Annotated in this window: 46 protein-coding genes and 1 pseudogene (1 of these 47 running past the window's edge); 21 read left to right on the forward strand and 26 right to left on the reverse strand. The window is 63.7% G+C overall.

What is annotated here, in order from left to right; translation table 11 throughout:
- Nucleotides 1–401: the 3' portion of an ArnT family glycosyltransferase gene (locus AC19YX_RS32705; RefSeq protein ID WP_500607884.1), read on the forward strand. Its footprint begins 1,054 nt before the window's first position; the window shows 401 of its 1,455 coding nt (coding positions 1,055–1,455); its start codon lies beyond the left edge, outside the window; the stop codon is at nt 399–401.
- A gap of 82 nt (nt 402–483) precedes the next feature.
- On the opposite strand, the gene pmrG is transcribed toward AC19YX_RS32705, so the two are convergent.
- Nucleotides 484–1,164 (reverse strand): lipopolysaccharide core heptose(II)-phosphate phosphatase PmrG, encoded by a 681-nt coding sequence (pmrG, locus tag AC19YX_RS32710; RefSeq protein ID WP_500607885.1) that lies wholly within the window; start codon nt 1,162–1,164, stop codon nt 484–486.
- Nucleotides 1,165–1,662: 498 nt separating this feature from the next.
- On the opposite strand from pmrG, the pseudogene AC19YX_RS32715 reads away from it, so the two are divergent.
- Both AC19YX_RS32715 and AC19YX_RS32720 read left to right on the forward strand, forming a co-directional pair.
- Nucleotides 1,663–2,541 (forward strand): annotated as a pseudogene (locus AC19YX_RS32715) (methyl-accepting chemotaxis protein); the annotation flags it as partial.
- A gap of 201 nt (nt 2,542–2,742) precedes the next feature.
- A complete protein-coding gene (locus tag AC19YX_RS32720; protein WP_371106558.1) occupies nt 2,743–3,447 on the forward strand; it encodes a methyl-accepting chemotaxis protein in 705 nt (234 codons plus the stop codon).
- A gap of 94 nt (nt 3,448–3,541) precedes the next feature.
- On the opposite strand, the gene AC19YX_RS32725 is transcribed toward AC19YX_RS32720, so the two are convergent.
- The gene (locus AC19YX_RS32725) at nt 3,542–3,934 is read right to left on the reverse strand and encodes a DUF6124 family protein (RefSeq protein WP_500607886.1); all 393 of its coding nucleotides are present in this window, start codon (nt 3,932–3,934) and stop codon (nt 3,542–3,544) included.
- A gap of 530 nt (nt 3,935–4,464) precedes the next feature.
- On the opposite strand from AC19YX_RS32725, the gene gliR reads away from it, so the two are divergent.
- Complete coding sequence (gene gliR / locus AC19YX_RS32730) at nt 4,465–5,496, forward strand: AraC family transcriptional regulator GliR (RefSeq protein ID WP_078469710.1); 1,032 nt, start codon at nt 4,465–4,467, stop codon at nt 5,494–5,496.
- Here the strand turns inward: gliR and AC19YX_RS32735 are convergent.
- The 9 genes from AC19YX_RS32735 to mdaB all read right to left on the reverse strand — a co-directional run bounded on the left by AC19YX_RS32735 (nt 5,493) and on the right by mdaB (nt 16,108).
- Nucleotides 5,493–6,932 carry an N-acyl-D-amino-acid deacylase family protein gene (locus tag AC19YX_RS32735; protein ID WP_078469709.1) on the reverse strand — a complete coding sequence of 480 codons (1,440 nt, stop codon included), beginning with the start codon at nt 6,930–6,932 and terminating at the stop codon, nt 5,493–5,495. The genes gliR and AC19YX_RS32735 overlap by 4 nt on opposite strands.
- A gap of 1 nt (nt 6,933) precedes the next feature.
- Nucleotides 6,934–7,794 carry a MurR/RpiR family transcriptional regulator gene (locus AC19YX_RS32740; protein ID WP_078469708.1) on the reverse strand — a complete coding sequence of 287 codons (861 nt, stop codon included), beginning with the start codon at nt 7,792–7,794 and terminating at the stop codon, nt 6,934–6,936.
- Nucleotides 7,795–9,144, reverse strand: a complete 1,350-nt coding sequence (locus AC19YX_RS32745) for a GntT/GntP/DsdX family permease (protein ID WP_078469707.1) — start codon at nt 9,142–9,144, stop codon at nt 7,795–7,797.
- Between the two features lie 248 nt (nt 9,145–9,392).
- The gene (locus AC19YX_RS32750; protein WP_078469706.1) at nt 9,393–9,722 is read right to left on the reverse strand and encodes a hypothetical protein; all 330 of its coding nucleotides are present in this window, start codon (nt 9,720–9,722) and stop codon (nt 9,393–9,395) included.
- Between the two features lie 278 nt (nt 9,723–10,000).
- Nucleotides 10,001–11,446, reverse strand: a complete 1,446-nt coding sequence (locus AC19YX_RS32755; RefSeq protein ID WP_078469705.1) for a SulP family inorganic anion transporter — start codon at nt 11,444–11,446, stop codon at nt 10,001–10,003.
- Between the two features lie 199 nt (nt 11,447–11,645).
- A complete protein-coding gene (gene ggt, locus AC19YX_RS32760) occupies nt 11,646–13,313 on the reverse strand; it encodes a gamma-glutamyltransferase (RefSeq protein WP_500607887.1) in 1,668 nt (555 codons plus the stop codon).
- Nucleotides 13,314–13,508: 195 nt separating this feature from the next.
- On the reverse strand, nt 13,509–14,402 hold the full coding sequence (locus AC19YX_RS32765) for an NAD-dependent epimerase/dehydratase family protein (protein WP_500607888.1): 894 nt from the start codon (nt 14,400–14,402) through the stop codon (nt 13,509–13,511).
- Nucleotides 14,403–14,505: 103 nt separating this feature from the next.
- Complete coding sequence (locus AC19YX_RS32770) at nt 14,506–15,417, reverse strand: LysR family transcriptional regulator (RefSeq protein ID WP_020299987.1); 912 nt, start codon at nt 15,415–15,417, stop codon at nt 14,506–14,508.
- A 100-nt stretch (nt 15,418–15,517) separates the two neighbouring features.
- Nucleotides 15,518–16,108: an NADPH:quinone oxidoreductase MdaB gene (gene mdaB / locus AC19YX_RS32775; protein ID WP_078469702.1), complete on the reverse strand. Its 591-nt coding sequence runs from the start codon at nt 16,106–16,108 to the stop codon at nt 15,518–15,520.
- 205 nt (nt 16,109–16,313) lie between these two features.
- Here mdaB and AC19YX_RS32780 point away from each other — a divergent pair, with 205 nt between their 5' ends.
- Nucleotides 16,314–16,628: a putative quinol monooxygenase gene (locus AC19YX_RS32780; protein ID WP_500607889.1), complete on the forward strand. Its 315-nt coding sequence runs from the start codon at nt 16,314–16,316 to the stop codon at nt 16,626–16,628.
- Nucleotides 16,629–16,660: 32 nt separating this feature from the next.
- Here the strand turns inward: AC19YX_RS32780 and AC19YX_RS32785 are convergent, their stop codons facing one another.
- Nucleotides 16,661–16,996: a hypothetical protein gene (locus AC19YX_RS32785; protein ID WP_500607890.1), complete on the reverse strand. Its 336-nt coding sequence runs from the start codon at nt 16,994–16,996 to the stop codon at nt 16,661–16,663.
- 201 nt (nt 16,997–17,197) lie between these two features.
- Nucleotides 17,198–17,962, reverse strand: coding sequence for a sulfite exporter TauE/SafE family protein (locus AC19YX_RS32790; RefSeq protein WP_500607891.1), 765 nt, complete (start codon nt 17,960–17,962; stop codon nt 17,198–17,200).
- Between the two features lie 109 nt (nt 17,963–18,071).
- Here AC19YX_RS32790 and AC19YX_RS32795 point away from each other — a divergent pair, with 109 nt between their 5' ends.
- The 3 genes from AC19YX_RS32795 (at nt 18,072) to AC19YX_RS32805 (ending at nt 20,023) form a co-directional block, all read left to right on the forward strand.
- Nucleotides 18,072–18,956: a LysR family transcriptional regulator gene (locus AC19YX_RS32795; protein WP_500607892.1), complete on the forward strand. Its 885-nt coding sequence runs from the start codon at nt 18,072–18,074 to the stop codon at nt 18,954–18,956.
- A gap of 58 nt (nt 18,957–19,014) precedes the next feature.
- Nucleotides 19,015–19,590 (forward strand): NAD(P)H-dependent oxidoreductase, encoded by a 576-nt coding sequence (locus tag AC19YX_RS32800; RefSeq protein WP_500607893.1) that lies wholly within the window; start codon nt 19,015–19,017, stop codon nt 19,588–19,590.
- Nucleotides 19,591–19,651: 61 nt separating this feature from the next.
- Nucleotides 19,652–20,023, forward strand: a complete 372-nt coding sequence (locus AC19YX_RS32805) for a MerR family transcriptional regulator (RefSeq protein WP_500607894.1) — start codon at nt 19,652–19,654, stop codon at nt 20,021–20,023.
- A 191-nt stretch (nt 20,024–20,214) separates the two neighbouring features.
- On the opposite strand, the gene AC19YX_RS32810 is transcribed toward AC19YX_RS32805, so the two are convergent.
- The gene (locus AC19YX_RS32810) at nt 20,215–21,627 is read right to left on the reverse strand and encodes an amino acid permease (RefSeq protein ID WP_078474048.1); all 1,413 of its coding nucleotides are present in this window, start codon (nt 21,625–21,627) and stop codon (nt 20,215–20,217) included.
- A 185-nt stretch (nt 21,628–21,812) separates the two neighbouring features.
- Nucleotides 21,813–23,063 (reverse strand): kynureninase, encoded by a 1,251-nt coding sequence (gene kynU, locus AC19YX_RS32815; RefSeq protein ID WP_078474049.1) that lies wholly within the window; start codon nt 23,061–23,063, stop codon nt 21,813–21,815.
- Nucleotides 23,064–23,282: 219 nt separating this feature from the next.
- Between kynU and AC19YX_RS32820 the strand changes: the two genes are divergently transcribed.
- Entirely contained in the window at nt 23,283–23,756 is a 474-nt protein-coding gene (locus AC19YX_RS32820) for an Lrp/AsnC family transcriptional regulator (protein WP_500607903.1), read from the forward strand.
- 25 nt (nt 23,757–23,781) lie between these two features.
- Here AC19YX_RS32820 and AC19YX_RS32825 read toward each other — a convergent pair whose 3' ends face one another.
- Complete coding sequence (locus AC19YX_RS32825; RefSeq protein WP_078474071.1) at nt 23,782–24,795, reverse strand: AraC family transcriptional regulator; 1,014 nt, start codon at nt 24,793–24,795, stop codon at nt 23,782–23,784.
- A 450-nt stretch (nt 24,796–25,245) separates the two neighbouring features.
- On the opposite strand from AC19YX_RS32825, the gene antA reads away from it, so the two are divergent.
- The 4 genes from antA to AC19YX_RS32845 all read left to right on the forward strand — a co-directional run bounded on the left by antA (nt 25,246) and on the right by AC19YX_RS32845 (nt 29,644).
- Complete coding sequence (gene antA / locus AC19YX_RS32830) at nt 25,246–26,634, forward strand: anthranilate 1,2-dioxygenase large subunit (RefSeq protein ID WP_078474051.1); 1,389 nt, start codon at nt 25,246–25,248, stop codon at nt 26,632–26,634.
- Nucleotides 26,635–26,636: 2 nt separating this feature from the next.
- Nucleotides 26,637–27,128, forward strand: coding sequence for an anthranilate 1,2-dioxygenase small subunit (gene antB, locus AC19YX_RS32835; protein ID WP_078474052.1), 492 nt, complete (start codon nt 26,637–26,639; stop codon nt 27,126–27,128).
- Between the two features lie 16 nt (nt 27,129–27,144).
- Nucleotides 27,145–28,167, forward strand: a complete 1,023-nt coding sequence (gene antC / locus AC19YX_RS32840) for an anthranilate 1,2-dioxygenase electron transfer component AntC (protein ID WP_500607895.1) — start codon at nt 27,145–27,147, stop codon at nt 28,165–28,167.
- Nucleotides 28,168–28,243: 76 nt separating this feature from the next.
- A complete protein-coding gene (locus tag AC19YX_RS32845) occupies nt 28,244–29,644 on the forward strand; it encodes an amino acid permease (RefSeq protein WP_078474054.1) in 1,401 nt (466 codons plus the stop codon).
- A gap of 64 nt (nt 29,645–29,708) precedes the next feature.
- On the opposite strand, the gene kynA is transcribed toward AC19YX_RS32845, so the two are convergent.
- Together kynA and kynB are read right to left on the reverse strand one after the other, a co-directional pair.
- Entirely contained in the window at nt 29,709–30,563 is an 855-nt protein-coding gene (gene kynA, locus AC19YX_RS32850; protein ID WP_201129328.1) for a tryptophan 2,3-dioxygenase, read from the reverse strand.
- A gap of 106 nt (nt 30,564–30,669) precedes the next feature.
- Complete coding sequence (gene kynB / locus AC19YX_RS32855; protein ID WP_201129327.1) at nt 30,670–31,311, reverse strand: arylformamidase; 642 nt, start codon at nt 31,309–31,311, stop codon at nt 30,670–30,672.
- Between the two features lie 268 nt (nt 31,312–31,579).
- Between kynB and AC19YX_RS32860 the strand changes: the two genes are divergently transcribed.
- Nucleotides 31,580–31,924, forward strand: coding sequence for a cupin domain-containing protein (locus AC19YX_RS32860; protein ID WP_078474056.1), 345 nt, complete (start codon nt 31,580–31,582; stop codon nt 31,922–31,924).
- A gap of 48 nt (nt 31,925–31,972) precedes the next feature.
- Here the strand turns inward: AC19YX_RS32860 and mmsB are convergent, their stop codons facing one another.
- A complete protein-coding gene (gene mmsB / locus AC19YX_RS32865) occupies nt 31,973–32,860 on the reverse strand; it encodes a 3-hydroxyisobutyrate dehydrogenase (protein WP_078474057.1) in 888 nt (295 codons plus the stop codon).
- Nucleotides 32,861–32,870: 10 nt separating this feature from the next.
- On the reverse strand, nt 32,871–34,397 hold the full coding sequence (locus AC19YX_RS32870) for a CoA-acylating methylmalonate-semialdehyde dehydrogenase (protein WP_201129325.1): 1,527 nt from the start codon (nt 34,395–34,397) through the stop codon (nt 32,871–32,873).
- 149 nt (nt 34,398–34,546) lie between these two features.
- Here AC19YX_RS32870 and AC19YX_RS32875 point away from each other — a divergent pair, with 149 nt between their 5' ends.
- The 3 genes from AC19YX_RS32875 (at nt 34,547) to AC19YX_RS32885 (ending at nt 36,198) form a co-directional block, all read left to right on the forward strand.
- A complete protein-coding gene (locus tag AC19YX_RS32875) occupies nt 34,547–35,494 on the forward strand; it encodes a LysR family transcriptional regulator (RefSeq protein ID WP_500607896.1) in 948 nt (315 codons plus the stop codon).
- Nucleotides 35,495–35,524: 30 nt separating this feature from the next.
- Nucleotides 35,525–35,698, forward strand: coding sequence for a hypothetical protein (locus AC19YX_RS32880; RefSeq protein WP_201129324.1), 174 nt, complete (start codon nt 35,525–35,527; stop codon nt 35,696–35,698).
- Nucleotides 35,699–35,781: 83 nt separating this feature from the next.
- Nucleotides 35,782–36,198, forward strand: coding sequence for a hypothetical protein (locus AC19YX_RS32885; protein WP_500607897.1), 417 nt, complete (start codon nt 35,782–35,784; stop codon nt 36,196–36,198).
- Nucleotides 36,199–36,238: 40 nt separating this feature from the next.
- Here the strand turns inward: AC19YX_RS32885 and yfiB are convergent, their stop codons facing one another.
- From yfiB to yfiR, 3 genes are read right to left on the reverse strand one after another with little or no spacing between them, the layout of a single operon-like run.
- A complete protein-coding gene (gene yfiB / locus AC19YX_RS32890; protein WP_178103009.1) occupies nt 36,239–36,733 on the reverse strand; it encodes an outer membrane lipoprotein YfiB in 495 nt (164 codons plus the stop codon).
- A 13-nt stretch (nt 36,734–36,746) separates the two neighbouring features.
- Nucleotides 36,747–38,015, reverse strand: a complete 1,269-nt coding sequence (gene dgcN, locus AC19YX_RS32895; RefSeq protein ID WP_500607898.1) for a diguanylate cyclase DgcN/YfiN — start codon at nt 38,013–38,015, stop codon at nt 36,747–36,749.
- On the reverse strand, nt 38,012–38,587 hold the full coding sequence (gene yfiR / locus AC19YX_RS32900; protein WP_078474062.1) for a regulatory sequestration protein YfiR: 576 nt from the start codon (nt 38,585–38,587) through the stop codon (nt 38,012–38,014). The genes dgcN and yfiR overlap by 4 nt, the downstream gene beginning before the upstream one ends.
- Nucleotides 38,588–38,910: 323 nt before the next feature.
- Between yfiR and AC19YX_RS32905 the strand changes: the two genes are divergently transcribed.
- The 4 genes from AC19YX_RS32905 (at nt 38,911) to AC19YX_RS32920 (ending at nt 43,292) form a co-directional block, all read left to right on the forward strand.
- Nucleotides 38,911–39,762, forward strand: coding sequence for a sugar phosphate isomerase/epimerase family protein (locus AC19YX_RS32905; RefSeq protein WP_078474063.1), 852 nt, complete (start codon nt 38,911–38,913; stop codon nt 39,760–39,762).
- A 12-nt stretch (nt 39,763–39,774) separates the two neighbouring features.
- A complete protein-coding gene (locus tag AC19YX_RS32910) occupies nt 39,775–40,827 on the forward strand; it encodes an isopenicillin N synthase family dioxygenase (protein ID WP_500607899.1) in 1,053 nt (350 codons plus the stop codon).
- 31 nt (nt 40,828–40,858) lie between these two features.
- Nucleotides 40,859–41,656: an ABC transporter substrate-binding protein gene (locus AC19YX_RS32915; protein ID WP_078474065.1), complete on the forward strand. Its 798-nt coding sequence runs from the start codon at nt 40,859–40,861 to the stop codon at nt 41,654–41,656.
- Between the two features lie 94 nt (nt 41,657–41,750).
- Nucleotides 41,751–43,292 carry an amino acid ABC transporter permease/ATP-binding protein gene (locus AC19YX_RS32920; RefSeq protein WP_078474066.1) on the forward strand — a complete coding sequence of 514 codons (1,542 nt, stop codon included), beginning with the start codon at nt 41,751–41,753 and terminating at the stop codon, nt 43,290–43,292.
- 24 nt (nt 43,293–43,316) lie between these two features.
- On the opposite strand, the gene recD is transcribed toward AC19YX_RS32920, so the two are convergent.
- Genes recD through recC form a run of 3 tightly spaced genes read right to left on the reverse strand, consistent with a single transcriptional unit; the run spans nt 43,317 to nt 52,521 of the window.
- Entirely contained in the window at nt 43,317–45,389 is a 2,073-nt protein-coding gene (gene recD, locus AC19YX_RS32925; protein WP_500607900.1) for an exodeoxyribonuclease V subunit alpha, read from the reverse strand.
- Nucleotides 45,386–49,075 (reverse strand): exodeoxyribonuclease V subunit beta, encoded by a 3,690-nt coding sequence (recB, locus tag AC19YX_RS32930; protein ID WP_500607901.1) that lies wholly within the window; start codon nt 49,073–49,075, stop codon nt 45,386–45,388. Before recB ends, recD begins: the two co-directional genes overlap by 4 nt.
- Nucleotides 49,072–52,521: an exodeoxyribonuclease V subunit gamma gene (gene recC / locus AC19YX_RS32935; RefSeq protein WP_500607902.1), complete on the reverse strand. Its 3,450-nt coding sequence runs from the start codon at nt 52,519–52,521 to the stop codon at nt 49,072–49,074. The genes recB and recC overlap by 4 nt, the downstream gene beginning before the upstream one ends.
- Between the last annotated feature and the right edge of the window lie 257 nt (nt 52,522–52,778).

A 52,778-nucleotide genomic window follows, 5' to 3' on the forward strand; every position in this document is an offset into this window, starting at 1 on the left:
GGGGCAGCTGGCTGGGCAAACTGGGCCAGCACCGTCGTGGCCTGGCAGTGGGCATCATGACGCTGGTGGTGTGCAGCTACCTGGCCGCCGCCCAGTGGGCCGCGCCCCGGGCCGACCGCACGCTGTCGTTCCTGCCGCTGATGAATCAGGTGCAGGCGCTGCAGGCTGACCAGCACCAGGTCGGGATCTATCAAGCCAATGAGCGGGTCGGCGGTGCCAGCGTGTTCTACACCCAAAGCCAGTTGCCAGACCTGCAGACCGAGGCCCAGTTGCACGCTTTCCTCGCGGCCTCGCCGCAACATGTGGCGCTGATGGCCGCCGAGCAGGAACCCCAGGCTCCGCTGCGGGTGGTCAAAAGCATGAAAGTCGGGCGCCAGGCTTACTATTTCGTCAGCCACTGAAGTCAACGGCAAAAAAAACGGCACCCCGATCAGGTGCCGTTTTTTTTATCTCGCGCAGGGCCCGGTTGAAAGCCCGCCCGGTTCAGCGGCGGTCCAGCCCCAACGAACGCCAGTCGCTGGCTTCAATAAAGCCAAGCATCTTCGGCGCGGCCTCCAGGCTCGCACTGGAGACAAACAGCGAGGCGCCATAACCAAAGCTTGAAACCGGCAGCTTCAGGTCTTTCTCCAACTGCGCCATGCATTCGCTGTGGGTCACCAGAATCAGATTGCGCCCCGGCACCTTGTGCGCCAGGGCATCGCGCAACATGGTGTTCTTGCAGTTGAACAGCCAGTCCTCGCCGCTGCCGGCGTCGCTGAACATATAGCCCGCCGTCTGCACCGCACGGGTCAGCGGGCTGTGGTAGATATCGGCACGGTCCAGGCCCAGGTGTTCGAACTGCGCCCCGACCCCGACTGCCACATCGCGGGAACGATCGGTAATGCCGTCGGCCGCTCCCAGGCACGCGGCCCTGGAGTGATCGCAACGCTCCACATGGCGCACCAGGACGATCATCTGGCCACTGGCCCAGCCCGCATTCAGCGCCTTGAGTCCCGCCCCATCGCCATGGGCCAGGTCCGGCACCGCCATCGGCTTGAGCAGCCACAGGGTCAGCGGCAGCACCAGCAGCGCAGCCAGCAACACCACGGCGGCGTTTTTGAAACGCGCCAGGCGGCCAAAATCCGGCACGCGTCGGGTCACGGCAAAACCGAGTCTTGATTCCACGTGCACGCTGCCTCTCTGACAATGACCGGGACTACCAGCAGCCAGCGCAGACGCTACCTGGCCCGGATGACAATTGAACGCTCAACGGCGCCGTCAACCGGCGGGCAAGCGCCGAGTGACGCCAAGACTCTAAGCAGCCCGGCGTAGGCCGGCGGTGAAATGGATGTGAAAAAAGTCTCAACCCGCAGCCGAGCCCCCCGGACAACCCCGACCATCCGCCTATTGCGCTAATCCCGACAAAAACGTTTTAGCAATCGCATTTGCCGCCGATATCCCCCTACGAACACACCTTGCTGGCCACCAAAAACAACAATCTTCCGGCTACCTAACGATAAAGAAGCGCAACGTTCCTGGAGGAATTGAATGAATAGCTGGTTTGCCAACATCAGTGTCAACCTTAAGCTCGGCCTGGGGTTTGGCCTGGTCCTGGCCCTGACCACCATCCTCGCCCTGACCGGCTGGACCAGTCTGGGCAGCCTGATCGACCGCAGTAACTGGATGAGCGACATCACCCAGCTCAATGCCGGCCTGACCAAGCTGCGGGTATCACGCCTGCAATACATGCTGACCAATGGCGACGAAACCGCCGCGCAGAGCGTGCAGGCCACCCTCGATGCCTTCGTCGCCCAGCAGCAGAAACTGCTCAACAGCTTCAAGAGCCCGGACAACCTCAAGCTGCTCAAGGAGCAGAGCGCGACCATCAGCGCCTATCAGGCTTCGCTGAACAAAATGCGCAGCGCCTACCGCACCGGCAACACCGCGCGCGAAGCCATGAGCAACAACGCCGAAACCGCCAACGGCCTGATCAACGCGATCAACACCCGGGTGCAGCAAATGCCGTTGAGCGACGAGCGCTTCGAGCAGTTCCAGGCCATCACCAAGGCCAAGGAAGCCTTTATGCTGGCGCGCTATGAAGTGCGCGGCTACACCGCCAACAGCAACCCGGAAACCGAACAGAAAGCCGTGGCCCAGCTCAACAACGCCATCGGCGAACTGGCCCAGCTCAACACCCACTTCAGCAGCACCCAGCAGGACGCCCTGCGCCAACTGGAAGCCGCGCTGAGTGCCTATCGCACCTCGCTGCAAGCGTTCAAGGCGGCGTTCAGCGATGCGGTTCAAGCACGCAAGGAAATGACCGATCAAGGCACCGACATCGTTGCCCGCAGCGACGAGCTGTACCAGATCCAGCTCGACCGTCGTGATGTCGAAAGCGCCCAGGCCCGCAGCCTGCAGTTGATCAGCACCCTGCTCGCCCTGCTGGTTGGGGTCCTGGCCGCGGTGATCATTACCCGCCAGATCACCCGCCCGTTGCGCGAAACCCTGGCTGTGGTGGAACGCATCGCCTCCGGCGACCTGACCCAGGATGTGCGCGTCACTCGCCGCGACGAACTCGGCGTGCTGCAACAAGGCATTGCCCGCATGGGCGTGACCCTGCGCGAGCTGATCAGCGGCATCCGTGACGGCGTGACCCAGATCGCCAGCGCCGCCGAAGAACTCTCGGCCGTGACCGAAGAAACCAGCGCCGGGGTCAACAGCCAGAAAATCGAGACCGACCAGGTCGCGACCGCCATGCATGAAATGACCGCCACCGTGCAGGAAGTCGCACGCAACGCCGAACAGGCGTCCCTGGCCGCAGCCGCCGCCGACGGTGAAGCCCGCCAGGGTGACAAAGTGGTGGCCGAAGCCATCACCCAGATCGAACGCCTGGCCAGCGAAGTGGTGCGCTCCACCGACGCCATGAGCGTGCTGCAACAGGAAAGCGACAAGATCGGCAGCGTCATGGACGTGATCAAGGCCGTGGCCGAACAGACCAATCTGCTGGCCCTCAACGCCGCCATCGAAGCGGCGCGCGCCGGAGAAGCCGGCCGTGGTTTTGCCGTGGTCGCCGACGAAGTGCGGGCCCTGGCGCAACGCACGCAAAAATCCACCGAGGAAATCGAAGCCCTGGTGGCCGGCCTGCAGAACGGCACCCAGCAAGTGGCCAATGTGATGAACAACAGCCGCAGCCTGACCGACAGCAGCGTCGAACTGACCCGCAAGGCCGGCGTGTCCCTGGAAAACATCACCCGCACGGTGTCCAACATCCAGTCGATGAACCAGCAGATCGCCGCCGCTGCCGAACAGCAGAGCGCCGTGGCCGAAGAGATCAGCCGCAGCATCATCAACGTGCGCGACGTCTCCGAACAGACCGCCGCCGCCAGCGACGAAACCGCCGCTTCCAGCGTCGAACTGGCTCGCCTGGGCAACCAGCTGCAAATGATGGTCAGCCACTTCCGCGTCTGACCCTCCCCCCATAGCCCCTGCAGCCCCCGCTGCAAGGGCGAACCCCCGTAGCCGCTGCATCCTCGCCCTCCACGGACGGGAACTCAGCCAGGCCTCAACTCACCGGGCGCGGTACACCGTCGAGCAAGGCATCGACCATGGCTCTGGCCATTTCCACGGAATGGATCATCGACCAGATCAAACCGCGCTCGATACCGCTGGCGCTGGTGATCTCATCGGCGGTTTCCTCGGCACACTTGAGCAACAGCGAGACATGCAGCAGCGCTTCTTCGGCGTTCACCCCCGGGCGTACGGCGAACAGCGGCCGTCCTTCACCGTCGCGGCAACCAAAGGTCGTGGCTCCCGTGACATTCAAGGTGTGATGCAACGACGGCGTGGCATCGCTGCTTTGCAGAGCCTGGAGTAGGGTTTTATTGGGCACTTCCAGTGCGCTGATCAGCTCACGACTGGGTTGCGGGAAAGGTGGACCGGGAACGATCTTCTTCATGGCACACAGCTCCTTCTTGGATGAAGGCCGCCAGCATCACTTGCAGATGATGGGTGGCGGCTACGTGCAGGTCTGCAAGACCGGGAAGAAGAAGCAAGCCCGGCAGACCCGAAGGTCTCCCACACGTAGCCACCATAAATCGAACTGAAAACTCAGTGATTCAGCGTGGACGCTTAGCGCTTCTTGCTTGTTCGGGCTTGCAGACCCGGTCGCTGAATAGGCAGCGACGGGCGAAGACTAGGCCCGGACATTCAGAAGGCGCAAGACAGTGAAACAGCTGAAATGTAACCGGCCGATTCTCTCGGAAAAGCCCTACAAATCAAAGAGAAAAACCGCATTAGCCAGTCGAACTTATCGCTGCTCCAACACACAGTCCTTCCGAACCGACGTCCGAACACGGCCCGAACCTTCGGCAGCGGCTACAGGGTTGGGGTTGGGGTTGGGGTTGGGGATGGCCATTTACTTTGTCGTGGGTTTCAAATTACCTTGCAGCTCGCCACGTGAAGGACTCGCCGCCAGGACGCCTCGCCATGACCCTTGGCTACACCTCGGTCCCGCCGCTGCTCAAATACCTGCGCCATGCCGAACAATTGGGCCTCCCGATCGCTCCGGCATTGGCCGCTGCCGGCCTGGAGGCCGGGCAGTTGAGCGATAACAGCCTGCGCCTGCCGGTGGAGGTTCACGAACGCCTGCTCGACTACTTCTGCGCCCACTCCGGCGACCCCTTGTTCGGCCTGCATTCGGCGCGGTTCGTCCTGCCCAACTCGTGGAGTGTGCTGGGCTACATCACCATGAACTGCGCGACCCTGGGCGAAGCGATGAACCGCATCATGCCCTTTGAAAAACTGGTGGGCGACATGGGGGTCAGCCGCGCCGAGGTGGTCGATGGCCAGGTGCGGCTGATCTGGAGTTGCCGCCATCAGCGCGCCGAAACCCGCCGGCACATGGTCGAGGATGTGCTGGCCTCCTGGCTGCTGTATGCGCGCTGGATCGCCGACACCCCGCTCTCGCCCAGCGCCGTGTGGTTCGAGCACCCGCTGCCGGACAAGGCCCGGCGCGAACAGTACGAAAATTTCTTTGGCTGCCCGGTGCTGTTCGAGCAACGCTGCTCGGCCCTGCTGGCGCCCATGGAATACCTGCAATTGCCACTGCGCCAGGCCGACCCGCAGTTGCTGCGCACCCTGGAAGAGCATGCCCTGGGCCTCATGGCGTCGCTGGAAGATGCAGCCTTGCCGCTGCAAGTCAAAAACGCCCTGCGCCAGTTGCTCAAGCAGGGCTTGCCGCGCAAGGAGCAGGTGGCCGAACAACTGGCGATGTCGGTGCGCACCCTGCAGCGCCAACTGCAACAGGCCGGCACCTCCTACCAGCAGATCCTCGATGACCTGCGCCAGGAACTGGCCGAGCACTACCTGCTGCACAGCGATCTGCCGATCCAGGACATCGCCCACTACCTGGGCTTCTCCGATCAGCGCTCATTCCACCGCACCTTCAAAAGTCGCAGCGGCATGCCCCCCGGCGAGTACCGCCACAGCCATCGCGCCCCCCATTCAGGCCGGCACTAACTGCCTTTGCGCGGCAAGAAACGCCCGGCGCGCTGACCGTTGGCCTGGCCGGCGGCATAGCTGCGCAGACCATTGACCCAGACCTCGTCGATGCCCTCGGCCGCGCGCTGCGGGTCCTTGAAGTCGGCGACGTCGCGCACCCGGGCCGGGTCGAACAGCACCAGGTCGGCCCAGTGGCCTTCGCGGATCTCGCCGCGCTGCTCCAGGCCGAAACGCGCCGCCGACAACCCGGTCATTTTGTGCACGGCGGTGTGCAGCGGGAACAAGCCCAGGTCGCGACTGAAATGCCCGAGCACCCGGGGGAAAGCGCCCCACAAGCGTGGGTGGGGAAACGGGTCTTCCGGCAGGCCGTCGGAGCCGATCATCGACAGTGGATGGGCCAGGATGCGCTGCACATCGGCCTCGTCCATGCCGTAGTACACCGCCCCCGCCGGTTGCAGGCGACGCGCGGCGTCGAGCAGCGGGCAAGCCCATTCAGCGGCGATGTCCAGCAGGTCGCGGCCACCCATTTCCGGGTGCGGGGTCGACCAGGTGATGGTGATGCGATGGGCATCGGTGACTTGCTTAAGGTCCAGGGTCGAGGAGCTGGCGGCATAGGGATAGCAATCGCAGGCCACCGATTGGGTCAGTGCTGCCCGCTCCAGGGACGCCAACAGCTGCGGGCTGCGCCCCCAGTTTCCGGCGCCGGCGCACTTGAGGTGGGAAATGATCACCGGGGCCCGGGCGTGACGGCCGATCTGAAAGGCTTCGTCCATGGCCTCCAGCACCGGCGCGAATTCGCTGCGCAAATGGGTGGTGTACAGAGCGCCAGAGGCGCTGAGTTCTTCGGCCAGTTGCTGCACTTCATCGGTCTCGGCGCAAAACGCACTGGCGTAGGCCAGGCCGGTGGACAGGCCCAGGGCACCGCTCGCCAGGCTGTCCCGCAGTTGCTCGCGCATGGCGGCAATTTCCGAGGGGCTGGCGGTGCGTTGCAGGTCATCCAGATGGTTGCTGCGCAGCGCCGTGTGCCCCACCAGCGCCGCCACATTCACCGCCGGAACCGCCGCGTCCACCGCCGCCCGGTAATCGCTGAAACGCGGGTAGACAAAGGCTCCCCGCGCGCCCAGCAGGTTCATCGGGTCCGGCGGATCGCTGCGCAGGCTGACCGGCGCGGCACTGATGCCACAGTTGCCGACAATCACCGTGGTCACGCCCTGGCTGAGTTTGGGCAGCATCTGTGGCTGGCGGATCACCACCGTGTCGTCATGGGTGTGCACGTCGATAAAGCCCGGCGCCAGCACGCGTCCGCCGGCGTCGATCTGCTGGTTGGCTTGCGCGCCCTGCAGGTCGCCAATGCGCTGGATGCGGCCCTCGCTCAGGGCCACGTCGGCCAGGTAGCCGGGACGGTTGCTGCCGTCGATGATCAGGGCGTTGCGGATCAATGTGTCGTAGTGCATGTCAGTCTCCCAGCGGCAGGTGGTCATCGCCGCCGCGGTAGTCGTCCAGGGCCAGTTTGATCCGGCGCAGGCGCTCCTGGTTTTCCTCGGGCAGCACCAGCGCCACTTCGGTGGCGAGCACGTCGATGGCCAGCAGCATGCCGTAGCGCGCGGCGGTCGGCTTGTAGATGAATGAGGTTTCGGCGCTTTGCAGCGGCAACAGCACGTCGGCCAACTGCGCCAGCGGCGAAGCGCTGCGGGTGATGGCGATGACCTTGGCCCCATAGTTGCGCGCCAGGGCCACGGCGTCGAGCATCTCCGGGGTGCGGCCGGTCAGGGAGCAGGCGACCACCAGGTGTTCTTCGTCGAGTACCGCAGCGGTGACCCGCATCATGACCGCGTCATGGCAGGCCACGATGGGATAGCCAAAGCGCACCAGGCGCACCTGCAATTCGTCGCTGCACTGGGCCGACCAGCCACCCAGGCCGAAGACGTGGATCATCCGCGCCTTGCCCAGCAGGCGCACGGCATCGGTGAAACGTGCCTCGTCGAAACCGGCCAGATGCTGATGCAAGGTGGTTTCGATATCGCCGAGGATCTGCCGGTAAAACCCCGACGACTCCGGCGCGCCGGTGGGGTCGAGAAAGCGGCTGCCGACGCCGCTGGCCTGGGCCAGTTGCAGACGCAGGTCACGCAGGTCGCGGCAGCCCACGCTGCGGGCAAAGCGCGAGAGGGTCGCAGTGCTGACCTCGGCGCGCTGCGCCAGTTCGTCGAGGCTGGCGGACGCGGCGAACCCGACGTCGTCCAGCATCAACCGGGCGATGCGTCCTTCGCCGGCGCTGAAGGAGTCCTGGCGGGCGCGAATCTGATAAAGGATGTCCATCTACAGCAACTCCGAAAGACCGAGGGTCAAGCCGAAGGCGATCACCGAAATCAGCGTCTCCAGCACCGTCCAGGTCTTGAAGGTCTGGACCACGGTCATATTGAAGTATTCCTTGATCAGCCAGAAGCCGCCGTCGTTGACATGGGAGAAGATCACCGAGCCGGCGCCGGTTGCGATCACCAGCAGTTCCGGGTGCGGATAGCCGAGGCCAATCGCCACCGGTGCCACCACCCCCGAGGCGGTGGTCAGGGCCACGGTGGCGGAACCGGTGGCAATCCGCATCAGCGCCGCGAACAGCCAGCCCATCCACAACGGCGACAGCTGGAATTCGTGGGCCAGGCCGACGATCTGCTCGGTGACGCCGGCGTCGATCAGAATCCGGTTCAGGCCGCCGCCAGCGCCCACCAGCAGGGTGATGCTGGCCGTGGGCGCCAGGCATTCGTTGGTGAACTTGAGAATCGAGGCGCGGCTCATGCCTTGGGCGATGCCCAGGGTCCAGAAGCTCACCAGGGTTGCCAGCAACAGGGCAATCACCGAGTTGCCGATAAATTGCAGGAACTGGTTGAAGCCGGTGCCTGGGGTGGACAACTGGTTGGCCCAGCCACCGATCAGCATCAGCACCACCGGCAGCAGAATCGTGCACAGGGTCAGCGTGGTGCTGGGCAGGCGCTCGCGGGGTTCGCGCTCGGTGAATTGGCGCTCCAGCGGGTTGTCCGCCGGCAGGTGGATGCTCGGCACGATGAACTTGGCGTACAGCGGCCCGGCGATGATCGCGGTCGGCACCCCGATCAGAATCGCGTAGAGCAAGGTCTGCCCCACCGATGCCTGATACGCCAGCACCGCCAGCATCGCCCCCGGGTGCGGCGGAACCAGGGCATGGACCACCGAAAGCCCGGCGACCATGGGCAGGCCCACCATCAGGATCGAGACCCCGACCCGGCGCGCGACGGTAAAGGCAATCGGCACCAGCAATACGAACCCGACCTCGAAGAACAACGGCAGGCCCACCAGGAAGGCGATGCAGACCATGGCCCAGTGCGCGTTGCGTTCGCCAAAACGGTCGATCAGGGTCCGCGCCACCTGATCGGCACCGCCGGACTCGGCCATCATTTTGCCGAGCATGGTGCCCAGGGCCACCACCAGCGCGATATGCCCCAGGGTCTTGCCGACCCCGGCCTCGTAGGCGGTGATCACCCCCGACGGCGGCATCCCGGCGAGCAGCGCCAGGCCCACCGAGACCAGGGTGATGACGATAAATGGATTGATTCGATAGCGCGCGATCAGAACGATCAGCGCAATGATGGCCATGGCGGCATAGCCCAGCAGCCAGTATCCCGATGCAGGTGTCATGCGTTACTCCTCGAAAGACAGGGTCACGTCGAATGGTTGTGAAACTCTTAAAGCATTTCGAGGAGCAACTTTCAAACCATATGAAACTAACTTTCGTGAAGAGATACGCTTTGTCGCGAAACGACATGCGCCAGCGTCGGTTATGAAAATCGGCAGGCGTATTTTCATCCCATTTCGGGATGCTGTGCCCGGTGCACAGCGGTGCACCGGGGCGGCAGGCAAGGGGCTCGGGGAAAAGGTTTCAGGCCCTAGCGGCGGGCGAAATCATGCTGCGTGCACTGTTCGTAATAGGTCTGCTTGACCGCAGCCGGCTTGAGCCGCGACTGGCTGTTGTAGGTTTGCTCGGTGATGCCCATGGCCGACATGCGCATCCACGGCTGGGGGAATTTGCGCACCTGCAACTGCTTGCGCGCGCCATACAGCGACACCCCGGACAGCTTCGACTGCTGGGCTCCGGCGGCGATGCCCGAACCCCAACTGCAGGCAAAACGCTCACGTTTGCTCAACTCCCGGGCCTGCACCTCAAAAGAGCCACCCGCCAGGACCAACAGCGCCAGGGGCAATACCAAAGTCCGCATTTAGCCAACACCTAAGCTTCTGAAAAGACAGCAAGTTTGGCAACGAAGCGCAGTGCCGGGGGCCAGCAAAATGCCGCCTTTCATAGCGGCCTTTTGCAATCGTTGCTGGGGCCAGTGGCTGTGTTCGGGGGGCGGGCCCGCGTAAATTCGGCAAACCTGCAGCCGCTGCCGCCAGGCTGCGCTGCCCTTGGGGACGACATTATTTCCCGGGGCTAATCGGGTGTCTGGCAGAGACAGCGCAGCCTCGCGGGCTCGGCAGCGACTACAACTCGGTTACGTCAGTCGTGTTGCACGCGGGCGCGCTTGAGGAGTTTTTTGCAGCGTTCCGACAGGTGCAGGACCCGCAGGTGTTTGCCGGCCTTGGCGTAGCGTTCGCGCAGGGTCATCAGGGCGGCAATGGCCGAGTAGTCGACAAAACTCAGGTGGCGGCAGTCGATTGTCACGTGCGGCGGGTCGTTGGCCGGGTCGAACTGGTTGAGAAACGGCGCAGTCGAGGCGAAAAACAGGGTGCCGTGCAACTGGTAATGCTTGCTGCCGTCGGCCTCCAGATGGCTGTCGGCATACAGCTCGCGGGCCTGTTGCCAAGCGAAGTTGAGCGCCGCAATCACGATCCCGCACAGCACGGCAGTGGCCAGGTCGGTAAACACGGTGATGGTGGTGACCGCAATGATCACCAGCACATCGTTGAGCGGCACCTTGTTGATCACCCGCAGCGAGGCCCAGGCGAAAGTCTGCTGCGACACCACGAACATCACCCCCACCAGCGCCGCCAGCGGGATGCGCTCGATCAGCGGCGACAGAAACAGCACAAACAGCAGGATCATCACCCCCGCCACTACCCCCGACAGCCGGCCACGGCCACCGGAACTCAGGTTGATCACGGTCTGCCCGATCATCGCGCAGCCGCCCATGCCGCCGAACATCCCGGAGGCGATATTGGCCGCGCCCAAGGCCACGCACTCACGGTCCGGAAAGCCCCGGCTCTCGGTGATTTCATCGGTCAGGTTCAGGGTCAGCAGGGTTTCCAGCAGGCCGACCAGGGCCATCAGGATCGCGTAGGGGGCGATGATGCCCAGGGTTTCCAGGGTCCACGGCACCTGGGGCAAGGCCAGGCTCGGCAGGCCGCCGGCAATGTGCGCCATGTCGCCCAGGGTCCGGGTCGGCAGGCCGAACAGGTACACCAGCACCCCCACCCCAAGAATCGCCACCAGGGCCGGCGGCACCGCCCGGGTCAGGCGCGGCAGCAGGTAGACGATGGCCATGGTCAGCAGCACCAGGGCGCTCATCACATACAGCGGATTGCCGCTGAGCCAGTGTTCGCCACTCTTGAAGTGCTCCAGCTGAGCCATGGCAATGATGATCGCCAGGCCGTTGACGAAGCCCAGCATCACCGGGTGCGGCACCATGCGCACCAGCTTGCCCAGGCGCAACAGGCCGAAGGCGATCATCACCAGTCCGCCCAGCAACACCGTGGCCAGCAGGTATTGCACGCCGTGCTGCACCACCAGGGCGACAATCACCACCGCCATCGAGCCGGCGGCCCCCGAGACCATGCCCGGCCGGCCGCCGAACAGCGCGGTCAGGGTGCAGATGATAAAGGCGCCATACAGGCCCATCAGCGGGTTGAGGTGGGCCACCAGGGCAAAGGCGATGCATTCGGGGAGCAAGGCGAACGCGGTGGTGAGTCCGGCCAGGGCATCGGCCCGCAGACGTGTGACTTTCATGGGTTACCTACAATGCAGGCCGGCGGTGCCGGGCCTGGGCGTGGCGGGAAGAAGGCGGGGAATGTTACGGAATTGAGGGCGATTCGGCCAGTTGGCCGGCGCCGGGGAGCGGTATCACGTCCCGCCCCCCGGACAGGCTGCGCGGCGGCGGGCGGGGCGCAGCCAGGTTGAGCGCCGGCGAGCCGGCGCTGCCCATGGGTTACTTGACGATCAGGCCCACCCCACGGCCCCGTGGGTCGGACGCGGTTTCCAGCCGGTTGCCAGTGACCCGGATGGCCTGGATATCGCCCATCTCCCAGCCCTGGTCTTCCAGGGTGTAACCCATGCCCTTGAGCTCATCGGCGACTTTGCCGGTGAGCGGCGCGTAGGCGTCAAAGTAAATCGTGTCCTTGGGCAGCAACTGGTGATGCACGCGCTGCGCGGCCACGGCTTTTTCCAGGGGCAGGTTGAAGTCGTAGAGGTTGTTCAGCACCTGGAAGATCGAGGTGAAGATCCGCGAACCGCCGGGCGTGCCCAGCACCAGGGTGACCTTGCCATCGCGGGTCACCAGGCTCGGGCTCATGGACGACAGCATGCGCTTGCCCGGGGCGATGGCATTGGCGTCGCCGCCGACCACGCCAAAGGCATTGGCGACCCCGGGCTTGGAGCTGAAATCGTCCATTTCGTCATTGAGCAAAAAGCCCGCGCCCTTGACTACCACGCCGCTGCCGTAGTCCCAGTTCAGGGTGTAGGTGTTGCTCACCGCGTTGCCCTGGGCGTCGACGATGGAGAAGTGGGTGGTCTGGTGCGGCTCAAGGCCGGGACGGACTTTTTCCGTGGGCGAGATGGCGTCCGGGTTGACCTCGGCCGCGCGTTTTTTCAGGTAGGCCGGGTCGGTCAGTTGCTTGACCGGGACCTCGGAAAACGCCGGGTCGCCGAGGTAGTCGGCGCGGTCGGCGAACACCCGCTTTTCAATTTCTGCCAACAGGTGAATGTATTTTGCCGAGTTCAGCTCGACGCCCTTGAATGCCGCCGCGCGCTCTTCCTTGATGGTCACCAGCTGGGCCAGGGCCACGCCGCCAGAACTGGGCGGTGGCGCGGTGTACAGGGTGTTGCCGCGAAAACTCACTTGCAGCGGCTCACGCCACTGGACCTTGTAGTCGCCCAGATCCTGCTTGGTGATCAGGCCCTTGTCGGCCTGCATCTGCGCCACCAGCAGATCGGCAGTCTTGCCGCTGTAGAACTCCTTGGCGCCCTGGTCGGCAATGCGCTCCAGGGTCGCGGCCAACTCCGGCTGACGGAAGGTTTCACCGGGTTTCATGCTGCCGAAATAGTCGCCGAAGTTGGTGCTGCCGTTGAACAGCTTCAACGCATCTTCGCGGTACTGATACTGCTTGTCGGCCACCTTGAAGCCGTTTTTCGCGTAGCCCACCGCCGGGGTGATCAGCTCGCTCCAGGGCAATTTGCCGAACTTCTGATGCGCCTCCCACAACCCCATCACCGTGCCCGGCACCCCGGACGCGCGCGCCCCCACCAGGCTCAGGTTTTCGATGACTTCGCCTTTTTCATTGAGGTACATGTCGCGGGACGCGGCTTTGGGCGCGGTCTCGCGGTAGTCGAGGAAGTAGGGTTTGCCGTCGATGAACAGGGTCATGAAACCGCCGCCACCGATGTTGCCGGCCTCGGGGTAGGTCACGGCCAGGGTAAAGGCCGTGGCCACCGCGGCGTCCACCGCGTTACCGCCTTTTTTCAGGACCTGTGCCGCGACATCGGCGCCGTACTGGTTCGGCGCGGCCACCGCGCCGCCCTCCAGGGTCACGGCAAACGCCTGGGAACTGGCCGCAATGGCCACCGTCAGGGCCAAGGTTTTAAACAGCACAATGCGCATGAAGTCCGTCCTTTTATTGTTTTTTAACAGGCAGAACCTTATGCCCAAATTCGCGATCGGGGCAAATCGGATCAACAACAAAAGTTGGCCCCGGGCTGAGGTCGATCAGCTCGGGGTGAACAGGTTATCGATGGCGAGGGCGGTCACGCCTCGCCAAAAAAGCACGCAACCGGCATTGCCGCACGCGGCTGCACATCAGAGCATTTCGTTGCGGATCCACTCCACCACCGAGGTGCGCTTGGGCACCCAACCCAGCTGTTCGCGAGCGTGTTTGCCCCGGACCCGGCTGTTGGAACCCAGGCCATAGTTGGCCATTTCATAGCCCCATTCGGCTTCGGCATCGGCCAGCGGCCAATCCTGCGGCTGCCCCAGGTTCAGGGCCTGGGCGATGGCGGTGGTCATCTCGATAAAAGAGGCTTCCGCGCTTTCGACAAAGTAGAAAGTACCCGGGGTGTTGCCGGTCAACGCCAGCAGGTACAGGGCCACCACGTCTTCGATATGCACATTGGACCAGATGTTCTGCCCCGGTCCGACATGGCGCACCACACCGCTGTTGCGTGCCTGTTTCAGCAGCCGAGGCAACTGCACGCTGTCGCGCTTGACCCCCAGGCTGTGGCCGTAGATCAGGGTGTTGCAGATCACCGCCGAGTTCACCCCGTCCCTGGCCGCCGCCAGCACCAGGTTGTCGATGGCCACCCGCGGAGCCTTGTCCGGCGTGGGCTGCGGCAGTTGGTCCTCAAGGTACAGCCGGTCGCTGGCGTGCCCGCCCGAAGCGTCGCCGACGATGCTTGAACCGCTGGTGTGGAGGAAGGTTTTGTGGCTGCCCTTGAGCGCCGCGAGCAGGGTTTCCACCGCGCCCCGGTGATCGCTGCTGGCGGCGTTGATCACCGCATCGGCCTTGCGCGCCTGCTCGGTGAGCAGGGCCTGGTCGTCCAGGGTGCCGAGCACTGGGGTGATTCCCAGCGCGCTCAGTTCTGCGGCCTGTTCGGCGCTGCGCACCAGGCCGGTGACCTGGTGGCCGGCCTTGACCAGCCCCGTGGCAATCGAGCCGCCGATAAAACCTGCCGCGCCGGTAACGAATACGTTCATGGAGTAACTCCCAGGGTTGAAAAGTGATGCCGCCAGTATCGAGGCCTGCTCCGTGCGGAAACAGCCAGGCTGGCCCAATTCAATCTTGCGTGGGAGTCACGAATCAGCCCTTGAACACCGGGTTGGCGTAGCCGGCCAGCTTGCCCTGGATGAAGTCGAGGAAACACTGGATGCGCAGCGCCAACTGCGAGTTGCGGTAGTACACGGCATTGATCGGCTGGCGGTAGCCGCTGTTGGCCTCGGCCAGCAGCACCTTGAGACGCCCGGCGTTGATGTCGTCGATGGTCATGAAGTGCGACAGGCAGGCAATGCCCTGCCCCTCCAGCGCCAGGTGGCGCAGGGTTTCACCGCTGGAGGCACTGATGCCCGGTTCGATCTGCCAGCGATCACCGTGCACGTGGCGCAGCGGCCAGTGGTTGAGGGTCTCGGTCTGGGTAAAGCCCAGCAGCGTGTGCTCACTCAGCTGCGCCACGCTCTGCGGCGTGCCGTGACGTTCCAGGTAGGCCGGGCTGGCGAGGATGTGCAGCGGGCTGCAGCCCAGGGAGCGCGCATGCAGGGTCGAGTCGGCCAGCACGCCGATACGGATGGCGATGTCGGTGCTCTGTTCCAGCAGGTCGATGATCAGGTCATTGCTGTTGAGTTCCAGCTGGATATCCGGGTACAGGCTGCGGAACTCGGCCACATAGGGAACGATGGCATGCAGCATGAAGGGTGACGCGGCGTTGATCCGCAAGCGCCCGGAGGGGGTCTGCTGGCGTGAGCTGAGGCGCTCTTCAAGCTCGTCCATCTGGTCGAGGATCAGCTTGGACTGTTCGAAGAAGTACTTGCCCTCCTCCGTCAGGTCCATGCGCCGGGTGGTGCGGTTGATCAGGGTGGTGTCGAGCTTGGCCTCGAGCCGCGACAAGGTGCGACTGACCGCCGAAGGGGTCTGCCCGATCTGCTCGGCTGCGGCGGAAATCGAACCGCATTCGATGACGCAGACAAAAATCTGCAATTCGTCGGATCTGGCTTTCACGTGAACCCTCTCTGGCAACAATTAACGGCGCTGCGAGGGAGCATGAACCCTCGCGACGAAAGCGCATAGGCGCTTTCAAGGCCGTCAATAGTAGTCGGATTTACGCCGGCAGATTGAACACGGTCTGGAGGTGCTCTTCGTAGCGCTTGATGTCGGCCTCGATGGCCGGGCGCTTCATCACGTCGACACAGAGAAAGGTCGGCAAACCGTCCATGCCCAGGAACTCGTTGGCCTTGTGGAACGGGAAGTACACCGCATCCACGCCCTTGGCTTCGAAGAAGTCGCTAGGGTCATCGAACGCCTGCTGCGGCGCGTTCCAGGTCAGCGACAGCATGTACTGCTTGCCCTGCAACAGGCCGCCGCTGCCGTACTTCTGCGAGGCGTCGGAGCGGGTCCGGCCATCGCTGGCGTACAGGCTGCCGTGGCCTTCGGTGAACACTTCGTCGATGTATTTCTTGACGATCCACGGCGCGCCCATCCACCAGCCCGGCATTTGGTAAATGATCACGTCGGCCCAGAGAAACTTCGCCACTTCTTCCTGAATGTCGTAACCCGCGTCGATGTGGGTCACCTTGACGTCCACGCCGCCACGGTCGAGCACCGCCAGGGCGGTTTCATGCAGGGTGGTGTTGTAGCGGCCATCGGAGTGGGCGAACTTTTTGCCGCCGTTGAGCAACAGTACTTTTTTCATGATCCAGCCTCATCGGGAACAACCCGTTGGCGCGTGGCTTGTGCCTGGCGCCGAGTTGAAAAGATTAAAAACGATGGCGGCAGGGTATCGATGCACAGGCGCGGGAATAAGCCTGGGTCGGACAAAATACATTTGACCTATACGCACGAATAACCAGGTGATTGTTGTTATAGGATTTTTAAATCCTACTCAGCGAGAGCGCCCCATGTCCGAGCAACACGGTTTTATCCTGCATGCCAAAACCCGCCCCGAACAAGCCGAGGCCTTCGAGGCGCTGTTTCGCGCCTACGTCGAACCCAGCCGTGCCGAGCCGGGCTGTATCGAGTACCACATGCTGCGCGACCAGCAGGACCCGACGCTGTTTATCTTCTATGAGATCTGGCAATCCCGGGCGCACCTGGACGTGCATTCCAACCTGCCGCACATGAAACGTTTTTTCGAACAGCGCATGGACTACCTGGAGCGGGATTTCGAGATTCGGCGGATCGACATGCTGAGCCAATCTTCGGCGAATGGCTGATAGCGCCGGCGCAGCAAGCGGGGCGAGATTGATTAGCGAGGCCTGGCTTTTCGGGAAAACCACGGTTCAGGATTGGCCGAACTCGGCAGACAAAACATCTGCAGCGCGGCGCTTATAAAAGCCACCCAGCGAATGATGCAGTCGCGTTCCGGAAAGTCCTTGGACGGGAGTTGAAAAACACTGCAACCGTAACGAGCCACGCTCAGTTGACCTGCGCCCCACAGCACCAGCAGCACAAAGAAACACCAGAACCTGCGCGGCGAGCGGTGAACGCCTGAAATGCTTCTTGAGGTCAGATAGAACGCCAGGAACACCGCCAGCGATGCCAGGGCATACAACGCCAGGGTCGATAACGACTCTCGGGGCATGAATTACTGGCCTCCCGGCATAGGGAGGCGGCGGTTGTTGCCAGTGATCGTCATCGAACGGTATCGGCCATCGCGGCCCTCCTTTTCATCGTCGAACACCCTATTCGAAGTGTTTCTGATGAGCGTTAAGGAGTGTCCGAAAATGCTGGATGAGCGCCGTTATTGCCCCCGCGCGGGCCTGAATTGAGGGCTGGCGTGTCCCTAGCCACTGACCAGCAGATGCGCCCCCAGCACCCCAAGGCCGATAAAGAACACCCGCTTGAACAACCGGGCGCTGATGCGCTGGCGCAGCCATTGCCCGAACCACATCCCCAGCAGCGCCGGCGCCAGGGCCAGCAGCGATGCACTCAACTCGCCACCGCCCAGGGCGCCGCGCCATAACAACCCGGCGGCCAGGGCCAGGGTCGAGACAGTGAACGACAGGCCCAGGGCCTGGACCAGTTGATCCTTGGTCAGCCCCAGGGCTTGCAGATAGGGCACCGCCGGAATCACAAAGACCCCGGTGGCCGCAGTGATGATTCCGGTCACCAGGCCACACAGCGGCCCCAGCCAGCGCTCATGGCGTGGGCTCACCTGCAGCGTAGGCAGCAACAGGCCACTCAGGGCGTACAGCAACAAGGCCGCGCCCAATGCCCGCACCACCCCGCCCCCGCCGTCGATCCCCAGCCACAGAGTGCCGGCCCCGGTGCCGAGCACGATCATCAACAACAACGGCCACAGGCGTTCAAGCAAGCCGCGCAAATGCCCGCCAAACGCCAGCTGCCAGAGGTTGGTCAGGGTGGCAGGGATAATCAGCAGAGCGGCAGCCTGCGTGGGGGCCATAGCCATACCCAGCAGACCCATGGCAATGGTCGGCAGCCCGAGGCCGATCACACCCTTGATCGTTCCGGCCAGCAAAAAGGTGCCAACCACCAACAATGACAGGGCCTGGCCCAGGTTCTGATAAAACGCGAGAAGAGTATTCATGGCCCTATCCTGAGCCCTGGGCAGGCCCCTGAAAATCTGCCATATACTGAGCCAGCCTCTCTCCCAGCAAGAGGCTATGACCTATAGGACAGCAGTGGTGGAGGCGACTGTGCAATTTGATTTAGTGGATTTGCGGCTGTACCTGAATGTTCTCGAGGCCGGCAATATCACCGCGGGCGCGCTGCGCAGCCACTTGTCCCTGGCCGCAGCCAGTGCGCGTATCCGGGCCATGGAAGCCTCCCTGGGGATAGAATTCCTGCAACGTGGCCGGCGCGGCGTGACCCCGACTGCCGCCGGCAAAGCCCTGGCGCAGCACGCCCGAATCCTGTTGCAACAGGCCGAGCACCTGCGCCAGGAACTGGCCGAGTACGCCCAAGGCGCAAAAGGCCGGGTGCGCCTGCTGTGCAACACCACGGCGATCACCGAATACCTGCCGGAGCTGCTGGCGGATTTTCTCTGCCAACACCCCAACCTCGACATCGACCTGCAGGAACTGCCCAGCCAGCGCATCACCCACGCCCTGCGCCAGGGCGCGGCCGACCTGGGCATCGTCTCCGACGCGGTGGACACCCAGGGCCTGGACACCCGGGCGTTTCGCGACGACCCGCTGCTGCTGGTGATGCCGACCCATCATCCGTTGGCCAGCCACCCGGACCTGCGCTTTGGCGACACCCTGCATCACGATTACGTCGGCCTGGCCGCCCACAGCGCCCTGGCGGTGTACCTGGAAGAACAGGCGCTGCACGCCGGGCTGCGGATGCAGATACGGATCCGGGCCGATGGTTTCGATGGCGTGCTGCGCATGGTGGCCCACGGTGCGGGTCTCGCGGTGGTGCCGCAGGCGGCGCTGGAGCGTTGCGCCCCGGGGCTGGCGCTACAGGTGCGTCCGCTCGGGGAGCCCTGGGCCCAGCGCAAGCTGCTGCTCTGTGCCCGAGACCTCGGCGCCCTGCCGGCCTATGCCCGTGCCTTGCTGGAGGCCCTGGTCCCGGCTTGACTCTCCCCCCAGGGGCCGGCTTTAACCTGGGGTTTTGCTATTCAAGGAAAAGTCGGCAATGGGCAAACGCATACTGGTGATTCTGGGCCACCCTTCAAGCGCCAGTTTCTGCGGCGCGTTGACCGAGCGTTACGTGCAGGCCGCGCTGCAGGCCGGGCACGAAGTGCGGCAACTGCGACTCGGCACACTGGACTTCGACCCGGTGCTGCACGAGGGCTATCAGCAGATCCAGCCCCTGGAGGCCGACCTGTTGCAGGCCCAGGCCGACATCAGCTGGGCCGAACACCTGACCCTGGTCTATCCGATCTGGTGGGGCGGGATTCCGGCCCTGCTCAAGGGCTTCTTCGACCGGGTGTTCCTGCCCGGCTTCGCCTTCAAGTACCGCCCGGGCAAGGCCTTCCCCGAAAAGCTGCTGCTAGGCCGCACCGCCGACCTGCTGGTGACGATGGACACCCCGCCCTGGTACTACCAATGGGTCTACCACATGCCCGGGCTGCATCAGGTGCGCAAGACTACCTTGGCGTTCTGCGGTATCCGGCCACTGAAGACCCTGACCTTCGGCCCGATCCTGGGCTCCAGCCAGGCGCGGCAACAGGGTTGGCTGGAGCAGGCGGCGGCGCTTGCCAGCCGCTGATTCTCTCGGATAATGCGCCGACGCTTACACGCTGTCGGCGGCATTGGAAAAGGGAATGTGCATGTTTATCGGCAAAGCCGCGCAGCTGTCGGCGACCACGGTCAAGACCATTCGCCACTACGAGAGCATCGGCTTGTTGCCGCCGGCACAGCGCCAGGGCAACTACCGACTCTATGACCAGCAGAGCGTCGACCTGCTGATCTTTATCAAATGCGCCCAGCAACTGGGTTTCAAGCTCAAGGAACTGCAAGGGTTACTGGCCCGGCACAGCGGCCCGGACTTCCCCTGGGAGCTGGCGCGGGAAGCCCTGGCCGGCAAAAAGCGCGAGCTGGCGCAGCAGATCGCTTCCCTGCAACAGCTGCACGCCCGCATCGATGACTTCGAAGCCCAGCTGGAAACCGCGCGCCATCAATGCCCCCTGGGCACCCTCTAGAACACCGCAGCGACACTGGAGGCTGTGTGGCGAGGGAGCGTGCTTCCGCTCAGTTGCGCAGCGACCGTAACACCTGAGCGCGCGGTGTGCCGGATAGACCGAAGTGGCGGGCTTGGGGCCGCTACGCTGCCCAACGGGAGCAAGCTCCCTCGCCACAAGGGTGGCAGCCCGCCACTGGTTAAGTGTTGTGCTTACACCTTGGGCAACGGCGCCAAGCCGGCCTCGACGCGCGGTTTGCGGAAGCAGAAAAAGTACACCACGGACAGGATCACCAGGAACGGCACGCCAAACACCAGGGTCATCCTGAAAGCCTCGGTGAACACCGTGGTGATCATTACCGCGCCCATCAGCACCAGCCCCAGCAGCGTGCTGTAGGGAAACAGGCGCATGCGGAACGACAGTTTCTGTTCGCCGTGTTTCTGGTGGTAGCGGCGGAAGCAGTAGTGGGTGAGGAAAATCATGAACCAAGTAAAGATCGCGCCGAACATCGAGATCGCCATCATCAAGGTGAAGGAGCTTTCCGGGTACAGCACGTTGACCAGGGTCGCCAGGGCAATGCCCGAGCTGGACAGGATCAAGGCATTGAGCGGGATCCCGTTCTTGCTCAGGGCGCCCATGGACTTGGGCGCATAACCGGCGCGGGACAGGCTGAACATCATGCGCGTGGTGATGTACAGCTGGCTGTTCATCGCCGACAACGCGGCAATCAGGATCACGAAGTTCATGACCCCGGTGGCCCCCGGAATGCCGATGGTCTGCATCACCGTGACGAACGGGCTCTGGGCCTTGCCGGCCTGGACCCACGGCACGATGGCCAGCATCAGGGCCAGGGTCAGCAGGTAGAACACCACCAGGCGCACAATGGTCGCGCGAAAGGCTTTCTTCACCGCGCGCTCCGGGTCTTCGGCTTCACCGGCGGCCACCGCGATCATTTCCACGCTCAGGTAACTGAAGATGGAGACGATCACCGCAATCCACATGCCCTGGAAACCGTTGGGGAAGAAGCCGCCATGAGCGGTGTAGTTGTGCACCCCGTACTCGGCGTTGCCCGAGCCGAACACCACATACACCGCGAGGATGATAAAGCCGACGATGGCCCCGATCTTGATGGTCGAGAACCAGTATTCGAACGTACCGAAGGTCTTCACGCTGATGGCGTTGAGCACGATCAGCACACTGGAGAAGGCGACGATCCACACCCACTCCGGCACGTTGGCGAACCAGAACTTCATGTACATGGCGATGGCCGTCACTTCCGCCCCGACCGCCAGCACAATCGCCGCCCAGTAGGCATAGCGCACCAGGAACCCGGCCAGCGGGCTGATATAGAACTCGGCATAGGCGCCGAATGAACCGGAAGTCGAGTGGGCCACGGTCATTTCCGCCAGGCAGCCCATCAGGATCAAGGTGATCAGCGCACCGATGGCATAACTGAGCAGCACGCTGGGGCCCGCATAGCCGATGGCGTAGGCGCTGCCCATGAACAGGCCGGTGCCGATCGCGCCACCGATGGCGATCATGCTCATCTGCCCCGAAGTGAGCTGACGTCGCAGCCCCAGTTCGCGATTGGAAATCGCCTCAAAACCCTTATTGGTCGTGGTCACTTTTGTGCCCCTTTATTGTTATCGATGTCGCAGCACGCCTCTGCCGCCAGGGCGCAAACCCGTGGCGGCAGAGAATTTCAACGCGTACAGGAACCTGTTGACGATCTAACGAGCGACGCTCAGCGATGTTTAACGCCGCATGAGCGAAGCGCAGCAGATCATCAACAGGTTCCAGGGCGTCGGTGTCAGGTCACGCTATTGCGCACCTGGAATTGCGCCTGGTCCCAGGTCTTCTGATCGAGGATTTCGCCAAGGATCTGCACCGCATCCCAGACTTCGGTAAAGCTGGTGTACAGCGGGGTAAAGCCGAAACGCATGATACGTGGCTCGCGATAATCGCCAATCACGCCACGGGCGATCAGGGCCTGGATCACTGCATAACCTTGCGGGTGCTCGAAGCTGACGTGGCTGCCACGACGCGCATGCTCGCGCGGGGTGATCAGGGTCAAGCCGTGGGCGCCGCAGCGTTGCTCGACCAGTTCGATAAACAGGTCGGTCAGTGCCAGGGACTTGCGGCGCAGGCTGGCCATGTCGGTCTGGGCGAAGATGTCCAGGCCGCACTCGACCATCGCCAGCGAGGTGATCGGTTGGGTGCCGCACAGGTAGCGGGCAATGCCGCTGCTCGGCTCGTAACGCGATTCCATGTCGAACTGGCGGGCATGGCCGAACCAGCCCGAAAGCGGCTGTTTCACCAGGTCGACCAGCGCCGGCGCGACCCAGGCGAACGCCTGGGAGCCCGGGCCGCCATTGAGGTATTTGTAGGTGCAGCCGATGGCGTAGTCGGCACCGGCCTGCTTCAAATCCACCGGCACGGCGCCAGCGGAGTGGGCCAGGTCCCAGATGGCCAGGGCGCCGCACTCGTGGATCAGCGCAGTGGTGGCCTGCATGTCGTGCATGTGCCCGGTCTTGTAGTTGACGTGGGTCAGCATCACCACTGCGGTGTCCTGGTCGATGGCTTGAGGCAGCTCTTCGGGGCTGTCCACCAGGCGCAACGAATAACCCTGTTGCAGCATCTCGGCCAGGCCTTCGGCGATGTACAGGTCGGTGGGGAAGTTGCTGCTTTCGGTGACGATCACCCGACGCCCGGGAGCCCGCAGGTTCTGCACCTGCAACGCCGCGCTGAGCACCTTGAACAGGTTGATCGAGGTGGTATCGGTGACCACCACTTCGCCCGCGCCCGCCCCGATCAAACCGGCCAGCCGGTCGCCCAGGCGCTCGGACAGGGCACGCCAGCCGGCGCTGTTCCAGCTGCGGATCAGGCCATTGCCCCACTCTTGCTCAATCACCTGCTGTGCCCGCGCCAGGGCAGCCACCGGCCGCGCACCGAGGGAGTTGCCATCGAGGTAGATCACCCCTTGCGGCAAGGCAAACTGCTGGCGCAGCGGGGCCAGCGAATCTTCTGCATCGAGGGCCAGGCAAGCGTTTCTGGTAGTCATGAAATTTCCTTGGTCAGGGATGAGTCAGCGTCTCGACGGGCGGCGGCTTGCGCTTCGCGCCGGGGTCGAGGGACGCTCTCCAGGGGCTGGCGGCCCCTGTACGCTGGGTAAATAATGAACGATGCTTTAAAGAATTTTCGTGCAAAATGAGCGACCCGATCGTAGTTGACTCGAAGATTCTTCGACTTAAACCCTGAAAAACGCGGATAAATGCCAACCATGATTCTCGACTCCACAGACCTGCGCATCCTGCATGTACTGCAACAGGACGGGCGCATCAGCAACCATGAGCTGGCGGAAAAAGTCGCCCTGTCGCCCTCCGCCTGCCTGCGCCGCCTGCGCCTGCTGGAGAGCGAAGGAATCATCAATGGCTATCGCGCCGAGCTGAATGCCGAGCGCCTCGGCATCGAGCTGGAGGCCATCGTCCATGTGTCGCTGCGCCAGGACGTCGACGACTGGCACGAGACCTTTATCAAGAAGGTCCAGCAGTGGCCCGAAGTGGTCACCGCCTACGTGGTGACCGGCGCCAGCAACTATGTGCTGCGGATCCAGGCGCGCAACCTCAAGCACTTCTCGGATTTCATCGTCAATCACCTGAACCGCACCTCGGGAGTCACCGATATCCGCTCCGAGATCGTCCTGCAGAAGATCAAGGAAAGCTCGCAAATGCTGGACCTGCTGCCCAGAAAATAGCTGCAACAAGGCCTGCTCCCGGTCGTCAGAACCGGCGCAGGCTGCGGGCCTCGTTGCGTTGCAGGGTGGCGCTGGGGGCTTCGTTGAACAGCTTGCGGTACTCCGCGGAAAACCGCCCCAGGTGGGTGAAGCCCCAGCCCAGGGCGATCTCGGAAATATTGCGCGCCGAGCCATGCTCGAGGATTTCCCGGCGCACCGCGTTCAGGCGGTATTTTTTCAGGTAGACCATCGGCGACAGGGCCAGGTACTTCTTGAACGCCTCGAACAACTTGAAGCGCGACACCCCGGCGGCGGCCTCCAGGTCTTCGAGGTGAATGGCCTCGCGCGCATTGTCGTGGATGTACTGCCGAGCACGAACCAGGTAGTGCGGCAGCTTGACCTGCAACACCTCGCCCAGCTCATCGGAATAGTTGTTCGGCTGGGCCAGGATCAAGCCCTTGATCAGCGAGCTTTCGATGTCGCGGGTAAAGGCCAGTTGCTCGTAGAGCACGTTGCTGCGTTCCAGCTCGGCGATGAAATAACGCGCCATGCGCCACCACGACGCGGACGCGCCATCCACCGCATCCATCACCGCCTCGAAGCGCAGGGGCGCGTCCAGCGGACGTTGCAGCAGGACTTCCAGCGCCTCGTTCATGGCTGCACGGGTGATCACCACCTGGACCTTGCGGCAGTCACCGGAGATCGACAGCACCTGGCTTTCGTTGGGCGAGATGATCACCCCCTGGTCGCGGTTGGACTTGAGCAGGCGGCCATCCCGGCTCAGCTCCTGTTCGCCGCTCAAGGGCAGGCTCAGGCTGTAGCTGCTGAAGCGCTCGGCGTCTTCGATATCGACCCGCACATCGGTGCCGTACTCGATGGTCCCCAGGGTGGTGGCGCGGGATTTGAAGACATTGGCGCTGTGGTGAAAGCGGATGCGCTCGGGATTCGCGGTTTCGAGCCGGTGCGGCCCGCAGATGCCGGACATCCAGCTCCTGGCGCTTTCGAGGTCGTAGTGGTCGATACAGATATCGCGAAACTGCGAATCGGCTTTGCTGTTCATCAGGTACACCCACGGCAATTTTTTTGCGCGCTCTGACGGCGCGTCTCTCGCTTGAACAGCAAGTTCTGCGCCTGAAACGACCACCGCCTACTTAGCGGATAACAATCCCTGACTAAGTGGATAACACCCGGCTGCCGTCCCCTGAACATGCCTCGCTGCTGTCGGCCACATTAGCCCATCGCTGCATCGCAGTGCAGCCGTTGGTCGAGTGGTGCACCGGGTTGGGTATTAGACGCACAGGCGGGAGCGCTGGGGTGTTACCTCGGAGGGGGCAGGGAGTTGTTTGGGTGGATGTGAGGGACAGCGCAGCGTCGCGGGCTCGGCAGCGGCACAGGGGTGAGCGGCGGCAATTTTCTGGATGGCCTTGGGCAATTAAGCGGATAGCCACCCGGGGCCGTCACTCCCTCTAATGAGCGCACCTGATTGCCCTGAATAAAAAGGTACCGACTCATGAATGGTGCAAGAACCACAGAACAATGGAAAAGCTTCATCGAGGGCTGCCTCGATTTTCGTCCGGCCGACGGCGTGTTCCGAATTGCCCGGGATATTTTCACCGAGCCCGAGCTGTTCGATCTGGAGATGGAGCTGATCTTCGAGAAGAACTGGATCTACGCCTGCCACGAAAGCGAACTGGCCAACAATCACGACTTCGTGACCATGCGCGCCGGGCGCCAGCCGATGATCATCACCCGCGACGGCGAGGGTCGTCTCAACGCGCTGATCAACGCCTGCCAGCATCGCGGCACCACCCTGACCCGGGTCGGCAAGGGCAACCAGTCGACCTTCACCTGCCCTTTCCACGCCTGGTGCTACAAAAGCGACGGCCGCCTGGTCAAGGTCAAGGCCCCGGGCGAATACCCGGAAGGCTTCGACAAAGCCACTCGCGGCCTGAAAAAGGCCCGCATCGAAAGCTACAAGGGCTTTGTGTTTATCAGCCTCGACGTGAACGCCGACAACAGCCTGGAAGACTTCCTCGGCGATGCCCGGGTGTTCTTCGACATGATGGTCGCGCAGTCGCCCACCGGTGAGCTGGAAGTGCTGCCCGGCAAGTCGTCCTACACCTACGACGGCAACTGGAAGCTGCAAAACGAAAACGGCCTCGACGGTTATCACGTCAGCACCGTGCACTACAACTACGTGGCCACCGTGCAGCACCGCCAGCAGGTCAACAGCGAAAACGGCACCAGCAGCGCCGGGACCCTGGACTACAGCAAGCTCGGCGCCGGCGATGCCAATACCGACGACGGCTGGTTCGCCTTCAACAACGGCCACAGCGTGCTGTTCAGTGACATGCCGAACCCGGCCGTGCGCTCCGGTTACGCCACCATCATGCCGCGCCTGATCGAAGAGCACGGCCAGGCCAAGGCCGAGTGGATGATGCACCGCCTGCGCAACCTGAACATCTACCCAAGCCTGTTCTTCCTCGACCAGATCAGCTCGCAGTTGCGGATCATCCGCCCGGTGGCCTGGAACAAGACCGAGATCGTCAGCCAGTGCCTGGGGGTCAAGGGCGAGTCGGATGCCGACCGCGAAAACCGCATTCGCCAGTTCGAGGATTTCTTCAACGTGTCCGGCATGGGCACCCCCGATGACCTGGTGGAATTCCGTGAAGCCCAGCGGGGTTTCCAGGCACGCCTGGAACGCTGGAGCGATATCTCCCGCGGCAACCATCGCTGGCTCACCGGGCCCACGGCCAACAGCGAAGCCATCGGCATTCAACCGGCCATGACCGGCGCCGAATTCACCCACGAAGGGCTGTACGTCAACCAGCACAGCAACTGGCAGAAGTTCCTGCTCGACGGCCTCGACGCCCAATCCCTGAAGCTGCGGGAGGTATGACCATGAATGCGCAATTGCAGTACCAGATCGAGCAGTTTTTCTACCGTAAATCCGAGCTGTGCGATGCCCAGGACTGGGACGCCTACCTGGCGCTGTTCGACCCGCAGAGCGAGTTCCACCTGCCGCAATGGGATTCCGAGCACGTCTACACCCGCGACCCCAAGCGCGAGATGTCGCTGATCTACTACGCCAACCGTGGCGGCCTGGAAGACCGGGTGTTTCGCCTGCGCACCGGCAAGGCCGCTTCCGCCACACCGATGCCACGCACCCTGCACCTGATCAACAACGTACGCATCGCCGAACAGGGCGACGGCAGCCTCGAAGTGCGCCTCAACTGGCACACCCTGTTCTATCGCCTGGCCACGTCCGAGCAGTTCTACGGCCAGGCCACGTACCGCCTCACACCCCACCAGGGCAGCTGGCTGATCAACCGCAAGCACGTGTTGCTGCTCAACGACAGCATCAACTCAGTGCTCGATTTCTATCACCTCTGACGCCGCGGACATCGCCATGAACCACAAGGTCGCGTTCAGCTTTGCCGATGGCAAGACGCTGTTTTTCCCCGTGAAACCCAATGAAATATTGCTCGATGCCGCGCTGCGCAACGGCATCAATATCCCCCTCGACTGCCGCGAAGGCGTGTGTGGCACCTGCCAGGGCCGCTGTGAGTCGGGCCAGTACAGCCAGGATTACGTCGACGAGGAAGCCCTCACCGCCCAGGACCTTGAGCAACGCAAGATGCTCAGTTGCCAGACCCGCGTACAGTCCGACGCGGCGTTCTATTTCGACTTCGACTCCAGCCTGTGCAACAGCTCCGGGCCCGCGTCCCTGAGCGGCTCGGTGATCGAGGTCCGGCAGGTCAGCGAAAGCACCGCGATCCTCTACCTGGACCTGGGCAGCAGCGAGCCGACCCTGGACTTCCTGCCCGGGCAATACGCGCGGCTGACGGTGCCCGGCACGTCGAACAAGCGCTCCTACTCGTTCGCCAACCGCCCCGACAGCAACAACCAGCTGCAGTTTCTGATCCGCCTGCTGCCCGACGGGGTGATGAGCAACTACATCCGCGAGCGCTGCCTGGTGGGCGACACCCTTCAACTGGAAGCGCCGCTGGGGGCGTTCTACCTGCGCCATGTCGCCAAGCCGCTGATCCTGGTGGCCGGCGGCACCGGGTTGTCGGCCCTGCTGGGCATGCTCGACCAACTGGCCGACATGGGCTGCGAGCAGCCGGTGCACCTGTATTACGGAGTGCGCGGCGCCGCCGACCTGTGCGAAGGCGAGCGAATTGCCGCCTACGCCGAGCGCATTCCGGGCTTTCGCTACACCCCGGTGCTCAGCGAGCCCGACGCCCAATGGTCGGGCAAGCGCGGTTATATCGCCGAGCACCTGGACAGCAGCGAACTGCGCGACAACGAAGCCGACATGTACGTCTGCGGTCCGCCGCCGATGGTCGAATCCATCCGAAACTGGCTGCAGGAACAGCCACATAAGGCGATTCAGCTGTATTACGAGAAGTTCACCGAGAGTAATATCTGATCCTTCTGCAACAGGATGATCGAACCACCCGACTACTCGGATCGGTCCTGATAACAACTAAAAGAGAGCGTAATTAGTGGATCAAATTGTGAAACAGGGTGAACTCAAGCGAGGCTTGAAAAACCGTCATATCCAGCTGATCGCCCTGGGCGGGGCGATCGGCACCGGTTTGTTCCTGGGTTCTGCCGGCGTGCTCAAATCCGCGGGTCCGGCGATGATTCTCGGCTATGCCATTGCCGGCTTCATTGCCTTCCTGATCATGCGCCAGCTCGGCGAGATGATCGTCGAAGAGCCGGTTGCCGGCTCCTTCAGCCACTTCGCGCACAAATACTGGGGCGGTTACTTCGGCTTTCTTGCCGGCTGGAACTACTGGGTGCTGTATGTCCTGGTGGGCATGGCCGAACTCACCGCCGTGGGTAAGTACGTGCAGTTCTGGTGGCCGGAAATACCGTCCTGGGTCAGCGCCGTGGTGTTCTTCGTGCTGGTCAACCTGATCAACATGATGAACGTGAAGTTCTTCGGGGAGACCGAGTTCTGGTTCGCCATCATCAAGGTGGTGGCCATCATCGGCATGATTGCCCTCGGCTGCTACATGCTGTTCAGCGGCAGCGGCGGGCCCCAGGCGTCGGTGAGCAACCTGTGGAGCCACGGCGGGTTCTTCCCCAATGGCGGCACGGGCCTGCTGATGGCCATGGCCTTCATCATGTTTTCCTTCGGTGGGCTGGAGCTGGTGGGCATCACTGCCGCCGAAGCCAGTGAGCCGCGCAAGGTGATCCCGAAGGCGATCAACCAGGTGGTCTACCGGGTTCTGATCTTCTACGTCGGCGCCCTGACCGTGCTGCTGTGCCTGTACCCGTGGAACCAGTTGCTGGAAACCTTGAACGCTTCCGGCGACACCTACAGCGGCAGCCCGTTCGTGCAGATCTTTGCCCTGATCGGCAGCGACGCTGCGGCGCACATCCTCAACTTCGTGGTCCTGACCGCGGCGCTGTCGGTCTACAACAGCGGCGTGTACTGCAACAGCCGCATGCTCTACGGCCTGGCCGAACAGGGTGACGCGCCAAAAGCCATGATGAAGCTCAACAAACAGGGCGTGCCATTGCTGGCCCTGGGGGTTTCGGCGCTGGTCACCCTGCTGTGCGTGGTGGTCAACTACCTGGCGCCCAAGGAAGCGCTGGAGCTGTTGATGGCCCTGGTCGTGGCCTCGTTGATGATCAACTGGGCACTGATCAGCCTGACTCACATCAAGTTCCGCAAAGCCATGGGCGAGCAAGGCGTGGTGCCGTCGTTCAAGACCTTCTGGTTCCCCTTCAGCAACTACCTGTGCCTGGCCTTCATGGCCATGATCATCGTGGTGATGCTGATGATCCCCGGCATCCGCGTCTCGGTGTATGCGATCCCGGTCTGGGTCCTGGTGATCTGGGGCTTCTACCGCATGCGCCTGGCCAACAAGGCCGCGCAAACCGCGCTGCAATAAACCCCGCGTAAAGCAAAACGGCCCGGCATTCAGTGAATGCCGGGCCGTTTTTTTTGGCTCGCTATCAGAGCGACGAACGCACGCGCCACAGCTCGGGGAACAGCACGGTGTCGAGCATCTTGCGCAGATAGCCCACGCCCTCAGTGCCGCCGGTACCTGGCTGGAAGCCGATGATGCGCTCCACAGTCGTCACATGGCGGAAGCGCCACTGGCGGAACGAGTCTTCGAGGTCGATGAACTTCTCGGCCAACTGATACAGGTCCCAGTAGCGCGAAGGATCGGCGTAGACCTCGCGCCAGGCGGCTTCCACGCTGGCGTCGTGTTCGGTCGGTGCGGTGCTGGAGCGCTCCAGGCGCTGCGGGTCGATGCTCAGCCCGGCCTTGGCCATCAGGCCGATCGCTTCGTCATACAGCGACGGCGTGGCAATCGATTGCTCCAGGGACTGCAACAGCTCCGGGCGATGGGCGTGGGGACGCAGCAGGGCCGCGCTCTTGTTGCCGAGGATGAATTCGATTTCCCGGTACTGGAACGACTGGAAGCCCGAGGACTGCCCCAGGTACGGGCGGATCGACTTGTATTCCGAAGGGGTCATGGTCGCCAGTACCGCCCAGGCGTGCACCAACTGGTCGAAGATCCGCGACACCCGCGCCAGCATCTTGAACGCCGGCGGCAACTCGCCCAGGCGCACATGCTCACGCGCGGCCTTGAGCTCATGCAGCATCAGCTTCATCCACAGCTCCGAGGTCTGGTGCTGGATGATGAACAGCATCTCGTTGTGGTCCGGCGACAGTGGATGCTGGGCGCTGAGGATGCGCCCCAGGTCCAGGTAGTCGCCGTAGCTCATGGAGTCGGAAAAATTCAGCTCGGCGTTATGCCACTCTTCCGGCTGATGGTTGGGTGAATAGGGACATTGACTCATCGCGTGGGCTCCTCACGTCAGGGGGGTGGCGTGCCGTTCGCGGGGGCGCGAGGAATGCAATCCAGGCGCGGCAGCGGGCGACGGCACGCTTCGTTGTTGTGGAAAACTAGCGTCGCAACGGACGCAGGATGGCCCGAACCGGGCTTGCATCCAGGTGGGCAAAACGCAGCGGCAGGGCGATCAGTTCGTAATCCCCTGCTGCGACGTCATCGAGTACCACACCTTCAAGAATCGCCATGCCATGGCGCGCCACGGCGTTGTGGGAGTCCATGGTCTTGGATTGCTGCGGGTCCAGGGACGGCGTGTCGATGCCGATCAGGCGCACGCCCAGGCCGGCCAGCAGCTCGACGGTCTCCGGGGCGACAGCGGTGAAATCCGCATCCCACTCACTCAGCGGCGCCTGTTGATAAGTGCGCAGCAAGACCCGCTCGGGCAGGTTATCCAGGTGCCCGTGCAGGTCTTCGGGCCGCACCAGCGGCCCACTGTTCAGGCAATGCACAACCCGGCACGGGCCCATGTACACATCCAGCGAGACCTCGCCGATGGGCGCGCCGTCGGCGCTGTAATGCAGGGGCGCGTCGACATGGGCACCCGTGTGCGGGGACAGGGTGATGCGCCCGACGTTCACCGGGCACTCGGGCCCGAACTGCCAGACCCGCTCTTCCTGAAACGGCGTATCGCCCGGCCAGGTGGGGGTCGCGGTGCTCAAGGGCGGGCTGATATCCCACCAGGCTGTGGTTTTTTCCATTGTGCTGCTCTCGACCAATGCGAACTGAATCATACGAGTGATGCCTGTGTAGATTCTTGCAAAATACTTCGGCATCGCTCGGATCTTTCGCAAATTCTTCTACGAAAAGGCTATTTCACACGCGGAAATATCAATGACCTCGCGGCGCTGGGCCGACCTGCTCCCGGGCTGCGCTTCTGGGTACCCCGATGTCGAGTTCAGACAACTGGCCGCAGGCCGGGCGCTATAGGGTGCTGCTTCAGTTCTGCCACATCACCCGGAGCCCCACATGAACCAGCCCATCACCGTTCTGCGCGACACGCACCCACTACCGGTACTCGACGCCTGCAAGTGGGAAAAGCTCGAAGGTGACCCGCACACCGTCAACCTCAACGCCTACACCAGCGAGGACGGCAGCAAGATCATGGGCACCTGGATCTGCACGCCGGGCAAATGGTACGTGGAGTATGTGAAGTGGGAGTACTGCCATTTCCAGGAAGGCTACTGCGTGATCACCCCGGACGGCATGGCGCCGATCCACTTGCGCGCGGGTGATATTTTCGTGGTCGAGCCGGGGATGAAAGGCACCTGGGAAGTGGTAGAGACGGTGCGCAAATACTTCGTTTTCGCCTGAGCAAAAAGCCGAGGGCGCGCCCGACGCGGGCCCTCGGAAACGCCCCGTCTACTGGGGCTTGCGATAGCTGTTGATGATCGCCGAGAAGTCCTTGCCACCTTCACCGCGCTGGCTCATGGCCTGGTACAACTGCTGGGCCACTGCGCCAAGTACCACTGGCTGGTGCGCCTGGCGTGCCGCCTCGGTGGCCAGCCCCAGGTCCTTGAGCATCAGTTCGGCACCGAAACCACCGGTGTAGCCGCGCGATGCCGGGGCGGTTTCAATCACTCCCGGCCACGGGTTGTAGGTGTCGGAGCTCCAGCAACGGCCAGTCGAGCTGTTGATGATCCCCGCCAGCACCTGGGTATCGATCCCCAGCGCATCGCCCAGGGCCATGGCTTCACTGACGCCGATCATCGAGATGCCCAGCAGCAGGTTGTTGCAGATCTTGGCAATCTGCCCGGTCCCGACTTCACCGCAATGCACAATGTTGCGCCCCATCTGCGCCAGCACCGGCTGCAGGGTGGCGAACAGCTCGGCATTGGCCCCGACCATAAAGGTCAGGGTCCCGGCCTGGGCCCCGCCGGTACCGCCGGACACCGGAGCGTCGGCCATGGCCACGCCCTGCCGGGCCGCGGCCGCCGCCACTTCACGGGCGGTCTGCGGGTCGATGGTGCTGCAATCCACGGCCGGCACGCCGCGGGCGATACCCGCCAGTACACCGTCTTCGCCCAACCACACGCTGCGTACATGGGCGGCGGCCGGGAGCATGGTGATCACCAGCTCGCTGCCCTCGGCGGCGGCGCGTGGCGAGGCGCTGATGCTGCCGCCCAGGGCCGCCAGTTCCGCCAGCACCGTCTGGTTCAGGTCGAACAGGTTCAGCGCGTGGCCGGCCTTGATCAGGTTGCGCGCCATCGGCGCGCCCATGTTGCCCAGACCGATAAATGCAATCTTCATGGCCGACTCCTTAACGCAAGTTGATGGTGGTGTTCACACCGTCATTGACACTGTCATCGTCGAACCAGCGGCTGGTGACGGTCTTGGTCTGCGTGTAGAACTGCACCACTTGCTTGCCGTACGGGCCCAGGTCTCCGAGCTTGGAACCGCGGGAACCAGTGAAGCTGAAGAACGGCACCGGCACCGGAATCGGAATGTTGATCCCGACCTGGCCAACGTCGATTTCGCTCTGGAACTTGCGCGCCGCCGCACCGCTCTGGGTGAACAGGCCGGTGCCGTTGCCGAAGGGGTTGGCGTTGACCAGGGCGATGGCCTGATCCAGGGTGTCGACCTCCAGCACCACCAGCACCGGGCCGAAGATTTCCTGGGTGTAGATCTGCATGTCGGTGGTGACCCCGGAGAACAGGGTCGGGCCGATAAAGTTGCCTTGTTCGAAACCCGGGACCTTGATCTGGCGACCGTCCAGCTCCAGGGTGGCGCCCTCTTTCACGCCGCTTTCGATCAGCTCGAGAATGCGCGCCTTGGCCTTTTTCGACACCACCGGCCCGACATCGGTGCCCGGCTCGCTGCCGGCATTGACCTTGAGTTTCAGGGCCAAGGCCTTGAGGTCCGGCAGCCATTGCTTGGCTGCGCCTACCAGCACCACCACCGAGGTCGCCATGCAGCGCTGGCCGGCGGCACCGAAACCGGCGCCGACCAGGGCATTGAGGGTCTGCTCGCGATTGGCGTCAGGCAGCACCACGGCATGGTTTTTCGCGCCCATCATCGATTGCACGCGCTTGCCATGTTTGCCGGCGAGGTCGTACACATGGGTGCCCACGGCGGTCGAGCCGACGAACGACACGGCCTTGATGTCCTTGTGGGTGCACAACGCATCCACCACGTCCTTGCCACCGTGCACCACGTTGAGCACGCCGGCCGGAACCCCGGCCTCGATCGCCAGCTCCACCAGCAGCAGGGTCGACAGCGGATCCTGCTCGGAAGGCTTGAGCACGAAGGTATTGCCGCAGGCGATGGCCATCGGGAACATCCACAGCGGAATCATCGCCGGGAAGTTGAACGGGGTAATGCCGGCGCAGACGCCGATCGGCTGGCGCAAGGTGTAGGTATCGACCCCGCCGGCGACGTTCTCGGCGAACTCACCCATCTGCAGGGTGCCGATCGAGCAGGCGTGCTCGACCACTTCCAGGCCACGGAAAATATCGCCCTCGGCGTCGGCAATGGTCTTGCCCTGCTCGGCGCTCAGGACCACCGCGATACGCTTGGAATGTTCACGAATCAGGGCTTGCAGCTTGAGCATGATGCGCATGCGCGCGCCGATCGGGGTCAGCTTCCAGGTCTGGAAGGCGCGATGGGCGGCGTCGATGGCGGCGTTGACTTCTTCAGGGGTGGCAAACGGCACTTTGGCCAGCACTTGCTGGGTGGCCGGGTTGACGATGTCTTGCCAGTGGGTGGTCTTGGACTCGACCCATTCGCCGTCGATCAACAGTTTGGCCTGTTGCACAGCGGTGTCGGCAGACGTGAGCGATGCGTTCATTGGTGGTCTCCAGATCTTGTAGTTATGCAAGAGAGCCAAGGCGTAGGTCGCCTTGAGATGAGGCGTGCGTCGCGAATTGGTGATCGGACTGTTTTTGGAGTATAGATGTGCAAATTACTAATAAGAACGCACATAAAAGCCGGTCCATCATGCAAAAAAACATCACCTCCCTGGGTGCCCTGAACTGGGATGACCTGAAGTTTTTTCTCGAAGTGGCCCGTACCCGCAAGGCCAGCAGCGCGGCCAAGCGCCTGGCGGTGGACTACACCACGGTGTCGCGGCGCATCAGTTCGCTGGAAGGCGCGCTGGGCACCCTGCTGTTCGAAAAGTCCCGCACCAACGGCTTTATCCTGACCGCCGAGGGCCAGCGTCTGCTGGGGTATGCCGAGTCGATTGAAAGCACCCTGCACATGGCCTGCGAGCAGGTGTCGGGCTCCGGCGTGGCCTTGTCCGGCCATGTGCGCATGGGCTGCACCGAGGGTTTCGGCAGCTTCTTCATCACCCCGCAGTTGAGCCATTTCGTCGACGCCTACCCGGCGATCTCGGTGGATATCCTGCCCCTGCCGCACTTCATCAGCCTGTCCAAGCGCGAAGCCGACATCGTCATCGCCCTCGAACGCCCTGAGCACGGTCCCTACGTCTGCTGCAAACTGTGCGACTACCGCCTGCAGCTCTACGCCACCCAGGACTACCTCGACCAGCACCCGCCGATCCGCCGCCCGGCAGACCTCAGCGAGCACTCGTTCATCAGTTACGTCGACGACCTGGCCTTCAGCTCCGAGCTGCTGTACCTGGCCAATGTCGTGCCCGGTGCCAGCGCCAACCTGCGCAGCACCAGCGTGATCGCTCAATACGTGGCGGCGCAGCAAGGGCGCTCACTGGCGATCCTGCCCTGCTTCCTCGCCGCCCAGGACCCACGGCTGCTGCCGGTGCTGCCCGAAGAGATCAACATCACCCGCCAGTTCTGGATGTATTGCCGCGAGGACCTGCGCAAGCTCAAGCGCATCACCCTGTTGTGGGACTACATCCGTGAGGTGACCGAACAGAATCAGCCGCTGTTGATGGGCGACTCGCGGGAAATGCGTTTTGCCGATTGACGCCTGCAGGTAGACTGCGCGGCTTGTCACTTGAACGACCCGCGCAACGGCCAGGTGATGGGCGAAAGCGAAGTCTATGACTTGGTCGGTTACGGCAGCCCCTTCAGATGGGGTTCCAGGGATTGGCCCGCGGTTTCCAGCGGCATGACCGAGATCGGCCCCAACCTGCCTGGCGGCATTGGCGACCCGCCGGGTAACCCATGACCAGGCGGGCCCCTGAGCCTCGCGCAAACACGCAACCAATGGCCGCCGTTCAGCGGCAACCCCACCCAATCTTAAGGATCAAGATGAGTTCGTCCCCCGCAACTATCATCGGCATGAAAGTGCACTGCAACGCCTGCGAAAAGGAATTCCCCATCGGCAAGAAGCAGCAGGTCATGCTGCGCGAAGACCAGCCCATCCCGTGCAAAGGCTGCAAGGTCGAGCTGGTGATATCGGCTGAAGAGAAGCAGCGCTTCCTGGGTTTCGACAACCCGGCCAAGCCCATGATGCTGGCCATGATGATCAGTGGCTTGCTGGCGGTCAGCGTGTTCGGCGGGACCTTTCTCGGCCTGGTGCAATCGGACGGCCTGGTGCTGGCGGCGGTGGTGGTGATGATCGGCAGCAACCTGGTGTTGGGCCCGATGATCAGAAACGCGACCAAGCACCTGATGGTCAAGCTCGACCCCAAGGACGCCCCGGCGGCAGCGCCAGCAGCCCCTTGAAACCGGACTTGCCGGCCTGCCGCCCAGGCAGGCCGGGCCACTAGTCGGCGATGACCACGATCGACACCCGACGGTTTTCCGTACGCCCGGCGGCGGTGCTGTTGGAGGCCACCGGCTCGCTGCTGCCCAGGCCGCGCAGTTGCACGTTCTCTTCACGCATGCCGACCTGGGTCAGGACCTTGGCCACGCTTTTCGCTCGGCGCAGCGAGAGTTGTTCGTTGTAGCTTTCCTTGCCCGACGCGTCGGTGTGGCCATCGACCCGGACCTTCTGGATGTTCACCCCCAACAGGGCCTTGCCGATGCGCTCGACGATCTCGGTGCTGGCAGGGTTCAGGGATTCGACATCGCTGCCAAACAGCACCTTGCCCGACAGGCCAAAGGCCCAGCCCTCATCGGTCAGTTCAAACCCTTCGTGCTTGAGCACGGCTATCTGCTGCGGGGTCAGGCCCTTGGGGGGCACGCTCTGGCAGCCGGTCAGGCCCAATACGGCCAACAGCATGATTGCGGAAAAAAAGCGTAAGGAACGCTGAGTCATCGAGAACAAAGGATTAGCTCCTGGATTGAACATGAACGACGGGGTGCTCCGACCCCACGGTGTGTTGGCCACCACGCGACATGCGCTTGGCCTGGTACATCGCCGCGTCGGCGGCATTGAGCAGGCCGCCCGGCGTGGCGCCATGATCGGGGTAGACCGCGATGCCGATACTGAGGGAAGTCAGGATCGAGGTGTTTCCCGGTAACTGAATCGGCATTTCCATGCTGGCGATGATCTTGTCGGCGATACGCTGGGCATCCTCCACCCGGTGCAGTGGAGTCAGCAGGATCGCGAACTCGTCCCCACCCAGGCGCGCCACCAGGTCATCCTCGCGCAACTGCGCGCGGATCCGCGTGGCCACGGCGATCAGCACCGCGTCACCGGCGGCATGGCCGAAGTTGTCATTGACGCTCTTGAAGCGGTCGCTGTCGAGAAACAGCACGGCCACCCGCTCATTGAGTTTGCTCGCACCGCGCAGGGCACGGATCAGCCGCCCCTCGAAAAACGCTCGGTTCGGCAGGCCGGTCAGGCTGTCATGACTGGCCTGGTGCGCGAGGTTTTCGTTTTCGCTCTGCAGGTGCGTCTGCCAGGCTTCCAGCTCATCGAGCAAGGCGTTGAAGTCGTTGCCGAGGTTGTCCAGCTCGGCGATTTCCGCCGGCGGCACCCGCTGGTCGAAGGCCCGTTCGCGACGCGCGGCGTGGGCCACTTCGGCCAGGCTGCGCAAGGGGCCGGTAATCCCTCGCAACTGGCGCCGCGCCAGGTACAGCGCGGCCCAGGCACTGATGGCGGTGCACAGCACGATGCCGACCAGGCCGCTGAACAGGAAGCGCATCAGGCTGCCGCCGTGGCCGCTCAGGTTGACCGTGCCGACTTCGCGCCCCTGGTGCAGGATCGGCATGGAAATCGGTTTTTCCAGGAAGGTCCGGGCGATCTGCATCTCCAGATCGGTCAGGAACCCGCTTTCCGGGCGCTCCCAACTGGCCAGCAGCTTGCCGTTCTTATCCAGGACCTGGGCATCGGCCACTTCCTCGGTCGAGGCGATCAGCGCCAGCGCTTCAGTCGCCGCCGCACTGTCGTTGAACACCACGGCCGCCTCGACCGTGTAGTTGATCGAACGCGCGATCAGGTGCAGGTTGTGGTCGGCGTACACCCGCAGCGCCAGCACTCCGAGCAGGGTCAGCGACACGCTGGCCATGGAGATCGCCAACAGGGCCACGGTCAAATGCCCGCGGCCAATGACCGAACGTAGCGTGGGACGAGTATCGGATTTGAACAGATTCATGACGCCGCCGGCCGTCGACGCGAGAGCTGCAGCACGCTGGGGTGGATGCGTACGCCACTGCGGGCCACCGAGTCCAGATTGACCTCGAACGACACCTGGTCGTCACTGACCCGCAGGCAGAACAGGCTGCCCACGGTGCACTGATCGCCACCCTCGCTGATGCTCAGGACCGGGCGACCGCTCAGGGACGTGAACAGCCGGGCACGCTCCTCGTTGCTCAGCTTGCCGATGTACACCGCATCGCATTCCGTGGCCAGCGCCGGGCTGTCCGCCAACAGGCGTCGCACCAGCACCGGGCGGCCGGTGGCCTGAGTGGTGCCCTTGACCAAGTCGTCGGTGTATTCGGTGGGCCCGGCCACACATAAGCGCAGTTGCGCCGGTTCTACCGGCCAGCGTGCATAACTGAGAATGCCCAGGACCACTTGGGTCACGGCCTGGGCCCGCTGCTCGGCCAGGCTGGGCGCAGGCTCTGTTTGCGCGAAAGCGACAGCATTCAGCGAACAGATAACAGCCGCCAGCAGTACCCGCCTCCAGCCAGCAAAGCGTCCTGTCGTCCAGACAGCCACGTTCATGCAGGGATTCTCTTTGATCGTCATGAAATGATGCCGCAACGATAGCACAGCCATGGAAATGCCAGGGAGACAGGCATCATGAATAGCCAGCTATTGGTTTAGAAAAAACTGAACTAATGATTTGAACCTGCCTATTCTTCCTGACCGCGCCGGCTGCTTAAGATCGACGCCAGAGTGAGCAGCCCGCGCGCTGCACCCGACGAGACCGGATCCACAGAGACCCGGCTCAAAGCATGTCTTTTGCTACTGCCGTACACAGCATTGCGCCGGCCAACCGCCGCCGTGGTGCTTTGAGTAGCCCGAGGCATCTTTGAGGTTCGCCGATGAAACTGGAAATATTCCGCACACTCTGGGGTTATACCGCGAGCAAGGCCCAGGCCCTGGACGAGCTGCTGGCCGCCGGCTTCGACGGCATGGAAGCGCGCTTGCCCCTGGAAACCCGCGATCGCACCGAATTCGGCGCCTTTCTGCGCGCCAATCACCTGCCCTATATCAGCACCGTGTTCAGCGCCTACGAGGTGCTGCCCAAGCAATCGGCGGCGCCCGCAGAACACTTGCAGGACCTTGATCGCAAACTGGCCTGGGCCGCCGAACTGGGGCCGCGTTTCGTCAACGTGCTGGCGGGCAATGACCGCTGGAGCCTGGCGCAACAGGTGGAGTTCTTTGGCCAGGCCCTGGAACTGGGGCGCAAGCACGGCCAGTTCTGCAGCTTTGAAACCCACCGTTCGCGCTCGCTGTTCAACCCCTGGCTGACCCTGGACCTGATCCGGCAACTGCCCGACCTGCGCTTCACCAGCGACATCAGCCACTGGATCGTCACCTGCGAGCGCCTGCTGGACGACCCCCATGACGACCTCAGCCCGTTCGTCGAGCGCGTGCACCACATCCAGGCCCGGGTCGGCTATGACCAGGGCCCGCAGGTCCCCCACCCCGGCGCCCCGGAGTACGCCCGCGAACTGGCGTTCCACCAGCAGCACTGGGAGGCCATCTGGCGTTCGCAGCAAAGCCGGGGTTACCCGGTCAGCACCCTGACCCCGGAATTCGGCGCCGACGGCTACCTGCATCACCTGCCCTTCACCAATGTCCCGGTGGCCGACCTGTGGTCGCTGAACCAGTGGATGGCCCGTACCGAGCGCCAGCATTTCGACCGTTTCCATCACTCAACCCAGCCATGAGGGGCTTGCGCCATGCCCGATAAAACCAATCACGCCAAGGCCAACTTCAGCAGCATCCCGGTGGTGGATATCGCCGGCCTGTTCAGTGTCGAGCTGGAGCATCGCCTGGCGGTCGCCGAGCAACTGGGCGCGGCCGCCAGCGAGGTGGGGTTTCTCTACATCACCCACCACGGCATCGCGCCGCAACTGATCGCCGATCTGCGCCAGGCCGCCAGGGACTACTTCGCCCAGCCGCTGACGGCCAAGATGCAGCACTACATCGGCACCTCCCAGAGTCACAAGGGTTTCGTGCCCGAAGGCGAAGAGGTGTACGCCAAGGGCAAACCGGACCACAAGGAGGCCTTCGACATCGGCTTCGAAGTGCCGGCCGACGACCCGCTGGTGCTGGCCAACACTCCGCTGCTGGGCCCCAACGACTGGCCGACACTGCCGGGTTTCAAGGACGCGGCCCAGGCCTATTACGCTGCGGTGTTCGCCCTCGGCCGGCGACTGTTCGGCGGCTTCGCCCTGGCCCTGGGCCTGGCGGAGGACTACTTCGACGCCCTGGTCACCCGCCCGCCATCCAAGCTGCGGCTGATCCATTACCCGTTCGACGACACGGCCCAGGATGCCCCGGGCATTGGCGCCCACACGGACTACGAGTGCTTCACCATCCTCATGGCCGATAAACCCGGGCTGGAGGTGATGAACGACCAGGGCCAATGGATTGACGCACCGCCGATCGCCGACGCCTTTGTGGTGAACATCGGCGACATGCTCGAAGTCATGACCGCCGGCACCTTTGTCGCGACCGCCCACCGCGTGCGCAGCGTCAGCGAGGAGCGCTATGCCTTCCCGCTGTTCTATGCCTGCGACTTCCATACCCAGATCAAACCGCTGCCGCAATTCGCCAAGGCCAACGCCGAGTACGAACAGATCGCCATTGGCGAGCACATGTACGGCCAGGCCTTGCAGACCTACCAGTACCTGCGCCGGCGCGTGGAAAACGGCGAGATTCGCTTGCCGGACAAAGCCCGCAAGCCATCGAGTTTCGGTCACCTGAAACACCAGCCCCAACCGTCCTGATTGCCTTCGCCCACCCCTGGAGTGCCACCCCATGCTCAACAAAAACAACCTCGTGCGCCTGACCCTGCTCACCGCCGGCCTGCTCGCCGCCGGCACTGCCCTGGCCAGCACCGCCACCCCGGGCCAGCTGAAGATCGGCATGGAAATCACCTACCCGCCGTTCGAGTCCTATGACAGCGACAAGAACGTGATCGGCTCCGACCCGGAACTGGCCCACGCCCTGGCCAAGCACCTCAAGGCCAAGGCCGAGTTCGTGGACACCAAGTTTCCCAGCCTGATCCTCGGCCTCAACGCCGGGCGCTATGACGCCATCATCTCCGGCATGTACATCACCCCCGAGCGCCAGACCCAGGCCCTGACCATCGCCTACGCCAAGACCGGCGCGGCGATCATGGCGCCCAAGGACAGTGGCCTGAACCCGCAGACCCCGGAAGACCTGTGCGGCCTGAAAGTCGGGCTCGAACAGGGCACCACCTGGGTCGGCCAGTTGCAGAAACTCTCCAGCGACTACTGCGTGCCCAACAACAAGGGCGCGATCAGCGTCAGCGAGTACCCCTCGGCCCCTGAAGTGACCCAGGCCCTGCTCTCGAAAAACATCCAGGCCCAGGTGGAAATCGCCGGCGCGGCGAAGATGATCGCCGAGCGCACCAATGGGCGGGTGGTGGTCACCACCGCGCACCCGATCTACCAGCAAACCCTGGGCATCTTCGTCAAGAAGGGCAACGACGCCACCTACAAGGCACTGCAGGAAGCCTTTGCCGAGAGCCGCAAGAACGGCGACTACGCGGCGATCCTCAGCAAATACAACCTGGAGCCGGTGACCGAGTAACCGGCGCGGCGCGCAAGGATGCGCTCCGGACTGATCCGCGATCGAGGGCACCGCGCCCGTCTTGAAGCCTGCGATCCGAGCGGCTGAGGTAGTTATGCAATTCGACTGGTCCTACTTTTTCTCCCTGTTTTCCCTGCCGAGCTTCTGGCACGCCTGCGTCACCGTGGTCCAGCTCAGCGCCCTGGCCTGGTTTATCGGCATGCTGCTGGGCTTTCTCCTGGCCTCGGCCAAACTCTCGAGCACGCCCTGGATCCGAGCCCCGGCGGCGGTCTATATCTGGTTTTTTCGCAGCATCCCGCTGCTGGTGCTGGTGGTCTTCGTCTACAACCTGCCGCAGTTGTTTCCCGTTACCGGCGCGGTGCTGTCCAACCCCTTCTACTCCGGGCTGTTCGCCCTGGTGGTGACGGAAGCGGCGTACATGGCGGAGATCCATCGCGGCGGCCTGATCTCGGTGGCCAAGGGGCAGAAGGAAGCCGGCCGCGCGCTGGGCATAGGCCTGCTGGGCCTGCAACGGCTGATCGTCATCCCCCAGGCCTTTCGCATCTCCCTGCCCACCCTGATCAATGAGTACATCACCGTGGTCAAGCTGACCTCGCTGATCTCGGTGATCTCCCTCACCGAGTTGCTGACCGTCGGCCAGCGCCTGTACGCGCAGAACTTCCTGGTGATGGAAACCCTGGCCGCCGTGGCGGTGTATTACGTGCTGATCGTCAGCGTGTTCGGCTGGCTGCTGCAGCGCCTGGAGCAACACCTGGATCTGAACCTGCGCAAGCCCCAGACCCTGGACGCGGCCAGCGTCGCCCGGCTCAAGGCCCACACCCGGCAGCAACCCATCCAGCTGCGCGCGGAACCCGGTCCCGGCAGCCCACCGGCCTTGCAGTTGCAGAACATCCACAAGCGCTACGGCGACCACCAGGTGCTCAAGGGCATCGATCTGCAGGTTGCCAGCGGCCAGGTGATCTCGATCATCGGCCCCTCCGGCTCCGGCAAGACTTCATTGATCCGTACCGTCAACGGCCTGGAGCGCATCGACCAGGGTGAAATCGTGTTGTTCGGCAACAGCTTTATCAACGCCGGTGACAACCTCAACAGCCCCCAGGTGCGCGACGGCGTGCGCCACATCGGCATGGTGTTCCAGAACTTCAACCTGTTCCCGCACCGCTGCATTCTCGACAACATCACCCTGGCGCCGCGCTACCACGGGGTCAGCCAGAGCCTGAGCGAGCAACAGGCCTACGCCCTGCTGGACAAGGTCGGCCTGCTGGCTCACGCCCGCAAATACCCGCACCAGTTGTCCGGCGGCCAGCAGCAGCGAGTCGCGATTGCCCGGGCCCTTGCCATGGAGCCGGCGATCATGCTGTTTGACGAGCCCACCTCGGCCCTCGACCCGGAGCTGGTGGGTGACGTGTTGAATGTGATCCAGGACCTGGCCCGCGAAGGCATGACCATGCTGATCGTCACCCACGAGATGGACTTTGCGCTGTCGATTTCCGACCGAGTAATTTTTATGGAGGACGGCCATATCCAGCTCGACGCCAGTCCGAGCGCGATCCGCCAGGAGGCCGCAGGCGAGCGGGTCCGGCGCTTCATGGGCCTGGAAGCGCCAGGCGAGGCGCCACGCACCCGTGCCGGGTAACGGGGCGGGTTGCTCGCCCGGGGCCTAGCCCAGCTCCAGCATCAGGCCGCTGAGGCGCTTGACCTTGCGCCGCACGGCCTCTTCAAACACCCCGGCGCGGGGCTCGATCAGGCTGAACCAGTCCTTGGCGCGGGTGATGCCGGTGTAGATCAGTTCCTTGGTCAGCACCGGGTTCAGGGCGTCCGGCAATATCAGCGCGGTGTGGGCGAACTCCGAGCCCTGGGATTTGTGCACGGTCATGGCGTACACGGTTTCCACATCATTGAGCCGGCTCGGCAGCACAAAGCGCACCCCGCCCTGGCCATCGTTACGCGGAAAGGCCACACGCAGCACCAGGCGCCCGGCCTCCGGCCCCTCGTGCTCGGGCAGTTTCAGGGCAATGCCAATATCGCCGTTCATCAGGCCCAGGCCATAGTCGTTGCGGGTCATGAGCACCGGACGGCCTTCGTACCATTGCTGCTCGCTGTCGATCAGCCGCGCCTTGAACAAGGCACTGGTCACCCGCAGGTTCAAACCCTCGACGCCCCACGGTCCCTTGCGCACCGCACACAGCAACTGAAACTGGTCGAAGGCCTTGAGCACGTCCCGCGCCCAGCGGGTCCAGAGCGGATCCTCAAGGGCGGTGCCGGCCGGCGGTCGCTGGCTGCGCAGCAGACTCAGGTAATGCCGGTAGCCTTGCGGGCCGTCGCCATGACCTTCGAGCAGCAGGCGCTCCAGGGCACGGTCCTGCTCGCCCTTGAGGCTCAGGGCATAGAGGTCGGCGTGGCTGCGGGCCGCCAGCAGGCGTCGCGCCTCATCGGCCTGCTGCTGGTTGACCCAGCGCGCCAGCTGGCCGATGCCGCTGCCTTCGCCGAAGCGCCGGGAATGACGCAGCATCACCACCTGCTGGGCCAGAGGATGGGTCTGCCCGTGGTCTTCCTGCAAGCCGCTGGCGGCGAGGTTTTCGCCGCTGATGGCCTGCAACCAGTCGCGGGTCGCCGGGCTGTACCAGCCGGCTTCCGCATCGCGGCACAAGTCGCCAAGCACCGCGCCGGCTTCCACTGAGGCCAGTTGGTCCTTGTCACCCAGCAGCACCAGCCGCGCATGCATCGGCAAGGCATCGAGCAGGTTGGCCATCATTTCCAGGTCGATCATCGAGGCTTCATCCACCACCAGCACGTCCAGTGGCAGGCGATTACCGGCGTGATGCCGGAAGTGCCGGGTGCCCGGACGATTGCCCAGCAAACGGTGCACGGTGGTCACTTCACTGGGGATTTTCTCGCGCACACTGTCGGCCACGGCCAGGGAACGCACCTGCAGGCTGATGGACTCGGTGAGGCGCGCAGCGGCCTTGCCGGTGGGCGCGGCCAGGCGAATCCGCAGCGGCTTGCCGGCCTCCACCGCCGGCGCCTGGAGCAAAGCCAGCAAGCGCACCACGGTGGTGGTCTTGCCGGTGCCCGGGCCGCCGGTGATGATGCTGAACGCCCCCCGGGTGGCCAGGGCGCAGGCAAGCTTCTGCCAATCGATCGGCCCCGCCGCCTTGGCCGGACCGAACAGGCCGTTCAAGCGTTCGGCCAGGTCCACAGGCGTCGGCTCCTGCAGCGCCAGACGCTGGCGCAGGGCCAGGTCGATACGGCGCTCATAGGCCCAGTAGCGACGCAGGTACAGGCGCTTGCCCGACAACACCAACGGCCGCTGCCGAGCCTCCTCGGCACCATCGGCCGCCAGTGCCACCAGGCGACTGGCCGCCAGAGCCTTGCACCAGTGAGCGCCGTCGAGGCTGGCCAGCACGTGGGACGGCAGCAGCGCACCGCCCTGCAGGTCGCCTTCGGGGGGCAGGGACAGGGCGAAATCCGGCTCCTTGAGGGTTTCGAACAGGTCCAGGCACACATGGCCGTGGCCCAACTGATGGCTGGTCAACGCCGCCGCCATCAGCACCAGCGGGTCGCCGTCGGGTTCCAGCTCATGCAGAAAGCCGACAAACGCCTTGTCCAGGGCACGCAGCCAGCCGCGCTCCAGCCACCGATCGAGCAACAGCATCAGGTCGCCGGCACGGGCCAGCGGCGCCAGGTCGGGTTGCGGCGCGGGCGCCAGGGACGTCAGCAGGTCATCGTTCATAGCAGTACTCCCTGTTCCCAGGCGGGCTCAGCCTTCGGCAGTTCGGGCTTGCCCTGGAACATGCGGTCCAGGCGTTCGATCAGCTCCCGTGGCGGCCGGGCAAACACCAGCCCCTGGCTGGCCGAACGGGTGCCGCGCAAAAACAGGTAGAGCGCGCCGCCCATGTGCCGGTCGTAATCGTAATCGGTGAGACGGGCCTGCAACTGACGGTGCAGGGCCAGCAGGTAGAGCACGTATTGCAGGTCATAGCGGTTGTCGAGAATCGATTGTTCCATGGCCTGCTCGGTATAGGCCGCGTCGTCCACGCCGAGCCAGTTGGATTTGTAGTCGGCCACGTAATAACGGCCCTGATGTTCGAACGTCAGGTCGATAAACCCCTTGAACATGCCGTTGAGCAACACCGGTTCGGCCGTGACCCGAGGCACGCCGTGGTGGGTGTGCTGGCGCACCAGTTCATCGAGCTTGAGCACGTCGACCTTGTGGCTGGCAAACCAGAACTCCATCTCCACCCGGTACTCGGTCAGTTGACTGAGCACCACCGGCGGTTGCCCCGCGCCGACAGCCAGAGGCGCCTGCAACAGGTGCTGCATCCAATCGCTCAGGGTCGGGATCCAGCCTTCCCAGCCACGCCGATTGCAACGCCGGGCGATGGCATCCTCGATGGCCTCGGGGCCGGCGGCGAACCCGTCTTCCCCGGCCCACTCCAGCAAGCCATGGAGAAAGGTCCCCGGGTTCGGCCCCCGCGGGAAACGATGGATATCACCGCCGCTGGCCGCGACCTCACGGGGCGCATCGGGGTCGAGTCGTTCATCGTCGAACAGCTTTTGCGCCTGCGGGTTTTCCGGTGCCTCGGTGCCAGCGCCCAGGCTGTCGCTGATGCGCAGGGCACTGTAGGAAGCGATCCACCAGTTCTCCGCAGCACGTCGGTTCGGCAGCAGTACCGCCAGCAGGCTGGCGTCGTTGCGCGGCGGGGTAAAGCGGTTGTCCCAGGCCTCGGGCATGGGCTCGACACCGAGCGCCTCGCAGCCCTCCTGCAGATCGTCCAGCCAGCGGTTCAGGCCAGCGGATTCATTCAATACCGCACCGCCCCCCAGCAGATAGCCGAGGGCCGAGAGGTGCAGCACCGAGCTGTTATTGCTGCCGCGCTTGAGGTCGGTGACGCCCAGCCAGCAGGCGTGTTGCGCCCGGGTCAGGGCCACGTACAGCAGGCGCAGGTCTTCAGCCAGACGCTCCTCGTCAGCGCGGGCAATCAGCTCGGGAGTCGGGCGCAACGTCACCTGGGCCTTGCCCGCGGCGTCGTGGTAATGCAGCGGCAGGCGGCTGCCATCCACCGGTTTGGCCGAACAGATAAACGGCAGGAACACCAGTGGGTATTCCAGCCCCTTGGACTTGTGGATGGTCACCACCTTGACCAGTTGCTCGTCGCTTTCCAGGCGCAGGATCTGCTCTTCACCGGCCTGCCCGGACAACGCCAGATGCTCGGCCAGGTGACGGATCAACGCCTGTTCGCCATCCAGCTCCGCCGCCGCTTGCTGCAACAGTTCAGACAGGTGCAGCAGGTTGGTCAGCACCCGCTCGCCATCGCTGCGGGCGATCAGGCCCTGGGGCAGCTGAAAGTCATGCAACAGGCGGCGCAACATCGGCAACACGCCCTGAGTGCGCCAGATCGCCCGATAACCACGGAACTGCATGACCCGGGCTTCCCAGGCCAGTTCGTCCTGGTTCAGCCGCTCCAGCTCCGCCAGGGGCAGGTTCAGGGTCAGCGACGCCAGGGCCGCACGCAGCGGGCGTTCGACGTCCGGCTCGGCACAGGCCTTGAGCCAGGTCAGCAGGTCACGGGCTTCCTGGGCCGCGAACACCGAGTCCTTGTCCGACAGGTACACGCTACGCACGCCACGGGCCGCCAATTCAGCGCGCACGGCCTGGGCCTCTTTACCGTCGCGCACCAGGATTGCGATATCCGCCGGCAGCAGGCCCCGCAGCGCCTGGCCGTCCCGGGCAAAACCGCTACGGCCTTGCTGGCCGCCATTGAGCAACTCGACAATCTGGCTGGCGCAGGCACCCGCCAATTGCTGTCGATACACCACCCCGGACAACGGCTGTTCGGCCGACAAGTGCCAGAGATTCATCGCCGCAACGGCCTGGCCGTCGATCAGCAACTGTTCCTTGCGCCCCTGGGACTCCACCGGCAGAAAGGGCACCGGGTTGTCGCCATCCGGCTCGCGAAAGAGAAAGGCGCCATGGCCCTGCTCCCGCACTTCGGCACGCTGAAACACATGATTGACCGCACTGACCATGGCGTGGCTGGAGCGGAAGTTGGTACCCAGGGTGTGCAGGCGGCCACTGGTGGCCTGGCGTGCGCGCAGGTAGGTGTAGATGTCGGCGCCGCGAAAGGCGTAGATCGCCTGCTTCGGGTCGCCAATCAGGAACAGGCCGGTGTCCGGATTGTTGTCCTCGATGCGGTAGATGCTTTCGAAGATCCGGTACTGCACAGGGTCGGTGTCCTGGAACTCATCGATCAGCGCTACGGGAAATTGCTCGCGGATCAGGGTTGCCAGGCGCTCGCCGCCGTCTGCCTGCAAGGCCGCGTCCAGGCGCAGCAGCATGTCGTCGAAGCCCATCTCGGCCCGCCGCCGTTTCTCTTCCTCGAATCGCGTCCCGACCCACTGTGCTGCGTGCTGCAGCACCGCCGCGTCCGGACTGGGCAAGGCATCCAGGCTGGCCTTGAGCTGGGGCATGGCGTCCAGCCCGGGGTGGCGCGGAGCCTCGCCCTTCCAGGCCTCGCTCATGCCGTCGGCGGTCAGGCGGCTGAAGCCGGTGCCGATGTCCAACTGCTCGGCACTTTCATCCTGGGCCCAGGCGCTGATCTTTTCGAACCAGGGCTCGAAGTACCGGGCCTGCATCTTGCGTCCATCGACGCTCTTGCTGGCCACGCCTTGCAGGCAGATCTCACGCAACTCGGCGGCCCACTGCACCCAGGGCGCCTTGAGCTCGACCAGCGCCTCGCGACGCTCCTGCAGGCAGGCTTCGATCAGCTCGCTGGGGGATTGGGTTTGCGGCTCCCGGCGCTCGCTGCCAAACAATGCCCGCACTCGCGGCAGCAGCGCCGCCGGCCCGCCCCAGTTGGCCCGTACCCAATTCAGCGCATCGCCCTGCATCGGGTAGCAGAACAGCCGCCAGTAATCGCGCAGCACTTCGCCCAGCAGGTCGCTGTGGTCGGTTTCCAGGGTCTGGGTGAACAGGCTGCCGCTGTCGAACGCGTGCTCGCGCAACATGCGCTGGCACCAGCTGTGGATGGTCGAGACCGCCGCCTCGTCCATCCATTGCGCGGCAATGTCCAGGCGGTTGGCGCAGGCGGCCCAGTGCTCGGGAGCGAACTGCCCGCGCAGGTCGGCAATCAGGCTATCGCTGGCAGCGATCTCGTCACGGAAGAACCGTGCGGCCTCGGCCAGGCGCGTGCGGATGCGCTCACGCAGCTCCTTGGTCGCGGCGTCGGTGAAGGTCACCACGAGGATTTGCGGCGGCAGCAATTCCCGGCCAAAACCGGCCGGCTCGCCACCGTGGCCCAGCACCAGGCGCAGGTACAGCGCGGAGATGGTGAAGGTTTTGCCGGTGCCGGCGCTGGCCTCGATCAGTTGGCTGCCACGCAGCGGGAAGGCCAGGGCCAGGGGGACTTGCTGGGTCATGCATCGGCCTCCGTGCTGAGGGCTGAACGCCAGGGCGCGGTGAGCAGCGGGCGATAGAGTGTCTCGGCCCAGCCGCTGAAACTTTCGTCGGCGACCAGGGCGTTGTAATCGGCGAATTGCCGGGCCAGGGCCGGGCTCTCGCGGCGCTCGCCATCGGTGGTCTGGCCATCGCCTTCATAGGCTTTGCGCGCGGCGGCTTCGGCCTTGAGCGGGTCGCTCTGGCCCAGCCAGGCGAACGCGGTTTTCACCGCCACCGGCAATGGCTGGCGCATCCCGGCCTGCCAGGCCAACAGCAATTCGCCGAGGCTGTTGAGCGCCGCTTGCTGCTCCAGGGCCGGCAACAGCAGGCTGTCATCACTGGCCACCAACGCGGTGCTTAACGGGTAGCCGCTGGCACAGGCCACCAGGTGATTGACCCACACCCGAATCAGTCGGTGCCACTTGCGGGTCTTGATCGAGCCGATGCTGTTAGGGATGGCGGTTACCGACAACAGGCCGCCGTCGACGCGCTGATGCAGGCCGCTGAGCCAACCCTCCAGGCGCACGCCCTTAAGCTCCAGGGAGACCGGCAAGGCGCTGGTCACCGGGGTCGGCCACAGGCTGAGCAATTGCTGGTAGCGCTGCAACAGGTCCGGCAGCGGCTCGATCAGCTCGCGCTGCAGGCACTCGCCAAAACCGGCCATGGGCAACAGGCCACTGGCTTGCAGCCGTTGTGCCTGGGCCTGCAAGGCCTGCTCGGGGTGCTCGGTATCACCGAGGGCAGCTTCCAGCAGGCTGTCGCTGAGGCTGTAGCGTTGCAGAGCGTCGAGGACGAAAGGCTCTTCATCGGCCAAGGGGGCTTCCAGGGCTTCGAAGAACACCTTGAGCCGCTGGCTGAAAAAGTGCCGCACCGGGTTGCGCAAAAAGTCCTGCAACTGCCCCAGGCTCAGGGGTTCTTCCTGGACGTAGGGCGCCAGTTGTTCCGAACCCGTTTTCGGGTCGTGCTGCTGATGCAGCAGTTGCCACTCACGGGCGTAACTGAACAGCGCATCGCCCTCATGGAAATAGCGGGCGCTGAAAGGTTGCAGCGGATGCTCCTGGGTCATGCCTTCCAGCAGAGGCGCCTCATCGACCAGGGACCAGCCGCTGGCCAGGTGGTCGCGCAGCTGACCGATCAGCACCGAGGCCGGGCGTTCGCTGTTGTCACGAATGCTGCGCCCGACCCAACTGACGTACAGCTGGTTGCGCGCTGAGAGCAAGGCTTCGAGCAACAGATAGCGGTCGTCTTCACGGCGGGAACGGTCGCCGGGGCGGTAGTCGCTGCCCATCAGGTCAAAATCCAGCGGCGGCTGGGCACGCGGGTAATCGCCATCGTTCATGCCCAGCAGGCACACCAGCTTGAAAGGGATCGCACGCATCGGCATCAGGGTGCAGAAGTTCACCGCACCGGCGAGAAAGCGCTGGGACAGGCGTCCCTGGTCGAGCCCGGCCAACCAGGCTTCGCGCACCACGGTCAGGGGCAGCTCGTCTTCCAGGCCGACCGACTGGCAGGTCTCGAGCCAGGTTTCTCGCAGGTCTTCCAGCTGGCTCAGCAGGTAGTCGTCGTGCTCGGTCTCCGCCAGGAAGAACAACTGCATCAGCCCTTGCAGGCGCTCGCCCCACTGCTGCGGCGTCGCGGCCTCCGTCAGTTGCCCATAGGCCACTTGCAAGGCGTCGAGCAGCGCCACCAGTGGGCCGATCAGCGCCGCGTCCAGGCCGCCGATTTCGTCGTAGGGTTCAATGCCATCGCAAGCGGCGGAGCGGCCCACGGCGTAGCCCAATAACATGCGGCGCAGGCCGAAACGCCAACTGTTTTGCTCCAGCTCCTCGGGCAGCCCCAGCTGTGCACGCTGCTCGGCGCTCATGCCCCAGCGGATGCCGGCGCCTTCGATCCAGCGGTGCAGGGTCGGCAGGTCGGCTTCATCCACGCCAAAACGCGCACGCAAGGCCGGAACATCGAGCAGGTCGAGAATCTCACTGACCGGGAAGCGGCTGTCCGGCAGCTTCAGCAAGTGCTCCACGGCGATCAGCAACGGGTCGCGCCCGCGCTGGCCCTGGTCGGTCAGAGTGAAGGGGATAAAGCGTCGGTCTTCGCGTTCCAGCTGCCCGAACACCGCACGGATATGTGGGGCGTAACTGTCGATGTCCGGAACCATCACGATCACATCACGAGGGCGCAGGTCGGGATCGGCACTGAAGCGGGCGAGCAACTGGTCGTGGAGGATTTCCACCTCGCGCTGGGCGCTGTGGGCAATGTGAAAACGGATCGACTGATCCTGCGTCAGATCGATCGCCGGCCAGTGTTCGCGGGTCTCGTTCAATGGGCGCAGTTCGAGGATGTCGTCCTGCAATTGATTGAGCATGTTCTGCGGCTGGTTTTCGCTGAACAGGTCGATGCGCCCATCGCGAAAGGCCGCACGGTAGCTGCTGGGGTCGTCATAACTGTCGAGCAGGCTGATGTAGTCACGGCCCTGTTTGCCCCAGGCGGCCAGCAGCGGATGCGCATGCTGATGCAGGGTTTGCGGGTCGAGGGCAACGGGCATGCCGGCCTTGCGCGCCTGGCGCTTGTATTGATGCCGCAACAGGTCTTTATCGGCGACGATGTCGGCCCAATGGTGACGACATGGGTTGTGCACGCAAAGCAGCACCTGGCTGAATCGCGCCAATCCCGCCAAGGCTTCCAGGGCCTGGGCCGGCAGTGAAGAAATCCCGAACACGATCACCCTTGACGGCAAGCCCTTGGGCGCGACATCCAGCTGGTTGATGCGCTCGATAAAGCGCTGGTGAACCCCGGCCCGACTCTGGGCCATGCCTTCGGCCCCGACATCCAGCAGCAAGGCTCGCCACAACTCGGCCTGCCAGCAGTTGGCAGGGGTCAGCGGCTTGGCCTCGCCTCGACCATTGCGCAATTGATGCCGGCCGGCGGCCCAGTCTTCCAGCCAGTCGGCGCGGTACACCTGGTATTGGTCAAACAGGTCCGCCAGGCGCTCCGCCAGTTGGTAGCGCTTACGCAGGTCGGTGTCGTGGGTCAGGAAGCGTTGCAGGGGCTCGAAGTGCGGCTGATCGATCAGCTCGGGCAACAGGCGCATCAGGCGCCAGGTCAGCGGGGCTTTATCCAGCAGGGACTTGGGCGGGATTTCATCCCGTCCCAGCACCATGCGATACAACTGCCACATAAAACTGCCCGGCAGTTGCACATCAATGGCGGCGGCGATACCGCAGCCTCCGAGGTCGTCGTCCTGTGGGTCTTCCGCCAGGGCCAGCTTCAACCATTGGGCGATGCCGTTGCTCTGCACCAGGGCGATTTCATTTTCCAGGGGCGCCAGGGGGTAACGCCGCATGACGCTGATCACCAAGCTGCGCAGCTCATCCAGGCTGTTGCTCTGGACCACCATAAAACCAGCGTTGAGGGACGTAGCGTCCGGCATAGAGGCTTCCTTGGAAAATGCACAAGCGAGGGTGGGACTTTAGCAGTGAGAGCAGCAGTAAGCTTCAAGTGGATAGCGGCAAGTGGGAGCCGAACAAGGTGCCTGCAAGGTCGTCCCCGCACAGCCAGCACTTTCCTGCGCGCAAAAACAAAACCCCTGATTGCGTTAGCAATCAGGGGTTTCGGAATTTAATCTTGACGATGACCTACTCTCACATGGGGAAACCCCACACTACCATCGGCGATGCATCGTTTCAC

This window comes from Pseudomonas sp. MF09150 (assembly GCF_059862355.1).

Bases quoted from the DNA above. Each gene is read 5' to 3' on its own strand.
- AC19YX_RS32755 (WP_078469705.1), bottom strand. From the start codon at position 11,446: ATGAAAGTCACACGTCTGCGGGCCGATGCCCTGGCCGGACTCACCACC.
- mdaB (WP_078469702.1), bottom strand. From the start codon at position 16,108: ATGAAAAAAGTACTGTTGCTCAACGGCGGCAAAAAGTTCGCCCACTCC.
- AC19YX_RS32800 (WP_500607893.1), top strand. From the start codon at position 19,015: ATGGGCAAACGCATACTGGTGATTCTGGGCCACCCTTCAAGCGCCAGT.
- AC19YX_RS32805 (WP_500607894.1), top strand. From the start codon at position 19,652: ATGTTTATCGGCAAAGCCGCGCAGCTGTCGGCGACCACGGTCAAGACC.
- AC19YX_RS32915 (WP_078474065.1), top strand. From the start codon at position 40,859: ATGCTCAACAAAAACAACCTCGTGCGCCTGACCCTGCTCACCGCCGGC.
- AC19YX_RS32720 (WP_371106558.1), top strand. From the start codon at position 2,743: ATGACCGCCACCGTGCAGGAAGTCGCACGCAACGCCGAACAGGCGTCC.
- AC19YX_RS32780 (WP_500607889.1), top strand. From the start codon at position 16,314: ATGTCCGAGCAACACGGTTTTATCCTGCATGCCAAAACCCGCCCCGAA.
- antA (WP_078474051.1), top strand. From the start codon at position 25,246: ATGAATGGTGCAAGAACCACAGAACAATGGAAAAGCTTCATCGAGGGC.
- AC19YX_RS32920 (WP_078474066.1), top strand. From the start codon at position 41,751: ATGCAATTCGACTGGTCCTACTTTTTCTCCCTGTTTTCCCTGCCGAGC.
- antC (WP_500607895.1), top strand. From the start codon at position 27,145: ATGAACCACAAGGTCGCGTTCAGCTTTGCCGATGGCAAGACGCTGTTT.
- kynA (WP_201129328.1), bottom strand. From the start codon at position 30,563: ATGAGTCAATGTCCCTATTCACCCAACCATCAGCCGGAAGAGTGGCAT.
- kynU (WP_078474049.1), bottom strand. From the start codon at position 23,063: ATGACTACCAGAAACGCTTGCCTGGCCCTCGATGCAGAAGATTCGCTG.
- yfiB (WP_178103009.1), bottom strand. From the start codon at position 36,733: ATGACTCAGCGTTCCTTACGCTTTTTTTCCGCAATCATGCTGTTGGCC.
- ggt (WP_500607887.1), bottom strand. From the start codon at position 13,313: ATGCGCATTGTGCTGTTTAAAACCTTGGCCCTGACGGTGGCCATTGCG.
- gliR (WP_078469710.1), top strand. From the start codon at position 4,465: ATGACCCTTGGCTACACCTCGGTCCCGCCGCTGCTCAAATACCTGCGC.
- AC19YX_RS32825 (WP_078474071.1), bottom strand. From the start codon at position 24,795: ATGAACAGCAAAGCCGATTCGCAGTTTCGCGATATCTGTATCGACCAC.
- AC19YX_RS32725 (WP_500607886.1), bottom strand. From the start codon at position 3,934: ATGAAGAAGATCGTTCCCGGTCCACCTTTCCCGCAACCCAGTCGTGAG.
- recC (WP_500607902.1), bottom strand. From the start codon at position 52,521: ATGCCGGACGCTACGTCCCTCAACGCTGGTTTTATGGTGGTCCAGAGC.
- AC19YX_RS32885 (WP_500607897.1), top strand. From the start codon at position 35,782: ATGAGTTCGTCCCCCGCAACTATCATCGGCATGAAAGTGCACTGCAAC.
- recB (WP_500607901.1), bottom strand. From the start codon at position 49,075: ATGACCCAGCAAGTCCCCCTGGCCCTGGCCTTCCCGCTGCGTGGCAGC.
- AC19YX_RS32910 (WP_500607899.1), top strand. From the start codon at position 39,775: ATGCCCGATAAAACCAATCACGCCAAGGCCAACTTCAGCAGCATCCCG.
- AC19YX_RS32750 (WP_078469706.1), bottom strand. From the start codon at position 9,722: ATGCGGACTTTGGTATTGCCCCTGGCGCTGTTGGTCCTGGCGGGTGGC.
- dgcN (WP_500607898.1), bottom strand. From the start codon at position 38,015: ATGAATCTGTTCAAATCCGATACTCGTCCCACGCTACGTTCGGTCATT.
- yfiR (WP_078474062.1), bottom strand. From the start codon at position 38,587: ATGAACGTGGCTGTCTGGACGACAGGACGCTTTGCTGGCTGGAGGCGG.
- AC19YX_RS32905 (WP_078474063.1), top strand. From the start codon at position 38,911: ATGAAACTGGAAATATTCCGCACACTCTGGGGTTATACCGCGAGCAAG.
- AC19YX_RS32785 (WP_500607890.1), bottom strand. From the start codon at position 16,996: ATGCCCCGAGAGTCGTTATCGACCCTGGCGTTGTATGCCCTGGCATCG.
- mmsB (WP_078474057.1), bottom strand. From the start codon at position 32,860: ATGAAGATTGCATTTATCGGTCTGGGCAACATGGGCGCGCCGATGGCG.
- AC19YX_RS32765 (WP_500607888.1), bottom strand. From the start codon at position 14,402: ATGAACGTATTCGTTACCGGCGCGGCAGGTTTTATCGGCGGCTCGATT.
- AC19YX_RS32860 (WP_078474056.1), top strand. From the start codon at position 31,580: ATGAACCAGCCCATCACCGTTCTGCGCGACACGCACCCACTACCGGTA.
- AC19YX_RS32740 (WP_078469708.1), bottom strand. From the start codon at position 7,794: ATGGACATCCTTTATCAGATTCGCGCCCGCCAGGACTCCTTCAGCGCC.
- AC19YX_RS32870 (WP_201129325.1), bottom strand. From the start codon at position 34,397: ATGAACGCATCGCTCACGTCTGCCGACACCGCTGTGCAACAGGCCAAA.
- AC19YX_RS32820 (WP_500607903.1), top strand. From the start codon at position 23,283: ATGATTCTCGACTCCACAGACCTGCGCATCCTGCATGTACTGCAACAG.
- AC19YX_RS32875 (WP_500607896.1), top strand. From the start codon at position 34,547: ATGCAAAAAAACATCACCTCCCTGGGTGCCCTGAACTGGGATGACCTG.
- antB (WP_078474052.1), top strand. From the start codon at position 26,637: ATGAATGCGCAATTGCAGTACCAGATCGAGCAGTTTTTCTACCGTAAA.
- AC19YX_RS32745 (WP_078469707.1), bottom strand. From the start codon at position 9,144: ATGACACCTGCATCGGGATACTGGCTGCTGGGCTATGCCGCCATGGCC.
- AC19YX_RS32735 (WP_078469709.1), bottom strand. From the start codon at position 6,932: ATGCACTACGACACATTGATCCGCAACGCCCTGATCATCGACGGCAGC.
- recD (WP_500607900.1), bottom strand. From the start codon at position 45,389: ATGAACGATGACCTGCTGACGTCCCTGGCGCCCGCGCCGCAACCCGAC.
- AC19YX_RS32790 (WP_500607891.1), bottom strand. From the start codon at position 17,962: ATGAATACTCTTCTCGCGTTTTATCAGAACCTGGGCCAGGCCCTGTCA.
- kynB (WP_201129327.1), bottom strand. From the start codon at position 31,311: ATGGAAAAAACCACAGCCTGGTGGGATATCAGCCCGCCCTTGAGCACC.